Source organism: Streptomyces sp. NPDC053560 (assembly GCF_044544605.1).
Taxonomy (GTDB): domain Bacteria; phylum Actinomycetota; class Actinomycetes; order Streptomycetales; family Streptomycetaceae; genus Streptomyces.
In genome coordinates this window covers 1-55,374 of record NZ_JBITXI010000024.1, presented here as the reverse complement: position 1 = coordinate 55,374, position 55,374 = coordinate 1, and the positions used below count along the sequence as shown (strand labels likewise).

The 55,374-nt window shown below is 69.4% G+C and carries 56 protein-coding genes and 2 pseudogenes (1 of these 58 only partly in view); 20 read left to right on the top strand and 38 right to left on the bottom strand.

The genetic code is table 11. From position 1 onward, the window contains the following. The 6 genes from ACIGQF_RS37415 to ACIGQF_RS37390 all read right to left on the bottom strand — a co-directional run. On the bottom strand, positions 1-37 hold the 5' portion of the coding sequence (locus tag ACIGQF_RS37415; protein WP_399720211.1) for a hypothetical protein. Its footprint begins 140 nt before the window's first position; only the first 37 of its 177 coding nucleotides appear in the window; its start codon is at positions 35-37; its stop codon lies off the left edge, out of view. A 696-nt stretch (positions 38-733) separates the two neighbouring features. Continuing rightward, a complete protein-coding gene (locus ACIGQF_RS37410; protein ID WP_399720208.1) occupies positions 734-1,330 on the bottom strand; it encodes a hypothetical protein in 597 nt (198 codons plus the stop codon). Positions 1,331-2,369: 1,039 nt separating this feature from the next. Next, positions 2,370-2,837, bottom strand: coding sequence for an SUKH-3 domain-containing protein (locus ACIGQF_RS37405; RefSeq protein ID WP_399720205.1), 468 nt, complete (start codon positions 2,835-2,837; stop codon positions 2,370-2,372). A 398-nt stretch (positions 2,838-3,235) separates the two neighbouring features. After that, entirely contained in the window at positions 3,236-3,835 is a 600-nt protein-coding gene (locus ACIGQF_RS37400) for a hypothetical protein (protein ID WP_399720203.1), read from the bottom strand. Positions 3,836-3,859: 24 nt separating this feature from the next. Further along, a complete protein-coding gene (locus tag ACIGQF_RS37395; RefSeq protein WP_399720200.1) occupies positions 3,860-4,648 on the bottom strand; it encodes a hypothetical protein in 789 nt (262 codons plus the stop codon). Positions 4,649-4,833: 185 nt separating this feature from the next. After that, entirely contained in the window at positions 4,834-5,016 is a 183-nt protein-coding gene (locus tag ACIGQF_RS37390) for a hypothetical protein (RefSeq protein WP_399720197.1), read from the bottom strand. A 362-nt stretch (positions 5,017-5,378) separates the two neighbouring features. Between ACIGQF_RS37390 and ACIGQF_RS37385 the strand changes: the two genes are divergently transcribed. Continuing rightward, the gene (locus ACIGQF_RS37385; RefSeq protein ID WP_399720251.1) at positions 5,379-5,531 is read left to right on the top strand and encodes a helix-turn-helix domain-containing protein; all 153 of its coding nucleotides are present in this window, start codon (positions 5,379-5,381) and stop codon (positions 5,529-5,531) included. A 57-nt stretch (positions 5,532-5,588) separates the two neighbouring features. Here the strand turns inward: ACIGQF_RS37385 and ACIGQF_RS37380 are convergent, their stop codons facing one another. Together ACIGQF_RS37380 and ACIGQF_RS37375 are read right to left on the bottom strand one after the other, a co-directional pair. Continuing rightward, positions 5,589-5,726 carry a hypothetical protein gene (locus ACIGQF_RS37380; protein WP_399720195.1) on the bottom strand — a complete coding sequence of 46 codons (138 nt, stop codon included), beginning with the start codon at positions 5,724-5,726 and terminating at the stop codon, positions 5,589-5,591. 44 nt (positions 5,727-5,770) lie between these two features. Next, entirely contained in the window at positions 5,771-6,334 is a 564-nt protein-coding gene (locus tag ACIGQF_RS37375; protein ID WP_399720192.1) for a dihydrofolate reductase family protein, read from the bottom strand. A gap of 588 nt (positions 6,335-6,922) precedes the next feature. Between ACIGQF_RS37375 and ACIGQF_RS37370 the strand changes: the two genes are divergently transcribed. Next, positions 6,923-7,204, top strand: coding sequence for a DUF6193 family natural product biosynthesis protein (locus ACIGQF_RS37370; RefSeq protein WP_399720189.1), 282 nt, complete (start codon positions 6,923-6,925; stop codon positions 7,202-7,204). A 10-nt stretch (positions 7,205-7,214) separates the two neighbouring features. Continuing rightward, positions 7,215-7,307, top strand: coding sequence for a hypothetical protein (locus tag ACIGQF_RS37365; RefSeq protein ID WP_399720187.1), 93 nt, complete (start codon positions 7,215-7,217; stop codon positions 7,305-7,307). Positions 7,308-8,441: 1,134 nt separating this feature from the next. Here ACIGQF_RS37365 and ACIGQF_RS37360 read toward each other — a convergent pair. After that, on the bottom strand, positions 8,442-9,371 hold the full coding sequence (locus ACIGQF_RS37360; protein ID WP_399720185.1) for an ADP-ribosylglycohydrolase family protein: 930 nt from the start codon (positions 9,369-9,371) through the stop codon (positions 8,442-8,444). Between the two features lie 307 nt (positions 9,372-9,678). Beyond that, complete coding sequence (locus ACIGQF_RS37355) at positions 9,679-9,954, bottom strand: hypothetical protein (RefSeq protein WP_399720183.1); 276 nt, start codon at positions 9,952-9,954, stop codon at positions 9,679-9,681. Between the two features lie 379 nt (positions 9,955-10,333). Between ACIGQF_RS37355 and ACIGQF_RS37350 the strand changes: the two genes are divergently transcribed. Continuing rightward, the gene (locus ACIGQF_RS37350; RefSeq protein ID WP_399720180.1) at positions 10,334-10,846 is read left to right on the top strand and encodes a hypothetical protein; all 513 of its coding nucleotides are present in this window, start codon (positions 10,334-10,336) and stop codon (positions 10,844-10,846) included. Positions 10,847-11,113: 267 nt separating this feature from the next. Here the strand turns inward: ACIGQF_RS37350 and ACIGQF_RS37345 are convergent, their stop codons facing one another. Next, the gene (locus ACIGQF_RS37345; protein WP_399720176.1) at positions 11,114-12,034 is read right to left on the bottom strand and encodes a hypothetical protein; all 921 of its coding nucleotides are present in this window, start codon (positions 12,032-12,034) and stop codon (positions 11,114-11,116) included. Positions 12,035-12,107: 73 nt separating this feature from the next. Further along, on the bottom strand, positions 12,108-12,518 hold the full coding sequence (locus tag ACIGQF_RS37340) for a peptidase inhibitor family I36 protein (RefSeq protein ID WP_399720173.1): 411 nt from the start codon (positions 12,516-12,518) through the stop codon (positions 12,108-12,110). 207 nt (positions 12,519-12,725) lie between these two features. On the opposite strand from ACIGQF_RS37340, the gene ACIGQF_RS37335 reads away from it, so the two are divergent. Beyond that, positions 12,726-16,541, top strand: coding sequence for a hypothetical protein (locus ACIGQF_RS37335; RefSeq protein WP_399720169.1), 3,816 nt, complete (start codon positions 12,726-12,728; stop codon positions 16,539-16,541). Between the two features lie 228 nt (positions 16,542-16,769). Here the strand turns inward: ACIGQF_RS37335 and ACIGQF_RS37330 are convergent, their stop codons facing one another. From ACIGQF_RS37330 to ACIGQF_RS37295, 8 genes are all read right to left on the bottom strand, one after another. Next, positions 16,770-16,973 (bottom strand): cold-shock protein, encoded by a 204-nt coding sequence (locus tag ACIGQF_RS37330; RefSeq protein ID WP_361550724.1) that lies wholly within the window; start codon positions 16,971-16,973, stop codon positions 16,770-16,772. Between the two features lie 248 nt (positions 16,974-17,221). After that, the gene (locus tag ACIGQF_RS37325; protein WP_399720166.1) at positions 17,222-17,917 is read right to left on the bottom strand and encodes a restriction endonuclease; all 696 of its coding nucleotides are present in this window, start codon (positions 17,915-17,917) and stop codon (positions 17,222-17,224) included. Between the two features lie 22 nt (positions 17,918-17,939). Further along, complete coding sequence (locus ACIGQF_RS37320; protein ID WP_399720163.1) at positions 17,940-18,143, bottom strand: hypothetical protein; 204 nt, start codon at positions 18,141-18,143, stop codon at positions 17,940-17,942. Positions 18,144-18,460: 317 nt separating this feature from the next. Then, positions 18,461-19,177 carry a class I SAM-dependent methyltransferase gene (locus tag ACIGQF_RS37315; RefSeq protein WP_399720161.1) on the bottom strand — a complete coding sequence of 239 codons (717 nt, stop codon included), beginning with the start codon at positions 19,175-19,177 and terminating at the stop codon, positions 18,461-18,463. 59 nt (positions 19,178-19,236) lie between these two features. Beyond that, on the bottom strand, positions 19,237-19,929 hold the full coding sequence (locus ACIGQF_RS37310; RefSeq protein WP_399720158.1) for a hypothetical protein: 693 nt from the start codon (positions 19,927-19,929) through the stop codon (positions 19,237-19,239). Positions 19,930-20,100: 171 nt separating this feature from the next. Continuing rightward, the gene (locus ACIGQF_RS37305) at positions 20,101-22,131 is read right to left on the bottom strand and encodes an ATP-binding protein (RefSeq protein ID WP_399720156.1); all 2,031 of its coding nucleotides are present in this window, start codon (positions 22,129-22,131) and stop codon (positions 20,101-20,103) included. A gap of 312 nt (positions 22,132-22,443) precedes the next feature. Further along, positions 22,444-23,322, bottom strand: a complete 879-nt coding sequence (locus ACIGQF_RS37300) for an alpha/beta fold hydrolase (RefSeq protein ID WP_399720153.1) — start codon at positions 23,320-23,322, stop codon at positions 22,444-22,446. A gap of 166 nt (positions 23,323-23,488) precedes the next feature. Further along, on the bottom strand, positions 23,489-23,734 hold the full coding sequence (locus tag ACIGQF_RS37295) for a hypothetical protein (RefSeq protein ID WP_399720150.1): 246 nt from the start codon (positions 23,732-23,734) through the stop codon (positions 23,489-23,491). Positions 23,735-23,831: 97 nt separating this feature from the next. Between ACIGQF_RS37295 and ACIGQF_RS37290 the strand changes: the two genes are divergently transcribed. Then, complete coding sequence (locus ACIGQF_RS37290; protein WP_399720148.1) at positions 23,832-24,428, top strand: TetR/AcrR family transcriptional regulator; 597 nt, start codon at positions 23,832-23,834, stop codon at positions 24,426-24,428. Positions 24,429-24,504: 76 nt separating this feature from the next. Here ACIGQF_RS37290 and ACIGQF_RS37285 read toward each other — a convergent pair whose 3' ends face one another. From ACIGQF_RS37285 to ACIGQF_RS37275, 3 genes are all read right to left on the bottom strand, one after another. After that, the gene (locus ACIGQF_RS37285; protein ID WP_399720145.1) at positions 24,505-24,789 is read right to left on the bottom strand and encodes an alpha/beta hydrolase fold domain-containing protein; all 285 of its coding nucleotides are present in this window, start codon (positions 24,787-24,789) and stop codon (positions 24,505-24,507) included. A 251-nt stretch (positions 24,790-25,040) separates the two neighbouring features. Further along, positions 25,041-25,454 carry a hypothetical protein gene (locus tag ACIGQF_RS37280; RefSeq protein ID WP_399720142.1) on the bottom strand — a complete coding sequence of 138 codons (414 nt, stop codon included), beginning with the start codon at positions 25,452-25,454 and terminating at the stop codon, positions 25,041-25,043. 75 nt (positions 25,455-25,529) lie between these two features. Next, entirely contained in the window at positions 25,530-25,676 is a 147-nt protein-coding gene (locus tag ACIGQF_RS37275; RefSeq protein ID WP_399720139.1) for a hypothetical protein, read from the bottom strand. A gap of 62 nt (positions 25,677-25,738) precedes the next feature. On the opposite strand from ACIGQF_RS37275, the gene ACIGQF_RS37270 reads away from it, so the two are divergent. After that, entirely contained in the window at positions 25,739-26,242 is a 504-nt protein-coding gene (locus ACIGQF_RS37270; RefSeq protein ID WP_399720136.1) for a hypothetical protein, read from the top strand. Between the two features lie 63 nt (positions 26,243-26,305). On the opposite strand, the gene ACIGQF_RS37265 is transcribed toward ACIGQF_RS37270, so the two are convergent. Beyond that, positions 26,306-26,431 (bottom strand): hypothetical protein, encoded by a 126-nt coding sequence (locus ACIGQF_RS37265; RefSeq protein ID WP_399720134.1) that lies wholly within the window; start codon positions 26,429-26,431, stop codon positions 26,306-26,308. Positions 26,432-26,612: 181 nt separating this feature from the next. Here ACIGQF_RS37265 and ACIGQF_RS37260 point away from each other — a divergent pair, with 181 nt between their 5' ends. Next, on the top strand, positions 26,613-27,503 hold the full coding sequence (locus ACIGQF_RS37260; RefSeq protein ID WP_399720131.1) for a GNAT family N-acetyltransferase: 891 nt from the start codon (positions 26,613-26,615) through the stop codon (positions 27,501-27,503). A gap of 42 nt (positions 27,504-27,545) precedes the next feature. Here the strand turns inward: ACIGQF_RS37260 and ACIGQF_RS37255 are convergent, their stop codons facing one another. The 5 genes from ACIGQF_RS37255 to ACIGQF_RS37235 all read right to left on the bottom strand — a co-directional run bounded on the left by ACIGQF_RS37255 (position 27,546) and on the right by ACIGQF_RS37235 (position 33,722). Beyond that, positions 27,546-28,433 carry an alpha/beta fold hydrolase gene (locus tag ACIGQF_RS37255; protein WP_399720128.1) on the bottom strand — a complete coding sequence of 296 codons (888 nt, stop codon included), beginning with the start codon at positions 28,431-28,433 and terminating at the stop codon, positions 27,546-27,548. Positions 28,434-28,625: 192 nt separating this feature from the next. After that, the gene (locus tag ACIGQF_RS37250) at positions 28,626-31,196 is read right to left on the bottom strand and encodes a hypothetical protein (RefSeq protein ID WP_399720126.1); all 2,571 of its coding nucleotides are present in this window, start codon (positions 31,194-31,196) and stop codon (positions 28,626-28,628) included. 310 nt (positions 31,197-31,506) lie between these two features. Further along, a complete protein-coding gene (locus tag ACIGQF_RS37245) occupies positions 31,507-32,061 on the bottom strand; it encodes an ATP-binding protein (protein WP_399720124.1) in 555 nt (184 codons plus the stop codon). Positions 32,062-32,241: 180 nt separating this feature from the next. After that, positions 32,242-32,658 carry an SRPBCC family protein gene (locus ACIGQF_RS37240; RefSeq protein WP_399720121.1) on the bottom strand — a complete coding sequence of 139 codons (417 nt, stop codon included), beginning with the start codon at positions 32,656-32,658 and terminating at the stop codon, positions 32,242-32,244. A 53-nt stretch (positions 32,659-32,711) separates the two neighbouring features. Then, a complete protein-coding gene (locus tag ACIGQF_RS37235; RefSeq protein ID WP_399720116.1) occupies positions 32,712-33,722 on the bottom strand; it encodes an aldo/keto reductase in 1,011 nt (336 codons plus the stop codon). Between the two features lie 236 nt (positions 33,723-33,958). On the opposite strand from ACIGQF_RS37235, the gene ACIGQF_RS37230 reads away from it, so the two are divergent. The 7 genes and pseudogenes from ACIGQF_RS37230 to ACIGQF_RS37200 all read left to right on the top strand — a co-directional run. Continuing rightward, positions 33,959-34,873 (top strand): LysR substrate-binding domain-containing protein, encoded by a 915-nt coding sequence (locus tag ACIGQF_RS37230; protein WP_399720114.1) that lies wholly within the window; start codon positions 33,959-33,961, stop codon positions 34,871-34,873. A 130-nt stretch (positions 34,874-35,003) separates the two neighbouring features. Further along, complete coding sequence (locus tag ACIGQF_RS37225) at positions 35,004-35,717, top strand: GntR family transcriptional regulator (RefSeq protein ID WP_399720112.1); 714 nt, start codon at positions 35,004-35,006, stop codon at positions 35,715-35,717. Between the two features lie 155 nt (positions 35,718-35,872). Next, entirely contained in the window at positions 35,873-36,910 is a 1,038-nt protein-coding gene (locus tag ACIGQF_RS37220) for an ADP-ribosylglycohydrolase family protein (RefSeq protein ID WP_399720109.1), read from the top strand. Positions 36,911-36,988: 78 nt separating this feature from the next. After that, positions 36,989-38,572, top strand: a complete 1,584-nt coding sequence (locus tag ACIGQF_RS37215; protein ID WP_399720107.1) for a purine-cytosine permease family protein — start codon at positions 36,989-36,991, stop codon at positions 38,570-38,572. Then, a complete protein-coding gene (locus tag ACIGQF_RS37210; protein ID WP_399720105.1) occupies positions 38,569-39,528 on the top strand; it encodes a PfkB family carbohydrate kinase in 960 nt (319 codons plus the stop codon). Before ACIGQF_RS37215 ends, ACIGQF_RS37210 begins: the two co-directional genes overlap by 4 nt. A 140-nt stretch (positions 39,529-39,668) precedes the next feature. Then, positions 39,669-39,731: pseudogene (locus ACIGQF_RS37205) on the top strand (hypothetical protein); the annotation flags it as partial. A gap of 104 nt (positions 39,732-39,835) precedes the next feature. Further along, a pseudogene (locus ACIGQF_RS37200) lies at positions 39,836-39,958 on the top strand (N-acetyltransferase); the annotation flags it as partial. Between the two features lie 126 nt (positions 39,959-40,084). Here ACIGQF_RS37200 and ACIGQF_RS37195 read toward each other — a convergent pair. Next, on the bottom strand, positions 40,085-41,035 hold the full coding sequence (locus tag ACIGQF_RS37195) for an NAD(P)-dependent alcohol dehydrogenase (RefSeq protein ID WP_399720249.1): 951 nt from the start codon (positions 41,033-41,035) through the stop codon (positions 40,085-40,087). Between the two features lie 146 nt (positions 41,036-41,181). On the opposite strand from ACIGQF_RS37195, the gene ACIGQF_RS37190 reads away from it, so the two are divergent. Both ACIGQF_RS37190 and ACIGQF_RS37185 read left to right on the top strand, forming a co-directional pair. Next, positions 41,182-41,826, top strand: a complete 645-nt coding sequence (locus tag ACIGQF_RS37190; RefSeq protein ID WP_399720102.1) for a TetR/AcrR family transcriptional regulator — start codon at positions 41,182-41,184, stop codon at positions 41,824-41,826. Positions 41,827-41,896: 70 nt separating this feature from the next. Beyond that, positions 41,897-42,118 (top strand): hypothetical protein, encoded by a 222-nt coding sequence (locus ACIGQF_RS37185; protein WP_399720100.1) that lies wholly within the window; start codon positions 41,897-41,899, stop codon positions 42,116-42,118. Between the two features lie 56 nt (positions 42,119-42,174). On the opposite strand, the gene ACIGQF_RS37180 is transcribed toward ACIGQF_RS37185, so the two are convergent. The 4 genes from ACIGQF_RS37180 to ACIGQF_RS37165 all read right to left on the bottom strand — a co-directional run bounded on the left by ACIGQF_RS37180 (position 42,175) and on the right by ACIGQF_RS37165 (position 47,976). Further along, complete coding sequence (locus ACIGQF_RS37180) at positions 42,175-44,643, bottom strand: beta-glucosidase (protein ID WP_399720098.1); 2,469 nt, start codon at positions 44,641-44,643, stop codon at positions 42,175-42,177. A 251-nt stretch (positions 44,644-44,894) separates the two neighbouring features. Beyond that, positions 44,895-45,731: a carbohydrate ABC transporter permease gene (locus ACIGQF_RS37175; protein WP_399720096.1), complete on the bottom strand. Its 837-nt coding sequence runs from the start codon at positions 45,729-45,731 to the stop codon at positions 44,895-44,897. Continuing rightward, positions 45,728-46,627 (bottom strand): carbohydrate ABC transporter permease, encoded by a 900-nt coding sequence (locus ACIGQF_RS37170; RefSeq protein WP_399720093.1) that lies wholly within the window; start codon positions 46,625-46,627, stop codon positions 45,728-45,730. Before ACIGQF_RS37170 ends, ACIGQF_RS37175 begins: the two co-directional genes overlap by 4 nt. Positions 46,628-46,668: 41 nt before the next feature. Further along, positions 46,669-47,976: an ABC transporter substrate-binding protein gene (locus ACIGQF_RS37165; RefSeq protein WP_399720091.1), complete on the bottom strand. Its 1,308-nt coding sequence runs from the start codon at positions 47,974-47,976 to the stop codon at positions 46,669-46,671. A gap of 141 nt (positions 47,977-48,117) precedes the next feature. Here ACIGQF_RS37165 and ACIGQF_RS37160 point away from each other — a divergent pair, with 141 nt between their 5' ends. After that, positions 48,118-49,212, top strand: coding sequence for a LacI family DNA-binding transcriptional regulator (locus tag ACIGQF_RS37160; RefSeq protein WP_399720088.1), 1,095 nt, complete (start codon positions 48,118-48,120; stop codon positions 49,210-49,212). A gap of 263 nt (positions 49,213-49,475) precedes the next feature. On the opposite strand, the gene ACIGQF_RS37155 is transcribed toward ACIGQF_RS37160, so the two are convergent. Further along, positions 49,476-51,638 (bottom strand): MMPL family transporter, encoded by a 2,163-nt coding sequence (locus ACIGQF_RS37155; protein ID WP_399720086.1) that lies wholly within the window; start codon positions 51,636-51,638, stop codon positions 49,476-49,478. Between the two features lie 111 nt (positions 51,639-51,749). Next, the gene (locus ACIGQF_RS37150; RefSeq protein WP_399720084.1) at positions 51,750-52,295 is read right to left on the bottom strand and encodes a TetR/AcrR family transcriptional regulator; all 546 of its coding nucleotides are present in this window, start codon (positions 52,293-52,295) and stop codon (positions 51,750-51,752) included. Between the two features lie 375 nt (positions 52,296-52,670). Here ACIGQF_RS37150 and ACIGQF_RS37145 point away from each other — a divergent pair, with 375 nt between their 5' ends. After that, positions 52,671-52,883: a hypothetical protein gene (locus tag ACIGQF_RS37145; RefSeq protein WP_399720081.1), complete on the top strand. Its 213-nt coding sequence runs from the start codon at positions 52,671-52,673 to the stop codon at positions 52,881-52,883. A 41-nt stretch (positions 52,884-52,924) separates the two neighbouring features. Beyond that, positions 52,925-53,767: a phosphotransferase family protein gene (locus ACIGQF_RS37140; RefSeq protein WP_399720078.1), complete on the top strand. Its 843-nt coding sequence runs from the start codon at positions 52,925-52,927 to the stop codon at positions 53,765-53,767. A gap of 87 nt (positions 53,768-53,854) precedes the next feature. Here ACIGQF_RS37140 and ACIGQF_RS37135 read toward each other — a convergent pair whose 3' ends face one another. Together ACIGQF_RS37135 and ACIGQF_RS37130 are read right to left on the bottom strand one after the other, a co-directional pair. After that, positions 53,855-54,523 carry an O-methyltransferase gene (locus tag ACIGQF_RS37135; protein ID WP_399720076.1) on the bottom strand — a complete coding sequence of 223 codons (669 nt, stop codon included), beginning with the start codon at positions 54,521-54,523 and terminating at the stop codon, positions 53,855-53,857. Between the two features lie 80 nt (positions 54,524-54,603). Then, positions 54,604-54,747: a hypothetical protein gene (locus ACIGQF_RS37130; protein WP_399720074.1), complete on the bottom strand. Its 144-nt coding sequence runs from the start codon at positions 54,745-54,747 to the stop codon at positions 54,604-54,606. Between the last annotated feature and the right edge of the window lie 627 nt (positions 54,748-55,374).

The following is a 55,374-nucleotide window of genomic DNA, read 5'->3' as shown; positions in this document are numbered from 1 at the left end:
CCTCCACGAACAGCGGCATGTCGGTGAAAGGCGGCACGGTAGGAGCCGGCAGCACTCAGCCAACGCCTCCAACCTCCGAGAGGGGCCCAGCCCTTTGACCAGCTCGGATCCACCCGACCCTCGCCCACCGGGTGACCGGCCCATTCCCGCCCAACGGGTGACCAGCCATCAAAACGGCTTGCCCCTGCGCCCGGTGGCAGGCCTCGGGACATCCATCGTGCCGGCCAGATCCCCTCCGGCCATCGGCCAGCAGGGTAAGAACAGCGGCAAAACCCCCGACCGAACACCCGGCCATCCCGATCCGGCCGCGCTCGATCATGCGAGCGCAGCGCCAGACCGGCCCCCGGCGAGCCGTCAACTCATCGACGACACAGGAGACATCCACATCTCCCGCCCGGCTCCCCTTCAGAACCACCTCACCCTTTGGAGACCGCAGCCTGCCGCACACAACACACGCCAGCATCCACCCGAAAGGAAGAGTCCTTCCGCAGTTCTCATAGGTGTCATCCACCAACGCGAGGCGCCGCAGCCACGGCCACCAGACCCCCGACCAGACCACTCGTCCGGCACACCGCACGGGGAAACCGCACTCTGCGCACCAACAGCCGCCTGACGGCCCCAGCCGGTCAGGGCCAGGATGGCCGACACGGCCGGCGGCACCGGCGCGGCCAGGGCCACCTCAAGCCGGCTGCCCGCACCGAGGCCCCGACGAACGGTATGAAGACCCGGAACATCAAGGCCTCTCTGACTCGCCACATTCGAACTTGATCACCTCAGAGGGCGCTGCCTGAAGGAGACCGGCCCTGCTGTATCCAAGAGCCAACGATTCACTGGCGGCCATATCAGGGGTTACAGGACGAAGCTCGCCCTCGCTGGTGCGCAGCCAGTGCGACTTCTGACTGTCGGTGAAACGCAGGCCAACGTCGCGCACGGGAGGTTTCACCTCTACCCGCGAGCACGGAGGAATCTGCCCCAGGTAACGAGATTTCACCGCCAGAAATGTCTCTTCCAGAAGAACCTGAGTGTGCGTCTCCCGCGACGAAGAATCTTCTTGGAGCAGTTTCCGCCAAGCGCCGCCCGCAGTTCCCCCGTCGGTGATGTCGGAGAGTGAGTCGGCACGGGCCTCGGCAAGTCTTTCTGTGGCTTTCGGATCGGTCCACTCATAGTCGAGCTGCACAGAAGAAATGGGGTCAGCAGATCGGTTTTCCACGACCCGCACGAGTCCTTTGGGTCTGCGCTCCACCCATGACGTCACCTGGGAGGCCTGCTTCCGTACGGTCTTTTCCTGGTCTTCCCGGGACTGCGCAAGCTGATCTTCGGCTACGCGCACGCTCCAGATGGTCACTACACCCGAGAACGCCAGGCCGCCGGCCGCGACGGCGGCCGTAAAGAGAGCCGTCCACTTACTCCAGTCCCAGTGCCGACGCCGCCGACCCTGTGGCCTTCTCCCCAGGCTGCTCCTTCGCGGTGCCGGACGACGTCGTGCCATCCTGGCCCGCACCACACGCGTCTTCGCACTCACAACGCCCCCAACAGTGCCCTTTTCTCGAAGCAAGGGCCTCAACACCTCACTCCGGCCCGCCCGATGCCCTCGGAAATCCAGCTCGGCCACGCCTCTCACGGTACTCGCTAACCGCGACAGCGAAGGGGCTTTCACTCCACCACCCCCGCAATAGGCACGGGCATGCCGAGCAGCCCGCACCGCGCTGTCTTACCGACGTCACAGCGGATAGCGGGCGCTTCCTGGATCCGGGGGGGGCGCCGCGGCAGAGGCGGCTGGTTCTCGGTGTACCGGCCGAATGGGCGAGGACGGGACGAAGATGCCTGGACCTGCGTCGGACGCAAATCGGCATCACGCCTCCGGACCACGCGTCCCCCACTCGACCACCGTTGCCGGCGGCAACCGTCCGGCAGCTGCACCCGGCGTTCTCGCACCGCACACGCTGTCGGTTGTGGCGTGGCGGGCTGAAGGGGCGAGGGCCGAGATGAGGAGGCCGTCGTGAAAATCCCGAGCCAGTCGCGTTCTGAAGTTCCTCACACTCCTGCGAGCTCTACGTCGTCCTGTCCCCGGCGGCGGGCGTCCCTGGCGGGCGAAGGCCCTGCAGATCCCGAATGTCGGGGAGACACCCGCATCCGGTACGCAACGGAGCACACAATGGCGCGCCCTCCGCCCGCATCGGCGACAACCACCGTCCGTATCGAATCTGCCACCCCGCTGCTGCCGCCGGTGAAGCCGGAGCAGCTGAGCAACGGCTGCACGGTCACTGCCAACTGGCTGCGGGCGATGATGACGCCTGCCAGGAGGGCCACGATCGCCGCGCAGACTTCACGCTCCTGCACAAGCCCGTCCCGCACACCAAACGGCACAGTCAGCGGGCCCGATCCGGCGCCCCGTACCCGTCGTCGATCCTGCGCGGCATCACACCGAGGTCCAGATTCTCCAGCGCGTGCGGCATCGGCCCGAAGCCGGCGACCCAGGCCTCGACACGGCAGATCTCACTGGCCTCGTCGATCCCCAGGAAGAAGCGGCCGTTATCCAGTTCGCCGAGTGGGAACAGGTGCCTTGCCAGGGAGGCACTCCACTGCGAGAACCGGTCCTCCTCTCCCCGCGCCAACTCCGGTTCCAGTACGAAGGGTTCCCGGGCGCGGTTGATTCCGGGGCCACCGATGTTCACGGTCAGTCCCCCGAACTCCTGAAGAAACACCTCCGCCGCCTCGTGCATGACGATGCCTACCGCCTCGAACATCGACCGCCAGCCGGTGGTGTCGACCCGCCTGCCCGCCGTCCACCCCGAAGCCTTCAGGACCTCCCGCACCTGCGGCGACCACTCGCTCATGACCGGCCCCACTCCCCCGCGCGAAGGACGAGACGATGATCCCAGCCCACGGCCCTAGAGAAAGCAACCGGTGACCGCACCACACGAAGCGGGCCACAGCCCGACCTCCGTCACAGAGCCAGGGCCAGACATCCCCTCCAGGGACGGGACGAGCCCGGCGAGGAAGCGCCAGAGGACCCATGCCGTGGCGGGGTGCAGCGCGCTGCCCGATGCGCTCCCGGCCCGGGGGCGACGGCCGCCTCCGGCGGATCATGCCCCAGGCTCCTGCCGGGTCACATCCACCGCAAACTGCACCGGAGGCGCCTGCACCGGCCGGCCACCGCGGCGCAGCCAGCGCAGGCGCTCCCCGGCCCGCTGCGCGACGCAGCCGGCCGGGGCGGTGCGGGCAGCGGGGAGGGTCAGGAGGTCTTGAACGTCCAGACGTAGGGCTCGCCGTCGTCCTCGGCCGACCAGTGCACGGCCAGTTCCTTCGTGCCCTTGGGGACCATGTAGGTCTCGCACAGCACGTGGCTGGCGCCCTTCTTCCAGTTCTCGATGTCGGTGTCCGACTCGCAGCCCGGCGCATCATCCGCCGCACCGATCAGAATGGTGCCGCGCCGGCCGTCGGCGTAGATCTCCACATTGTCGCCGACGCTGGGGTAGGAGGCCACGACGCCGCCGCCCTTGTTCGTGTACTTCACATGCGCCACCGCGGGCACGAACCCCTTGGCCTTGGCCGGATCATCGACCATCTTCTTGGTGTCCGCCTCGGTCCCCACGTCCACCTTCTGCGCCAGGACGTCGTACGTGATCTTCCCGTCGTCCTCCTTGAACGCGCTGGTGGCGCTCTCACCCGTCGCCATCTCCCGGCTTGAGGGCTTGTCCTCCTGCAGCTTGCTGGTGCTGCCCTTGGCCTCCCCCTTGCCGTCCCCGCCGCCCCCGCCGCAAGCGGTCAGCGTCAATGCCAGAACAGCCACGGGCACGGCCGCACCCAGCCACGACGTCTTCCGGTTCCCCATGCTCGATCTCCCCGTTGATAGCGATCAGTTGACATGATCATAACCACAGACCCCGTCGGGGATCACACACCCGCCCCCACTGACCTGCGCTTTGTCATACTCCGACCGGAACACGCCATTCGACCGGTCAGCCGCCGGAGCGCGAGGGGCGCTAGCCCGGATCACCCTTACGCCCGCAGAGGTCAGGTCGGACGCCAGATCCTTGTGCCGGGGAGCGCAAAGCTCGATCGCCTCCCCGGTGTGCAGACGCACGTCCAAGGAGCCATCGTCCAGCCACGGCGTCGGGACGGTGTGCACCGTACCGAGGATGTCGGTCAGAGCGATGTCCAGGGCTGTGCCATCCGGGCCTCGCAGATGGAGGGCCGAGGCGGTGAGGGCCGCCGCGCCGAACCGGGCGGAGCTGCGGTTCCAGGTGGTGGGTTCGGTGTCCGTGTCGCGGGCTGCGTCCTCGGACAGCCCGAAGCCCACCCCGTAAGGGGCGGCTCCGGCGGGAAGCGCGGGCGCTGCGGCGCGGGCTCCCGCGCGCAGGGCGCGGCGCCGGCGCCAACACGGCACCACAAAGCAGGGCGACAGCAGGATGAAGATGCCCAGCGCCAGGGCAACGACCATGCCGAGGTTGGCCGCGATGCGCGGACGAAAGACGGAGACCGTGCCGAGGAGGACAACGACCGGGCCGGCCGTGACAGTGAGAAAGAGCGGGATCGGCACCGCGCCCCGCTGACCGGTTTTCGGCTCGGTGAGCTGCCTCCGGTGGATGCCATGGTTCCGCCTGCGAACCGCCTCGACCTCGGTGCGGTTGCCCGCGGTGGTCATCAGGTACTCCTTGACGTGTCGGTTGTGGGCAAGAGGGCGGTTGCGGGCACGCGAGCTGCCGACCGAGGGGCGAGCTTGCCCGCGCCACCTGGACCCGGGGCTATGGATGGGCAGCGCCCAGGCCCCGCGCATGAGCCGCGGGTTCCCCCGGCGGCTCCCTTTGGGTGCTGGGTAGCCGTGGGCGCCTAGAGGACCTGCAACAGCGAGCAGGCAGCGTAGACCGCGATCGCGGCCACGGCCCAGACGAAACCTCGTCCGAAGTTGGAGGTGCCGCCGTCCTGCGTGCGGCTGAGCCGCTCTGGGTTGACGAGTCCGAGCACCGCGAGGACGGCGGCAAGTGCAAAGAGCAGGATGATGAGGCCGAGCACCGATTCCCCCGTAGATCGAAGGCCTCATATCTACCATCCATAGCACCAGGCCGGGGGCGGCAGGGCAGCGAGCCTCACCGCGCTCTCACGACGCAGCGGCCAGACACCGAGCCATCTGGCTGGGTTGCGTATGAAGGTCGTGCAGCGGCGATGCCTGCGGGGGTGAGGGCACTGCGGACAGCTGGCAACGTGCGCGTAGTCGTTCCCTGCGGTATTCCGCGGAAGAGGCATCTGCGCGCAGGGACGGGTTGTATTGATTCAAAACGCTTTGTGTTCGCGCTCGTTGGCGGCGTGTGAGTGGCCTGGTGGCGGATGCGCGGACCCGGTCACCTGACGCGCAGGAGGCTGTGCGTTTGCCGGCGATGTCCGCGCTGGTGGAGGGCCGGAGCCGGTCGGAGGTTGCCGCGCTGTTCAGGGTGTCGGTCATGGCCGTGGACACGTGGTGGGCGAAGTGGCAGGCGGGAGGCCGACCGGAACGCGCTGCCGTCCCATCCGCGGGGCCGGCGTGCGAGTGATCATCAGGTCCTGTCCGAGGCCGAGCAGGCGCGCGAGGAAACCCCTCCCGCTGCCACTCAAGCCAGCTCCCGCACTGCGCCGCCACCAGCGACCGCGTACCGCGTGACCCGCAGCAGCGTCCGCACGCGCTCCGATACCCGCAGCGGCTGTTCGACCGCGAACCGCTCGCCGACGGCCCGGGGACGTGACCCCATCCGTCGCTGGTCATCGTCGATGTCCCACCGCTCGACCAGCGCGTTCAGCGCCTCGTCTCGTACCTGGTCAGGACCACGCCATCGGGAAACGTCCGTGTCTCCACCAGGTTCAAATTCGCCCAGCTCTCCAACGCGGCGAAGAACGGTGTGCCGCTACCCACCAGGACCGGATGGGTGACGATCGCATACTCATCGATCAGCCCGGCCCGCATCGCTGCCCCGGCGAGCGCCGCGCCACCGACCCTCATCGGCCCACCGTCCTCGGCCTTGAGCCGCGCGATCTCCGCGACCGCGTCGCCGGTGACCAGGCGAGCGTTCCAGTCGACCGTGTCGACCGTCGAGGAGAACACCACCTTCGGCGTGTCCCGCCAGTTCCGCGCGAACTCCATCTGCGCCGGGGTGGCACCCGGCTGCTGGTCACCGGTCGGCCAGTAGGCGCTCATCGTCTCCCACAGCCTGCGCCCATACAGCAACAGGCTGATCGCCCGCTCCTCGTCCAGCCACCACTGGAACAGCTCGTCGCTCGGACCGCTCCAGCTGAGGTCGTCGCCCGGCGCGGCAATATAGCCGTCCACGGACAGATTCATGCCGTAGAGCAGCCTCCGCACAGCACCAGCCTCCCGTCAGTCGGTCCCGGAAGTCTAGACGGGCCCCGACCCCGGATCCCGGACACGGGCTGTGCGACTGGTGTGTGGTGGAGAACGTCCTCGAAGAGGATCGGTGATCATTAACCGCGACGGGAGTGACATCATTGGATGGTCCAACGGTAAAGCCATCAAGAAGCGTCGAGACGGGCCTCGCACTCGTGGGGCCAGCTCTCTCGCCCTTGCAGGGTCTCGCGCTTGAAGGCCGCATGGGACATCGCTCCGGCCCCTGCAGCTCGACCTGACGCCGCACCCAGCCTTCAGAATCGACCTCGAAGCAGAACCATGTGTCTTCCTCATCCCAGTAGCAGCGCATCCACCTCGGCATCCGAACATCATGCGGGTGATCCGCAGCGTCGTCATTGACGAGGGTCGCGTACAGCGCCCGCACGGCGCGCTGGCGTACTCGCCGGCACATGGCAGCCCGCCCGAGGAGTCGTGCCACACCCTGTCGGGTTCGCAGACGTCATCGATGGATGGCGATCAGGTGCGCGGGGCCATCCGACCAGCGCCGCCCCCCCTCAGCTGGAGTGTGACGTGCATGATGGTGAAGTGAGCGGTATTGCATCGGGCGAAGTCATCGTCGAAGCGGGCTGGCAGGCCGTACGTGACGACGGAGGCGTACGTAGCGAACTTGTGGAGGCGGCGTACGCGGAACCGCGCTTGCGACAGCTGTTCCCGTGGACGGGAATGGGCGAACTGCATTTCAGCCGCTGCACCGAGAAGCGATGGACCTGGGACATTCCCTACATCCAGCCCACTGCGGAGGATACCTACAGGGTTTCAGGTCCCCATCCGCAGTGGGACGGTGGGCCCGGCCGCCACAGCCCATGAGGCCATCGCCATGGTGCTCGAGCGCCTGCCGGCCGACTGTGGCCCTGCTTTCGTCGGCACCCCCGAAGAACTCGCAGCCCACCAGGCCGGAGACAGCAGATAGCCACGCAATACCTGCGGCCCTCCCCCTCTCACGCACCATCGTACGGACAGCGGAACGTACGGCGGTGAACGTGGAGCATCGCTCGCCGTACCCTCTACCGGCGGGCTCCGGGAAACCGGAGACCGCACGGCAGCGCAGCAGCTCACGAACGCGGAGGGCAATCGGCAGTGGGCATCGGCAAGATGGAGAACAGGGCCCAGAAGGACATCGCCAGGAACCAGATGGCGGCGCCCCGCGGACTTCGACCGCCGAAGGGCTCAAGGCCCTGCTCGCCCAGCGTCTGCCGCTATGGCTGCGGGGCCTCGTGATGCTCGCCGCGAGCGCCGGGGTCATTGCGGGAACGTAGTGGACGGCCGATTCCTACAAGGACACGGCGGCCGACCAGCAGGCCCCCGGCTGCCCCGCACCGACCATCCCCACCAACGAATCGGACTGGCTCGCCGACGGCTGCATCGGCCGCGAGGCCGCCCGCATCCTGGGCAAACCCAGTCCGCGGGCAACTGCAGTGGCAGCGGCCCGCTCCACAACTGCCACACCACCCACACGCTGCAACTGCGCAGGCCTCGCAACGCAACGACTCACTCGACGTCGCGCACGACCTCTACGACACTGCCCGCCCCGGCAGCCGCCCACAACCGCACACCTGGCACGCCAACATCGTAAGCATCACCGTCCGCGGCCACAGCGACACCTTCCCACCCTCCTCCCAGGTCTCGCTACGGCTGCACACCACAGTCCTCTGACTGCCGCTCGCCTCACCCCGTGAGGCAGCCCCGCGGCACTCAAGGCAGTGAGCCTGGCAGCGGGCAATGATGTCGCTGCAGCATCCAGCGGTCTCGTCCTCCCGGGCCCCGGCATGCCTGACCACACACACGGTGGGGGCCGGTGGGATGGTTTCGGGGCGTGGGCCAGCCTCGTACGTGACCAGTCGTTCGGTGTCTCCCGGTCGGCGCCCGTCACTGCGGGACGCGGTGGCCGTCACTACGAGACGGGGCGGCCGTCACTGCGAGACGGGATGGGAGGCTTTCCCAGGCCCGGCTCGGTTTCGCCCCCCGCCCTCAGCGCCATCGCCCCGGGGGCCGTAACTTGGGTTGCTGGAAGAGGCCCTGACCGTCTCAGTTTCCGCCCGGTCGGTCAGCTGTCGAGCCGGTGGGCCAGTCCGAGCAGCTCCGGCAGACGCAGCACCCGCTCGCCGAAACCTGGCAGCGGCACGTGCAGAGGTTCGGTCCAGCGGTCGGGAATCGCCCCGACCCCGTAACAGGCTCCCGCAAGGCCGCCGGTGACTGCGGCGACGGTGTCCGTGTCGCCACCCAGATCAATCGCTGCTCGCACGGCTTCCTCATAGCCGGTCGTCGTCCGCAGTGCCCAGATGGCGGAGCCCAGGCACGGCCAGACAGCACCGTTGAACTCGGTGGCGTCAGCGGGGTGCCAGTCGGTCGCCAGCACCACCGCGTACCGTCGGCGGTGGTCGGGATGGACGAGCCCGACCACCCCGGGCAGGGCGGCCAGGGGGTCGGCGCCGTCCAGTGCGACCCGGACATGTTCGTGGAAGACGGCGGTGCCTTCCCAAGCTGCGCGGTCCCCGTGGGTGAGGGCTGCGATGCCGCGGGCGGCGTCCATGGTCGCCTGCTGTCCCGCCCCCGCGAAGCGGACGGCCGAGGTGCTCGCCCGCATCAGCGCACCGTTGCCCGCGGCCCGCTCATTGACCTGGAAGTGGTACGCGGCGGCCCGATCCCAGGGCAGCCCGTTGGTCAGCACATCCTCGGTCTGCAGCCCGATGTCCTTGGGCTCGCCGGCCGACCACCGCTGGAACCGCACGAAGACGTCCCCCGGGTCCAGGCCGTCCCGCTCCAGCAGCGACTCCGCGACGAGGACGGCCATCTGCGTGTCGTCCGTGGCCTCGCCCGGGTCCCAGCCACCGCCGCCGCACATCTCACCGCCCACACCCGGCACGGGAAATCGGGCGGAGAACGCCCCTTCAGGGCCAAACTCGAACGGTGCGCCGAGGGCGTCACCCACCGCCGAGCCAATGACGACGCCGGCGGCCCGCTCTCTGCGATCCATGCCGGGCAGGATAGCGGTCGGCGCTCAGGCTCCGGGCAACCCCCGCACCGCATGGAACAGCCCATTTCCGGTGTTGGGTGGGAGGTCGAGGAGGCAAGAGCGGGCGGCAGTGCGGAGTCAGGTCGAGGGCCGGGCCGAGGTCGTGGATCTCGGTGTCGGGCTCCGGGGGGACCACGTCACGCAGACGGTGGTCGTGGTAGTGACGATCGTCAGCGAGGTGGGCGAAGGGGGTGTCCATCGGGCTGCCGTCGGAGACGACGAAGAGGACCTCGCCGTCCTGGGGCGGGCCGCGGCGCGGACGCAGGGGCTACGGGTTCAGCGTCGTCAGGGCGATCGCGCCGATGAGAATGACGGCGGCGAGGAGTCCGGCGATCGTGCCGCCGAAGATATTGGGGTGGCTCACGCGGTAGGGCATCGCCTGCGGATAGCGCAGGAGCACCGCGGAAGCCCGCGCGTCGTGCAGATGGGCGCTGGGCCCGCCTGCCGCATGCGTCACGGTGAGGCTGCACGCACCACCGATACGGTTGGTTGCCGCGAAGGTGACACGCTCATGTCCCTGTTCTCCGATAGCCGTGCGCAGCATGCTTTCAACCGACTCCCCGATGTCACGGCACGTGAAGGCCCCGCGCGACAGTCAGTTCGGCCTGGCCACCGAGCGCCCCGGTACCAGGAAGGGCAAGGTCCACTTCGCTCCCGAGTCCCCCAGGCCTGCGACACCCACCGGCAAAGGGAACCCTCTTGGGCAGCGGCGGGAAACTGCGGGAGCTGTTGAGGAGTAAGGCCGCCGGTGCCATACAGGTCCGGTTATCAATCCGCCGGGGGTTCGCATCAGTTTTCTCTTCTCCCTCACAGCGAGGCTGGGAAAGACTCAAGCGACACACCGCCCCACCCACATTCGGTGCGGGAACACTTCCGTCCTGGGGGATTTCATGCGCATTGCACGACTGCGGTCCGTAGCCGTAGTGGCTACAGCCCTGACCGGCCTGGCCGCGGGAACCACCGCCACGGCCCCGGCCGCATCCGCCGCTCCGGGGGCCTGCGTACAGCCGGAGACCAAGGACTTCTACATCAAGAGCAAGTGGGTCAACCAGCAGGTGGACCCCGACGACCCGACCTTCGCGAAGTACTCGGTACGCATCGCCGCATGCCCCGACCAAGCACCCTCCGCCTGGAACATCACCGAGGCAGCAAAGGAGTTGTCGTTCGAGGGGACGCTGTTCAACAAGGACATCTACGGCGAGCTGAAGCACATCAGCACCACCGGCAACGAGCGGGTCATCGACCTCACCATGAAGCTCAAGCAGTGCGGCCCCCCGCACCAGGTCCTGGGCGGCCCCTGCGCAGACGAAGTCATCTTCGCCAAGCGCTTCGTCCTGACCGAGGTCGGCAACGAAGTGCAGCTCAAGCAGAGCGACTTCCCCACCACCGGCTGGGGCAGCTCCGACAAGTACGTCACCGAACTCCCCCAGCAGTGATGCGCAACCACTTGCACGCCACGTCATGACGTGTGCACATGCGCGCGTGCGGTACCTCGCCCTGGCAGCCAGGGCGAGGTACCGCACACATCCAGCGGGACCGCACGCCATGATGTGCAACCACCATCGCTCCGGCGTGCAGGGGGCCATCTCGGCGGGGAGGAGAGGCTGACTGTCGTCGTGCAGGCCGACGATGGTGGGCTGGCTGGCTGCCCGGCTGCGCCGCACCAGGCCTACCCTCCTGCCTATAGCCTGCAGCGATCCTGCCTACCCCCGGGCTCCCTCAGCCTTCAGGACCGCACGTGCGGTGCGCAGTTGGCGGAGCTTGGCGGTCTTCAGCCCGTGGAAGTAGTGGGCGTGCTCACGGACGGACTTCTCCTGCAGGGTCTTCTCCGCGGTGAACCAGGTCCGGGCGAAAGCGGTGCGCTGCTTGCAGCGGACGTCGGCCTTGGCCGTGGCGATCTCCTCGCCCGAGGCGTCGGCTGAGGTGTTATTTGTCTCCTCCGAGGCGCCGGCTGCGGTGTCCTCCTTCCACCAGCGGGCGTCGTTCACGGCTGCTTCCGGGCTGGTGTAGGGGTGGTGCTCCTCGCGCATGCAGGTGCGCCATGCCTGTTGGGCCTTCTTCACGGAGGGGTCCGACCGGGACTGTTTGAAGGCGGTGGCGTCCAGGGTGTGGAGTTTTCGCTCGTCGGCGTCCCCGCCGCGCAAGAGTTGGCGGTCGGCCGTGAGCGCGCATCCGTGGCGTGGGTCAAGGGCCGCCTTTCGGGCCCGGGGTGACAGGGCCGCCTCGCGTTGCTCCTCGCGCTGGACCACCGCCGGGTAGGGGCTCAGGAGGTTCTGGGGAGCGTGGTAGCCGAAGCGGGCGGCCACGTCGGTTTCGATGACTCCGTAGCGGCGGCGGTTCTTCCAGTCCACTGCCCTGGCAGGGCGGTCGATCACGGGCCATTCGCCGCCGAGGCGTCCCAGGCAGGTGCGGATCAGCCGGTCCCGGGCGGCGGAGAGGGTGTAGTACTCGGCGAGGGAGAGCTGGTAAGCGTCGAAGGGGAGCACCAGACTGCGGACCTGCTGCGTGGGCGTGGGAGGCGGCCGGTCCTCGTGGCTTGGCGCGGGTGCGGCAGGCAGCGCGCAGGCTCCCGCCAGCAGAAGGGGAAGGGCGAGTGCCGGGCGGCGGGTGTGTGGGAGGGGCATGGCTTCTTCCAGACGGTGGCCGTACGGGCCACCGCCGGCGGTGCGTCGGCGGCGGCCCGTACGAGCGGTGCTGCTAGCGGAACCGGATGGCGCTGGCCTTGTTGTCGAACCCGTTGTTGGTCAGGTCGCTGTCCTCGGAGTGCGGCTTGGCGTAGTAGGTACGGCCGGTGTAGCCCTTGCCGTCGTAGAGGACGACCTCGTGCCCGGTCTTGTTCTTCATGGAGCTGGCGCCGTTGTTGCAGGAGTTCTTGGCGCCGATCCAGTCGTTGTTCCGCAGGTCCTTGTCGCTCTTGGTGACCGAGCAGTGGCCGCCCTTGAAGTCATCGTGTCGGTAGAGGGTGAACTTCGCGGCCGCGAGCGGCGCGGGGGCGGTGGCAGCGGTCGGGGCGGTGGGGACCGCGGCGACTGCGGTGGCGGCCGGCGTGAGCAGGCCACCGGCGCACAGGGCGGCGATGCCGATCGCGGTGACGGTCTTGCGCTTCATAAGTGGGTCCTTACGTCTGAGTGATCTGACGGTGCCGGGCGGAGCTGCGCCGCCTCGGTGCCACCAACTTGTCGGGGCGGGCACTTGTCCGAAAGCGCTGGTGACAGGGGACAAACAAAGCGAACAATGTGATTGTCGGGTGCTTGTGTGGCCCATGAGGAAATCGCGCTGAGTGACCAACTGCGCTGAAGCGACTGAGGAGTGTGCGTGACGGGGGACAGCCAGAACGGATCAAGCAGGCCACGCAAGGCACGGCTTGGCCGGCCGGAGAAGCCGGTGGATCCCGCGGCCGGGCCGGTGGAACGGCTGGCGTGGGAGCTGCGCCGCTTGCGGGAGGAGGCGGGATCGCCGAGTTACCGGGCACTGGCACGGACGGCGCACTACTCCGCCAGCACGTTGGCGGAGGCGGCGAAGGGCGAGCGGCTGCCCTCCCTGGAGGTCCTGCTGGCCTATGCCCAGGCCTGCGGAGGGACGCGGGCGGACTGGGAGCGGCGCTGGCAGGCGGCTGCGGCCGCGGCACGGGAGCAGACGGGCGGCGGCCGGGCCACGTGCGCCCCCTGCCCCTACCCCGGGCTGGCGGCGTTCGGGCCGGAGGACGCCGAGGTGTTCTTCGGCCGCGACGTGCTGACCAAGGAATTGGCCCGCTGCGTGGAACGGGGGCCGCTGACGGTGGTCCTGGGCGCCTCGGGCAGTGGCAAGTCCTCGCTGATCCGGGCCGGGCTGCTCGCCGGTCTGGATCAGCGGTGGCAAACCGTTCTACTGACTCCCGGGACACGGCCGCTGGAGGAGATGGCCGGCGCGGTGGCCCCTGTCATCGATGCCGATGCCGACGCCGACGCGCTGCGGGCACGGCTCGCCAAGGAGCCGGGCGCATTGGATCTGGCGTTGCGTACCTGGCTGGCCGGGCGACCCGAGACCACCCGGGCCCTGCTCGTGGTCGACCAGTTCGAAGAGCTCTACACCTCGGGCGCGCCGGAGGAGGAGCGCAGGGCCTTCCTGGCCGCGCTGGCCGACCTCGTCCAGAGCGCCGGCGGTCGGGCACACCTACTCCTCGGGGTGCGCGCCGACTTCTACTCCCGCTGCCTGGCCCACCCCGGCTTCGCCGCGGTCGCGCGCACGGCCGCCCACCTGCCGGTGGGACCACCGACCCGGGAGGAACTGGCGGACATCATCACCGCCCCCGCAGCCCGCGCGGGGGTGAGTGTGGACGGCGACCTGCTGCAGGTGGTGCTCGGTGAAGCCGCCGACCAGCCCGGCGCCCTGCCCCTGGTCGCCCACGCGCTGCGCGAGGCATGGACCCGGCACCACGGAGCTGCCCTGCACCTGGCCGACTACCAAGAGGCGGGCGGCATGCGCGGCGCGGTGGCCCAGACCTGCGAACGGCTCTACCACGAGGCCACCGGCCCCCAGCAGCAGATCATGCAACAGCTGTTCCTGCGCCTGACGGCGCTCGGCGAGGGCACCGAGGACACCCGCCGCCGGCTGGCCCGCAGCGAGCTGGACGGCCTGGCAACACCGGGTGAGACCGAAGCGCTGCTGCAACGCCTGGCCGACCGGCGCGTCCTGGTACTCGCCGACGGCACTGTCGAGGTCGCCCACGAGGCAGTGATCCGCGCCTGGCCGCGCCTGGGCCGCTGGCTGGAGGAGGACCGCGCGTCCCTGCACACCCACCGCCGCCTGACCGCCGCAGCCGCTACGTGGCAGGAACTGCACCGCGAGAGCGCCGCCCTGTACCGGGGCACCCAGCTGGCCACCGCCCAAGCGTGGACGCGGCACCGGGACCACACCACGCTGAACACGCTCGAACGCGACTTCCTCGCCCACAGCGCCCGCGCCGAGCACCGCCGCACCCGGCGCGCCCGCTTCCTCACCACGACCCTGGCCACCCTCCTCGTCCTCGCCCTCCTCGCCGCCGTCACCGCCTACCGGCAACGCAACGACGCCCAGAGCCAACGCCGTGCCGCCCTCGCCGCCCAACACCAGGCCCAGTCCCGCCAGCTCGCCGGCCGCTCCGACACCCTCCTTGGTACCCGCCCCGACCTCGCCGCCCTGCTCGCCGTCCACGCCTACCGCACCAGCCCCACCGCCGAAGCCACCACCAGCCTCTACAAGGCAGCGCACCTCCCCCTGCGGCACCGCCTGGCCGCCACCGGCCCGGCCGCCGACGGCCTCACCGGTGTCGCCGTGGCCTACAGCCCGGACGGCCGCACCCTGGCCACGGCCGGCTGGAGCGGCACGGTGCGCCTGTGGAACGCTGCCACCGGCCGACTTCGCACCATTCTCACCGGCCACAAGGGCAACGTGATGTCCGTAGCGTTCAGCCCGGACGGACATACCCTCCTGATCGGCGGCGCCGACGGCGCCATCTGGCGGGGGAACCCCCACACCGGCCGTGTGCACGCCACAGCCCTCACCGCCCATGAAGACGTGGGAGCGGTGTTCTTCAGCCCCGACGGGCGCACCGTGGCCACCGGAGACGGCTCGGGCACGGTGCACCTGTGGAATATCGAAACCGGCCGCCGACAGGCCACCCTCACCGGCCACCAGGTCGCCTCGCTCGCCTTCAGCCCCGACGGAAACACCCTGGCCACCACGGACTTCGACAACAGGGTACGGCTGTGGGACGCCACCACCGGTACTACGCGCACCACCCTCGCCGACCGCCACGAAGACGTGTCCGCACTGGTCTTCAGCCCTGACGGGCGCACCCTGGCGACCGGCAGCAACGAGGGCAGAGTGCGCCTGTGGAACATACGCACCGGCCAATCCCGTATCACCTTCACCGGTCCCCACCCCGGCGAGATCACGGCGCTGGCCTTCAGCCCGGGCGGAGAAACCCTGGCCACCGGCGGCTACGGCCCGGTGCACCTGTGGGACTCCGACAGCGGCCGCGCCCGCACAACGCTGGTCGGGCACACCGGCCGCGTCGGCTCACTCGCCTTCAGCCCCCGCCGACACATCTTGGCCACTGGCGGCGGCACCACGGCCCGGCTCTGGGACACCCGCACCGGCCGCACCCTCCCCCGCCACCACCGGGACGTCGGCGCGCTGGCCTTCAGCCCCGGCGGGCAGACCCTGGTCACCGGCAGTGCGGACGGCACCACGCGACTGTCAGCTACGGCCACCGGCCGCACCCGCACCACCCTCACCGGCTCCAAAACCGCGGTGAATCTGGTGCACTTCAGCCGCGACGGCCGCACCCTGACCACCGCCGGCAGCAGCGAAGGAGACCGCCGAACCACCGTGCGCATCACCGACGCCAGGACCGGACGCGTCCGCCTGACGCGCACCGGACCGGCCGACAGCTTTTTCAGCCCCTTGGCCATCACCCCTGACGGGCGCACCCTGGCCATCGCCGGTGGCTCCTTCGGCTCTCGGGTGCGCTTGTGGGACCCACGCACCGGCCGGACGCGCACCATCCTCACCGGCCACCGCAGCGAGGTCACCACAGCTGCCTTCAATCCCACTCAGCACACCCTGGTCACCGGCGACCAGGACGGCACCATTCGCCTGTGGAACACCCGCACCGGCCACAACCGCACAATCGCCACCAGCCACAGCGACGAAGCCGTGACCGCCGTGGCCTACAGCCCGGACGGGCACACCCTGGCCACCGCCGACCAATCAGGCGCCATCACCCTCCGCAACCCAGCCACCGGCCGCGCCCGCACCACTCTCACCGGCCACAAGGACAGCGTCGATGCCGCGGTCTTCACCCCCGACGGCCGCACCCTGGCCACCAGCAGCGCGGACGGCACCATTCGCCTGTGGGACACCCGCACCGGTCACACCCGTCAGACCATCGCCGTTACCTCCCGCGCGTACGGCCCCCTGGCTTTCAGCCCCGACGGTCACACCCTCGCCGCCGTCGACGGAAAGACCGTTCACCTCTGGACGGTGGCCCTCCCGACCGCCACGGCAGCAGTCCGCCACATCTGCACCGCCCTCGGACGCGACCTCACACCACAGGAACGCGCCACCTACCTCCCCCACAACCCACCCAATCCCGCCTGCAAACGCTGATGTCGCCCGGCGCCGGGCGACATCAGCAGGCCGGACCGGACCGAGGTGCCGACCGCCATCGGGGTCACCCGCTCGTGCGCGGCCCGCCCCGGAGCGGGGGCAACCCGGAACACCGGGCAAGCACGCCAATGCGGTACAGAAAGGCAGAAACACAGAACCGGTCCACGAGCTCTGGAAGGCTCCGTGGACCGGTTACTGTCAGGCGCGGTCAGGCGCGGTCAGGCATGCTCACGCGAGGGTGATGTTCTCCGCCTGGGGGCCCTTCTGGCCCTGGGTGACCTCGAAGGTCACGGCCTGGCCCTCCTGCAGCTCGCGGAAGCCGGTGGCGTTGATGTTGGAGTAGTGCGCAAAGACGTCCGGACCCCCGCCGTCCTGCGCGATGAAGCCGAAGCCCTTTTCAGAGTTGAACCACTTCACGGTTCCGCTTGCCATGCTCGTGCCTTTCCATCGTTGTCGGGTCCGCACCGCGCGGCCCGGAGGTGATCGCCCTGGTCCGGCACCACACACCAAGACGCCCGCGCCGGAGCACGGGCAGGACCACGACAGCTGACGCCGACGCTACACGCCGAAACCCCCTACCACCAGACAGCGACGATCTTCAGCCAACAACAACCACTGCTACCCACCCGGCAAACGGCAACGGCAACGGCAATGGCCATGGCAATCGGCAGCAAGGGCGCTCAGGACAGCGACGTCGGCCTGCGCGGCGGCGGGACGGCGCGCAGCAGCTCCCACAACGGCTGGGAGCCGGCTGCCCACACGGCCAGGGTGTGCCGGTCCACTACGTGCAGCCGCTGCTGCCGGGCGAAGGTCACAGCCGGCGCGGTCACCCGGCCGTTGGTCACGATCACCGCGACATCGGCGCCGTGGACCTGGCGGGCGGTGCCGTTGAGCACCTGCAGGTCCGGCGTACCGACCGCGGAGCCGGACAGGCCCTTGCGCCGGTGCTTGCACTGGATCACCCAGCGCCGCCCGAAAGGATCGGTGGCCTTCACGTCCGCCCCGAGGTCGCCCCCGCCGCCCACCCGGACCGCGTCCCGGCAGCCGTCCCGGCGCATCAGATCCCGCACCGCCTCTTCGAACCGGCTGTGGTGCAGCGCATCCAGCTGCGGCATACCGAAGCGCAGCCCCTGTGCTCGCACCGCTTCCCACCGGGCTCTTTGCTGCTGCTGGTAGACCCGACCGGCGCCCGCCAGCGCCGCGAGGACGCCACCGAGGAGGAGGATCCACCAGTGGAGCAGCAGCCAGTCGACCACGGCCCCCAGCAGTACCAGTCCTATGACCCCCGCCACTGCCAGGCCGGTCAGGTCGTTCTTGCGCCGCCGCCTGCCGGTCCGGGCAGGCCGCCGCCGCGCCGGCGGGCGCCTGGCCGTCATCGCCGGTTCTCCATGGGGGTGTTCACCGGCTGGCCTGGGAAATGCCGGAGGCCAGCTGGGTCAGCCCATCCAGGATCCCCTGGCCCAAGGCGGTCGGAGCAAGGACGATTCCCAAGGCGAGGACGATGACGACGGTCAGCTTCTCGTCGAACCGGCTCCGCGCCTCCGTGCGGCGCCGCAGCCGCACGATGACGGCCGGCAGCACCGCCACATTGATCGTCAGCACCTGAATCCCCCTCAAGCCTCTCCAGCACCTGCCGCGTCACGAACCGACAGCAGCACTACGACCTCTGGTGTAACGCGGCATGGACGAGGAGGTGGCCGCTTCCCGTCACAATGGCAAAAAGCCTCCCCTGGCTCGATCACTTCCAGCCGGGCGCAGCGTCGGATGGCTGCTTCGTCCGCCCCAGCACCGGCAGAACACGACCGCCCGCGTCTGCCCCTGCGTCCGGCGCGAACCGCGGCCGAGCGAGGTTCTTGGCATTCGCAGGGCTGCTCGGTGAGACCGGCCCGTCGGTGGCTCGGCGGCGATTCAGGCGTGCATCAGCAGAACGGGCGGAACTCCTTGAAGTCCGGCGTCGGGCGCGGCTCCGGCAGCCGGTAGGCGCGGGTTCGAGGCCGACCACTGGCCGGGTCCGTCGTCCCGCCCGTCAGGGCGTCCGGCATCGGGCGCCACCCCAGGTTGGTCTCGAAGTACGCCGCAGCGGCCCCGACCGAGGGCCAGCAGACATCGTCGAGCAGCACGACGCCTCCGGGCCGGACGATCTCGCCCAGGAACACGAGGTCGACGAAGACGTTGTGGAAGTGGTGACTGCCGTCGACGAACGCCGCGTCCGCGGCGAATCCCGCATCGGCCAATCGAGGAAGGAACCGCTGTGACGGCTCGGTCACCAACTCAGCGACGTCGTCCAGGCCGGCGCTGCGCAGCAGCTCCCACCCCACACCGTCGTACGCCGTGTTCTGGAACGGGTCGATCACCACGTGCCGTGGGGTCCGCGTACCGGCGCGCAGCAATGCCTCGCCGATCGCCAGCGCCGAGCGGGCATAGGCCAGCCCGACCTCGACGACCGTGCCAACGTGCTCTTCCACCAAGAGGTCACGTACCCGATCGCAGTCGCGCTCCGGCAACGTGACCGTGGGGAAGTCCGGAGCGCCGTGCGGCGTTCGTGGTGGTCCGTGTTCGGCGAGATCGCGGCGTACGGCGGCCACCGCCGCCAGCCAACCGTCCTCGGCTCCGTCCGGGTATGCGTTCGAGTTCATCAGTGCACGCTCCTTCGTCCGCTGCTCGGTGTTCCATGGCCCGCCCCCCCATCTGTGCTTCATCCCGGCGCCGTAGCTCGTCGAAGCCCGAAGCGGGTGGCGTTGCGCTCAGCCAGGTCGGAGACGGGAACGGACCCGTCGATCACGACCGTATCGAGACCGCGGGCAAGGGCCTGCCTCCGGACCTCCTCGTCCCAGAGAGCATCGCGGAGCAGACGTTTCGCCACTGCACTTGCCGGCTGCTCGGTGCCCCAAGTGGCCCGGGCACGAGCGGGGTCCGCGTAACGGGCTGCGAGTGCGTTCTCCCTGAATTCGGCGGTAGGCAGGAGGAAGACGGCCTGGTCGGGTCGGCGCAGCAGCGGTGCCAGGTGGTCAGGCAGAATGCCGAAGTAGTCGACCAGGATGATGCGCTCGTCGGATTTGGCGAGCAGATCGTCTACGAGGAAGCCGACCGTCTCGCCGTGCAGGCTTGGCATGGCCTGGAACACCTGGTCGGGGGTGCGGCCGCGCCACATCGCCCCGGGCGGCAGGCCCCGCAGGCCGGCAAGGTGCGGGTGGCGTTGTGGAGTGCACCGCTCCAGCCAGCCGTGTTCTGCGCGATCCCCCTGGTAGACCGCTACGTCATACCGGTCGGCCAGTGCTTGAGTCAGTGTGCTTTTGCCGGCGCCTGTGCCGCCGGCGATCCAGCGTACGTGTGCGAGTCGGTCTTTGAGGACGCGAGCAGTCCCAGCATCCGAGAAGACGGAGGTCATGTCCATATGGTCAGGGTTTCGGCGGAGAAATTGCAGTCTTGTTATCCGTCCTCAGCAACATGAATATGGGAGAGAGAGCCAGGGCGGCGCCGACTGGGGGGGGTGTGCGCTGGAGGAGGACCCCTCCCCCGGCGCAGCAGGCCCAGCCGCACCGGGTCGGACTTCGCTTCCTCAGCCCTCTACGTACTCCAAGGCGCGTGCCAGGCTCCGGGCAGGGTCGCCGGCGCGGCCCTGGTCGAAGGCCTGCTCATAGTGGTGGTCGCCTGCCGCCGCGCGGGCTGCGCGTTCGCATTCGTCGCGCATCGCGCCCAGTTCCGGCATGCCGCGCTGCGGATGGCCGGTGGATCGCCAGTACGCCTCGCCCGTGCCGGAGACGAACGCCGCCTCTTCCCCCCTCGCCTGCGCGGCCAAGGCAGCGGCGAGCAGATCCAGGCCCAGCGCCACGCCGAAGCTGTCGCCGAGGCCCCGCTTGCCGACCAGCATCGCTCTGGCGTGGCCGGCCGCCTCTCCGGGCTCGCCCTGGAGCAGGGCGATGAGGGCAAGCTGGTAACTCAGGTAGGCGCGCGTCCAGAACTCCCCCTCTTCCACGCAGCGTTGCCGCAAGGAATGGGCCAGGTCCTGTGCTGCTGCGAGTTCACCCATGCTGGTCAGGGCGAAGACCGACACCAGGCGGCAGCGAAACCAGGCCCCCGAGGACGCCTCGCAATCCGCCCCGCCCGATGCCCGGCCCGTTGCCCCGTCCGCGAGCACCGCCGCGTCTCCGGGGCGGCCGGTGAGCAGTGCGAGCAATCCGGCGAGGTAGGCGGCGTCCAGGCGGTCTTCCTCACGGCCGTGCTGGGAGGCATGGGCTGTGCAGCGTGCACTGACCCGCTCCGCTTCCTCGTACTCCCCCTGCAGGGTGAGCGCCACGCCCAAGGACCACAGGGCGCTCGCGTGGTGCGGGGCCGGCGTCACGCAGCGGGCCAGTACCTGTTCGAGGTAGGTGCGCGCGCTGTGCAGATGTCCGCAGCACACCCAGAAGAAACCCACCGAGCCGATCAGCTCGACCGCACGGTCAGGATCGGTGGCCAGCAGGTGTTCCATGGCCGCGCACAGGTCGCTGTGCGACTCGGCGAGGCGGGCGTACCAGTACAGCTGGCGGGCGCTGAACCAGTCGGCGCGGGCCTGCCCGGCCAGGCGCAGGCACCATCGGGCGTGGCGGTCGGCCGCCGCACCTTCCTCGCCCAGTTCGTGCAGCCAGGCGGCGCCGTACTCCCGGATCGTCTCCAGCATGCGGTAACGGTCGCCGCTGCGCTGCACCACCGACTGCTCCGCCAGTGCCTGCAGGGCTGCGGCGATGTGCTGCTCCCCCAGCGGCCCCGCCGCGCAGACCCCGATCGCTGCCGCCAGGTCAAAGCTCTCGCGGAAGACCGACAGGCGAGCCCACAGCAGGCGCTCCAAGGGCCGGCACAGTTCTTGGCTCCATCCCACCGTCGTCCGCAGCGCCTGCTGACGTAGCGGCCATGCGTGTTCACTGCTCTCCAGCGTCTCGAAGCGGGAGGCCAGCCTGGTCCTCACGCCGTCCAGGCCGTGCTGGGGCACCTGCGCCGCGGCCAGTTCCAGGGCCAGGGGGATGCCTTCCAGGCGGTGGCAGATACCCAGGGCAGCCGCCTCCTCTGCCGGGTCCAGCGAGCATCGGCCGCCCGTCATCCGGTCGGCGAACAGCTGCAGGGACTCGGAACCGTCGGCCGCAAAGGGCTCCAGCGGCAGCACTTCCTCCGCCCTCATACGCATGGCCTGTCTGCTGGTGGCCAGGACGGTGAGGTCACAGACGGTGGTGAGCAGATCCGCGACAAGTTCGGTGCACGCGCCGATGAGGTGCTCGCAGCCGTCCAGCACCAGCAGGAGGCGCTTGCCGGCCAGCCATTCGCACAGCGAGTCGATCGGCATACGGGGAGTGTGGTCGGACAGGTCCACGGCGTCCGCGACGACATTGACCAGGAGCCGGTCCGTCTGCAGCATCGACAGATCCGCCCACCACACTCCGTCGGGGAATTCCTCGGCCACCTGCTGGGCCACGCGCAGCGCCAACCGCGATTTGCCCACACCCCCCATCCCCGTGATCGTGGTCAGCCTCCCGGCCCTGACCAGGTCCCGCGCAAGGGCCAACTCCTTGTCACGGCCGACGAAACTGCTGTGCTCCTCGGGCAGGAATCCGTGCATCCGCACAGTCTGCCCCCACACCTCCCCACCCCCACGCACCACCTCCGACCCCCAGCCCGGCCACGGTCCAGCAACGGCCGGCGCACGCCTACGACAACGACCACGACCTCACCATCACCTCCACCCCGCCCTGCGTGCCTCACCGCCCCGATGTTCCCTGCACGCCAGACCGCCCCCGGCTTCCCTCCAAAGAACTACGCCCACACCCAGTCCGCAACCTCACACCATCCACCGACCGCGGGCCGGGGCGGACAAGGACGACCGCCCCGGCGGGAGTTCAGTACTGTGCGGTAGGAACCGCGGGAGTCAGTACTACGCGGTAAGCACCGAGGCCAGGTGCCGTGGGTCTTCGGGGCCCAGGTGAGGGGCGTGCAGGGAACACACGTCAAAGCGGTTGCCGGGGGTCGCCTCATCCGCTTCGGCGATCATGCGGTCCTGCAGGGCGAGAGGGATGGCCCGGTCTTGGGTGTAGCGGACGTAGGTGCGCGGGATCCGGCCCCAGGCCGCCCGGTGGCCGCGGGCGTCGTCGGTGGAGACCGCGGCCGCCTCATCCGGCTCGAAGGTATTCAACGCAGCCAAGAAGGCCGCGTCACTGTAGTCGGCGGCCAGCGCTGCCTTGGCCGCGGCGAGGAATTCGGGATCGGCCGAGCGCCAGTTGGTACGGCTGATGCCCCAGCCTTCGGGCACCTTCACACTGGGAATGCCAGGCAGCAGTGTCGAGGCGCCCTCGGGCGTCAGATAGCAGTCCAGAACGCTGCGCAGTCGGACACAGCAGAACGCCGAGAGATACACCAGACGCTCGATCAGTTCGGGCACCCGGTTCGCCACCTGGGTGATCGTGGCGCCGCCCATGCTGTGCCCCACGAGGATGACGGGTCCGTTGCGGGCCGCGCGACGGACCACGCGGACGACGTGCCGGGCGTTGTCGGCCAGCGTTGTGGCGGACAGCACCGTCGAGGGAGCCGTGGCGAACCCTGCCAGGTCCTGTGGCGCCTGGTAGGAGGGCGGGAAGTTGCCGTCCGGACCGTGACCGGGCAGGTCAACCGCCATCGCACGATGGCCGTCCGCGGCCAGGGCGGTGATCAGGGGAGCAAACGAGGCGGCGTTGCCGTTCGCGCCGTGCACCATCACGAACGTCGGCTGCCCCCGGTCGCGCCCACCGGCCGCGGCGGGAGTGGCACGAGCGCCCACCGCCCGAGCCTCCAAGGTGCCCGAGGCGCCAGATGCACCCGCCGCCAGAGCCCCCGCCCCACCCGCGCCGGCCAGCACTGCCGCTCGCAGCACAGCGCGCCGACCAGGCCGATAGGAGAAGCACCGACGCTTGAGCCAGTCCACGCGGTGCTGGCTCTTCGCAGACTCAGACACCGGCCCGCCTCCGTACCCCGTACCGAGCCGCCGCGCAGAGCAGCAGGGCGAGACCGACAGCCCCGAGCGCAATATCGGTCCACTGCGGTAGCCCGGCCGCACGCAGCAGACCCGCCACCCCGAAGCTGGTACCCCACCGCGCTTCGGTTACGGCCGACCCGAAACCCTGCACCGACAACAGCGCGCCCAGCGCCCAAAGGCCGTTCTGGAACGCGGAGTTCGATCGCTTACTTGACATGCGTTCTTCCCCCTTACGGTGGCTCACCACCGGCCGATACAAACGTATCGGTAACGTACCACAGAGCCGATACGCATGTATCGATTAGACTCCCTGCATGCCACACGCGCACCACGACAGCCGACGCCGCCAGATCGCCCGCGCGGTCTTCGACCTGATCAGCGAACGCGGCATGGAGGGCGCCACCCTGCGCGAGGCCGCCACCCGAGCCGGCGTCTCTCTGGGCGCCGTCCAGCGCTGCTTCTCCACCAAGGAGGAGATGGTCGTATTCGTCATGGACCACATGAACCGCCAGGTCAGTCAGCGCATACGCGCCGCACTGCCGGACCCCGCCGACCCCGAGGCGGCCATGGAGACGCTCGAGCACACCCTCGCCGGAATCCTGGCCCTCGACGCACCGAGCCAAGCCGAAACCCGAGTCTGGCTGGCGTTCACCGCGCAGGCGGTCCACCACCCCCAACTGGCCGCCCTTCACCGCGAGCAGTACGCCGCCCTGACCGACCTCCTCACCCTCCTCCTCCGCACCGCCCACGACCGAGGCCAGGCCCGCCCCGACCTCGACATCGACGCCGAGGCGGATGCACTGCTCACCCTCACCGATGGACTCAACGTCCAGCTCCTCCTCGGACACCACACTCCCGATACCGCCCGCACCGCGCTCACCAGGCGAATCAACACCCTCCGGCCCCGCTGACAAGACCAATAAGCGATCCCGCTGGACCGTAGTATTGGTGAAGTTTCCCCATGTGGGGGCGGGGCGGACGTGGGAGTCAGCGTTGGGCCCACTCGTTGGTCCCCGCACGCCGTGGTCTTGGCCTTACCTGCGAGTGAAGACCAACGCACCAATAGCACTTGAGGTCGATCCCGCCGCGTTCCTTGTTCATCAGCGCGAATACCGTTGGCATGCAGCCGCCGGCCGATTCGCCGGTGACGGCCGACACGCGAGGCGTCCAGGCCGTGTTCGGCGCCGAGCCGTGCCGCGCGCCCCACTGCCCCACGGCGTAGATCTGTTCCACCTGGGTGGGGTACTTCGTCTCCGGCGGCGGATCGTACACGCGCCCGGGCCGTGCCCCACTGCCCGGCGTCCCCGTCCGGGGCGCGTAACCGGCAGCGGGCGTGTGCCCTCCCCTCTCACTGGGGCCGGCGGACGCGGGACCGGTACCTGCCGGCAGCTCCCCCTGGCCCCACCGTCCTGTCACCTCCGGATACCGCAACCTGCGACGGGACTCCCGCCGACACCGGTGCCGGTACGGGCACGGGCACGGGCACGGGCCGGTGGGTTGCTACGTACCGGCCCGTGCGGCGATCAAGCGGCCCGGCTGGCGACCGCGCTCTCCCGGGAGGTGGGCAGCCAAGCGCGGTAGCGGCGCAGTGCCCGGCGCTCCTGGAGTTGCTCGCACAGCAGGGCGCGCGCGGGGTGCGTACCGGGCTGCGGCTGGTTGCCGCGAGCGATACGACGCAGTTGGTGTCGGACCTGTGCCATGCCGGCGGCCGAAGCCAGCGCCTTGTGGGACCAGGTCACCGGCCGCAGTCGCCGGTCGGCCTCGTGGCCCTGCCGCCATCGGTCGGACAGGTCGGGGGTGACGGCGAGGGCGGTTCCCACCCCGATGAGCGCCACGCCGCTGTCGAGGACCTCCTCGGCGGTGGCGCGCCGGGTAATGCCGCGGCCAGGGCGTTGGTGGCGAGGAGGCAACGACTTGCCGCTAAGGCCGCTCGACACCTAAACGGGATCCGGTCCAGCGCTACGCGGCTTCCCGCCCATCCGCGGCGGATTGTCGCGAAGCACCGCGTCCGGTCACGCGACCAGGCGCAACCAGGCCGCCGCGAGTGCGGCGTGACCGGCCGGCGTCGGGTGTACGCCGTCCGCGGACCAGTACTCCGGCCCAGTCTTCGCGGCGAGCTCGGCGAACATGGTGTCGGCGTCGAGTGGTGGTCCATCCACCGGTAGGCCATCTCGGTGGGCTTGGAGACGAGGCCGGCCAGGCCCGGGAGTTCGCCGTTGCCGTGATCGCCGACCTGAACGAGCAGCGACTTGGGCCCCGTCAGGTGGGTGAAGAGGTCGACGACGGCCGGCACCGAGAAGATCGTCTCGTGCCAGGCGGTGGTCAGCAGGATCGGTGTCGCGGCGTCGTTGTACGCGTTCAGGTAGTGCTTGGGCGGCCGTACCCGGGCGGACTCCCTGACCTCATCGTCGATGGGGTTGCTGCGAATCTTCTGAATGATCTCGCGGAACTCCTTCGAGCACCGGTCCTCGCCGAAGAGCTGCACGAGCGCCTCGAAGGCCTTGAGGTGGCGGGTGCCGTTCTCGTAGAGCGAGGCGAAGACGTCTCGCAGGCGCTGGTGCCCGCGACGGCCTTGATCCGCGGATCCCTCGCGGCCGCCAGCAGGCTCGTCCCGGCGCCCGATATTGATCAGCGGAGCGGGCAGGACGATCGCCGGGCAGGTCTGCCCGGGGGCGAGGTTACGCGGGATACTCAGCCCCGCGTCGAGCACCGTCCCGTCCGATAAGGTGATCGAGACCTCCGCGTACTGGGCGATCTCCGCGTAGACCTCGTAGGTCTCGGCCCGGCCCTACTGGTTTCGGCGGCCGATCCGGCGCGGGGACGGGTCCACCAGCGCCTCGCGGATCGACTCCAGCCTGGCGAGCTCATCGGGGCTGAGCGTGAACGGGTTCTCCGGGTTATCGTCAACTGACATGGCTGTGCCTGCCTTTTCGTGGCGATGGTTCTGACGAAGTGTTGAAGCCATGCTCTCTTCGCCGAAATCCCCCAGGGGACGTTCCACACTCGAACGGCGGACGATGCCCCCTAACCCCCTCCACGCGGAAGGGACCGGATTTCGCGCCCACGTGCCTCTGCCGTATGCGGGATCATGCAGCATGCGCCCGAATGGCTGGTACCTCACCGCAGACGTCGACGAATTCCTCGCCCGAGCCGGTGGCTTCCTGCGCTCGCGGCCCGGCCTGCACGTCATGCAGCTGACGTGGGCCGAGCGAGTGCGAACGCGTGGAGCGGAGTCATTCGGCACCGAAGCGCCCGTCGACGACTCCGTCGATGTCCCCGTCTTCGGCCTGCTGGAGCAAGCAGGCGAGGTCTGCGCCACCTTCTACCGCCTGCCGCCCCGCGCGCTGGGCCTCTCCCCGCTCACGCCCGAGCAGGCCAATTCCCTCGCCGCTCATCTGGACGCCCTCGGCCACTCCCTCACCCGTGTCAGTGCGGACCACAGCACAGCCACCGCATTCGCCGAGGCCTGGCAGCGGCACACCGGGGCGATGCCGAAGCTCCGCGACACGCGGCTCCGTCTGTACCGCCTCGGCACGCTCACGCCACCGGAGCCGATGCCGGCGGGCCGGGGCCGCGTCCTGGGCGAGCAGGATCTCGAGCAAGCGATGTTCTGGTGCGGCGAGTTCGCCAAAGCCGTCGGGGAGCCGGTCACCATAGACGCCGATTCCTGGGCCGAGACGCGCTTCGCCGACAAGCGCTACACGCTTTGGGAGGCCCCGGAGGGCACCCCCGTCTCCATCGCGGGAATGAACCCGATGATCGGCGGCCAGGTGCAGGTGGACATCGTCTATACCCCGGCCCACCTGCGCGGTCGCCGCTATGCGGGGGCCGTGACGGCGGAGGTGAGCCGGGCCGCGGTGGCCGCCGGCGCGAGCGACGTCGTCCTGTTCGCGGACCTGTCCAACCCCGCCAGCAACGCCCTCTACCAGCGCCTCGGCTACCGCACACTCACCGACTGGGCGGTGTACGACTTCTCGACCAGCTAGTGGCAGCGGTGCGTCGGCCCCCGTCCCCGACCCCGGCCCTGCTTAGACCCAGCGCTTCACGAAATCGATCGCCGCCGAGTTGACCTCCTCGGGGTGCGAGGCGCTCAGGAAGTGCTGCCCGCCCTCGACGACTTCCAGACACGCCTCGGGGGAACGGGTGAACATCCGGATCTCCTCCTGGGCGTTCGCCACGGAGTACACCTGGTCCGCGGTGCCGTGCAGCCACAAAATGGGGCTGCGGACCTCGTCCAGCCTGCCGTGGAGCCCGTCGCGGTCCCGCAAGTTCACAGTGCTGAGGCGCAGACGGTGACGGCCCGCGTCGCCGGCGTAGTTCGCACGGTAGGTGGTGAGCCAGAACTCGCGTTCCTCGGCCGAGACGCCGCCCATTGCCGTGTCGAAGACGGCGTCCACGACCTCGTCCGGCACCACCCAGTCCTCGCCGACCGGGTCGGCGAGGGCGTCGACGAGCGGCGTGTTGAACCCGACTCCGTCCCAGCACCCCAGATCGCGGCTGCGCGGACTCTCGAAGTCCATCGACGTACCGAGCGTGATGAGCCCCTTCACGGTGTCCGGGGCGAGCAGCGCCATGCGTGCCGCCACCCAGCCGCCCTGCGAAGTCCCCAGTACGAAGGCCTCGGGAATCCTGAGGGCCGCGAGCGCCTGCAGGTGGGCGATTGCGCTGTCCCAGTAGGTGAAATGGGGGTACGAAGCCCTCGTACGGCCGTGCCCGTAGGGCTCCAGGGCGAGCAGGTTGACCGCGGACCCGAGCGCCGGGTCGGCGAACTGCGGCCGGTACAGCTCGGCCGAGGTGGTGTACGAGTTGATCAGTACCAGCGTCGGGAGCGCGGGATCGTACGGCCTGCCGAAGGTGTACCCGATGGTCGACCCGCCGAGGTGCGGGATCTCGACGGTCTGCTCGGTCTTCCTCACGGATCGCTCCTCCATCTGCACGTCTGACTGCACATCTGGCTGGACGTCTGGCTGGACATCGATCGGCCCGGGCCCGCCGCCTTGTGTTGATCTGCGCGCGTAAAGACTCTGGAGACTGACGGGCGGGTGGCCGACGGGCGCTCTTGCCCGAACACACCCTCAGGCCCACTACATTCCTATCGCCTCAACGGCTCAGCTGCGGCGTCCTCCCCCGCCCGGATTTCGGCCGCCGTCCCCGGAGGTCGCGCACCCGGGGCACGGCCCGGCGCCAGGCTGGAGATGCCGGTGCTCGTTCGCGAGGTCGGCCACCTGGGCCATCGAGGGTTCCTCGGTAGAACCGCCGAATCCGTAGCGGCCGTAGAAGGCGAGCAGGTCGGCGTCGGCACGCTCCACCGCCTGCTGTGTCCTGCTGTATGCCACCGAAGCCAGGTTCCTGACATCGATGCGGATGAGCCGGTCCCCGTCGGGTGGCGGCCGGCCGACCCGCTCGCCCCACCGGAGGAAGATCTTCTTCACCGGGCCGTCCTCCACCAACCCGCCCAGATACTCCTTGACGATCTGCACGGCCTCGTTGTCTCCCAGGTCGAGGAGGTCGAAGGTGCGGGTGATTGCCAATGCGGCGAGCTCGGCGAATCGGTCGGCCTGTGTCTCCCGTTCTGCGGCGCGCTGTTGACTCTCGTCGAGCTGCGCCAGCTGGCCCGCGACGTTCTCGCCCTCCGGCGTGTCCGCGGACTGCGTCCGGCTCGTGTCGTCGAGGTCGTCCGGCGTGTCCGCGGACTGCGTCGGGCTCGTGTCGTCGAGGTCGAGCGTAGCGGCCTGGAACCGGCCGACCTGCCGCGCGGTCGCCAAAGCCGTCTCGTTCACGGGCTCTCCGGGGCGCGAAGGAGCAACCCGGTTCACGGCTACCACCACAGCCCTCAGGCGGGCAGCGACCCGGGGATGCGTGGTGACGTACCGGTGGATCTCCTCGTACGCGTCAGCAGCACCCTCGGCGAACTGCTGACGCTGCACCTCGAGCGCGTACCTGTGCGCCACCGGCTTCTTCCACGTCCCCTCGGAGACCGGAGCCAGTACGACGGCGAACAGCAGGACGACCATGATTCCGATGTTGATCCCGCCGAGAGCGCGCCGACCGAAGTTGAGAAAGGCACCCAGCGGCAATCGGGCTTCGCTGAAGCGGGCCGGACGCAGGCGCTGGAGCCGCTGCCTGACCCGCGCAACACGGTCGGGCCAGCGCAACAGGGCGAAGCTGCCGAGAGCCAGCACGGTGTAGGCCAGCAGCCAGTACAGCCAGTGCACCTCGGTCAGCCCCTGAACGCGTTCCAGCACGCCGCGTACCACCGCGACTTGGGCCGGTGAGAATGACAGCACGTTGGCCAGCCACACCACGAGCAACGCAAGCAACAGGCCGAGTTGCAGGGAGAGGACGAGGTCGGCCGCCGCCTGCACCGTCAGCCGCGTCGAGTCCTTCATTTTCCGCCAGCCGCGCCAGGACAGCCAGCTCGCCAGCGGGAAGAACAGCCCGGCGGCCGGGCCTGTGGTCAGTACGTCGCCGCTGACGAGTTGCTGGGCGGCAAGGGCGAACAGCGCTGCTCCGGGGAGATCGGGAAGGTGGCGCACTGCCCAGCGCTCGGATTCGCTGCACCGCTTCACCGCGAGCAGCAGAGTCCAGCCGCCGAAGAAGAGCAGCGTCACCAACGGGATCAGCCGGGCGGGAAACTCACGGAGCAGGAAGAAGCTGAGCGTCAGCACCGGGCCGCCGGCACCGAGTACGAGGGCGGCTGCCGCAGCGTACCGGCGACGCCGTGTGCAGCGGATCAGCACTCCGAGGAACATCTTGCCCGCCACTGGCGGCGCAGCCGCGAGGGCCAGCCCGAAAACCGCGCCGATGACTCCTCCCAGCACTGCTGCGAGGACGGCCAGCAGGAGGTCCCCCACACCGTCGACCTCGTTCCGCGTGGCCAGTCGCCACGCCGCCCAGGCCGCCAGTCCGAAGGTGACATACAGCCCCACCAGCGCGGTGGTGTCGCTCTCCTCCTCGTCATTGGCGGGAGTCGGTGCGGCCGGTGCGCCGCGCTCGTGCAGCCGGCGGGCGACGTCCAGGAAGACCTCGACGTTGGGTATTCGGTAGAGAGGCCTTACGCACAGCGGCGGGAAGCCATTCCCTCGCGGGGCCACGGCGAGACCGCCCTCGTCCGTGAGCGCGACCGAACCGACATCCTCCCAGGAAGTGAAGTGTTCCTGGCCGCGGCCGTACCTGGGCCGTACGGCCAACCCGTCCTGCCGCAGCACGAGATCCCCGAAAGCGACTGCGCCGCCGCTCAGGATCGTCGCGACAGCCGATCGCCCCTGGGCCTCCCGGACCCCCTGCCGGATCGCGGAACCCCACTCCCCCTCCTCAGGGAACCGGGCACCCCTGATCACCGTCCGGGTACGCACTCCTCGGATCTTTTCCCCGAACAGCAACGGCGGGCGGTCCACCGCTCCTATCGTGATGACCGTCCCCTGGGAATCGGCCAGCTTGTAGCGGTTCCAGCCATCGATGAAGAGCAGTGTCGACGACCACGGATAGACCACCTCCGAGCCGTCCGCCGTGACCGCGACCAGGCCGTGCTCGTATAGCTGGATTTCCCTTGCGCGCTTTCGGTACCACAGCACCCTCACAGCGGACAGCGCCAGCACCACCAGGCCGACCATCACCGCGACTGTGACGGCGTGCGCCAGGCCAAGGATTCCACCGAGCACCGACACCAGCAGGAGCACCAGAGCCGTCAGGGGAAGCAAGGACAGTAGCTGGAGCGCCTGTCGGGCAGGTCCCACGCGCGGCGGGCAGTAGGTACGGCGATGCTGCCCCAGCTCCGGGCGCTCCGCACTCCCCTGTGCACCCACCAGCCCACCCACCCCAGCGCGCGATCAGCACAACACCCTTGGCAAAGAGTCATGTTGACCTCTGCGGCACGGTAGCAGCCCGAGCACCGCCTTCGCCCCCCCTTCTCCCCCCAACCTCAGCAGTGAACACACATCAACCGCACTGGCGACGCGTAGGGGCCCCGCTCCCGCCCCCTGCCAGCCGTCATGAATTCCCGGAGGAGACGTCCCGAGGTCGGGGCATCAAGGCGGCCTCTGCGATCTGCTGGGCGGCCTGAGCGGGTGTGAGGTGCGTGGTGTCGACGACCTCGGCCTCGGCGTGCAGCCATGTGCGAGCCGCCTCGGCGTAGGGCTCGAGGTACTTGAGGCGGAACGGGGAGGGGCCAAGGACAGTGTCCCCCTCGATGCGCCTGCGGAGGGTGTCCTGGTCGGCGTGGAGAACGAAGTGTTGCACCGGAATGGCATGGTGGGCGAGGCCCGTGCTGATCTCGCGCCAGTACTGCTCGACCAGGACCGTCATGGGCATCACCAGAGTGCCGCCGGCGTAGTCGAGTACGCGGCGGGCGGTTTCGACGACGAGTGGCCGCCACGGCGGCCAGTGCTGGAAGTTGTCCGTAGCGGGCAGCCCCGGCGTGATGTCCATGAGCGCCTCACCGACCTTCTCGGCGTCGAACACCCGTGACTCCGGGATGAGTTGCTGCACGAGCACGCTGGTCGTCGTCTTGCCTGCACCGTGAGTGCCATTGAGCCATACGATCATGAGACCTGACGCTAGCGCCGGACAGGGCCACAGGAATGTGCGTAGCGGAAATGCAGTGCAGCTTCGGCGTGTCGATGACCTTTCGCCTGGACGGGGGCTCCCCGGCCTTCTGGCCCCGGACGGTGGGATTCCCGGCCCGCGCGAGGGGCTGGGTTGTGCCACTCGCGCGGGGGCCGTTTTTCAGGCCGTAACCGTCTTCCGCAGCGCAGCCAGGCCGTCGCTGTAGATGCCGTGGAAGAGCGCTACGGCCTCGTCGTCACTGACTCCGGCCGGGGTGAAGCTGCCCGGCCACTCCACCCGCGATCCGGCGCCGCCGGGAAGCTCGTGCACCGTGAGGGTGGAGAGGTAGTCGGTGACGGGGAAGGGGGCTTGCTGGATGGAGTAGGAGTAGGTGCGCGCAGCGTCGTCGAAGGCCTGGAGGCGTTCCACAATCGTCCCGCCGTCCTCGTTGGTCAGGCTGCGGACGCGTCCGCCTTCGCTGAGTTCGCTGGTACGGATGTAGGGCAGCCAGTCGGGGAGGGAGTCGAAGCCGCCGATGAGCTGCCAGGTGCGGTCCGCGGGCCACGGAACTTCGATCGATGTGGTCGTGGTGGCCATCTGTATCTCCTGCAGTGGTGGGTCAGGTGCGGTGGCGGGCCTGCGCTGTGGGGTCAGGCGGACGGTACGGGGGCGTCCGGCTGGATCAGCCGCTCGGTGCGCAGGTCCGCCCAGAAGGCCGCCGGTACAGTCTCGTTGAGTGCCGTAACGTCCTCGGCGATGCGGCTGGGGCGGGTGGCGCCGGGGATGGCGGCCGCGGTGGCGGGGTGGGCCAGGGCGAACTGCAGTGCTGCGGCCTTGATGCTCACGCCGTGCCGGGCGGCGAGGGCCTTGATGCGCTCGACCTTCTCGATGATGGCGGGCGGCGCCTGCTGGTACTCGAAGTGCTGTCCGCCGGCCAGAATGCCGGAGCTGTAGGGCCCGCCGACGACGATGTCGACGTTCTGCTCGGTGGCGGCCGGCAGCAGCCGCTGCAGGGCGCGCTCGTGGTCGAGCAGGGTGTACCGGCCGGCCAGGAGGAAGGCGTCGGGCTGGGGCTCGTCGAGGTCGAGGGTGAGTTCCAGCGGCTCGACGCGATTGACACCGAGGCCCCAGGCCTTGATCACACCCTCCTCGCGGAGCCTTTGCAGGACGCGGAAGGCGCCGGTGCGGGCGGACTCGTAGGCTGCCACCCACTCGTCGCCGTAGAAGTCCTGCGCGACGTCGTGCACCCAGACGATGTCCAGACGGTCGGTGCCCAGGCGCTTGAGGCTGTCCTCGATGGAGCGCTTCGTGGCGTCGGCGGAGTAGTCGTTGAGGATCTTGTTCGGGCGGCCGTGCTCGAAGATGCCGCCCTTCTCGCCGAGGTCGCGGTGGGCCGGGTCCTCGACCTCATCGAGGATGACCCTGCCGACCTTGGTGCTCAGGACGTACTCGTCGCGGGGCTTGCCGGCCAGTACCTCGCCCAGCCGGATCTCCGACAGCCCGGCGCCGTAGAAGGGGGCGGTGTCGTAGTAGCGGATGCCCTGGTCCCAGGCGGCCTGGACGGTGGCGGCGGCCTCCTCGTCGGGGATGGCGCGGAACATGTTGCCCAGCGGAGCGGTCCCGAAGCCGAGCCGCCCCGGCAGCAGCGAGCTGATACCCATGGAACTGATTCCCATCTGTCACTCAGAGTGACGTGAGGTCGGAAATGCGCAGGATATGCACCCGTTTGCGCACTCATTTCTCTTACCTGTTCGACGGTATGGTCGATGCTTGAGACTGTCCAAGACATGCTTGGACATACTTGAGCCCCCAGGGGTCTTAAGGGACAGAGGTCTGGTACGAGACACAGGCCTGCACGAGGCAGAGGTCTCACGAGAGGCCGTACGAAAGGTCTTCCATGCTGGATCTACGTCAGCTCCGGTACTTCGTGGCCGTCGCCGAGACGGAGCACGTGGGCCGGGCCGCCGAGAAGCTGCACATCTCCCAGTCACCACTCAGCCGGCAGATCGCCCAGCTGGAGAAGGATCTGGGCCTGCTCCTCTTCGAGCGCAGCCAGCAGCGCATCCGGCTCACCGCCGACGGCCGGACCTTCCTCTCCGAGACCCAGGCCCTGCTGCGGCACGCGGACCGGCTGGAGAATCTGGGCCGCCGACTCGGCCGCGGCGAAGAAGGCGGTTTGTGCGTGGGCTATCTCGGCGACGCCATGCACTCCGGAGCGTTGCCCCGGGCGCTGCGGGATCTGCACGAAGCGCGTCCCGGGATCCACGTGGCCCTCTACAACCTGCCGCCCGCCGAGCAGTTCGAGGGCCTGCGGCAGCGCAGCCTGGACATCGCCCTCGTCCCCGAGCCGCCGCCACAGGACGACCCCGATCTGCGCGGAGCACTGCTGCTGGAGGACCCGCTGCTGCTGGCGGTACCGGAACAACACCCGCTCGCCGCACGGGCGGAGGTCCGCCCGGAGGATCTGGACGGCCGTCCGTGGGTGGCGGTGGAGGACAGCCAGGACCCTGCCTGGCGCGACGCCTTCATGGCCTCCTGCGCGGCATCCGGCTTCCGGCCCGACATCCGGTTCGAAGCCACGGAACCACTTACCGCCACCGGACTCGTCGCCTCCGGCCTCGGTCTGGCCCTCGTACAGCGGAGCATGGTCCGGGCCGCCCAGAACGTGGTCGTACGGGAGCTGCCGTGGCTCGATGAGACGGTGCGGCTGTGGGCGGCCTGGCACCGGGTCGACCTGCGGCCGGTGGTCGCCGCGTTCCGGTCGATCGTCCTTGCGCCGGTGGCAGCGAGCGTCGCCTCCTCTCCCGGCTAGCCTCCGCCCCGGCGCGGTGCGTCGGCGTCCCCCGACCCGGCGCACCGCGCCGGTGCCCCCACCCCGACGCACCGCGCCGGTGTGACCCAGGTAACGGACAGGTTCAGACAGGTACGCCTAGGCTGTGGACATGTCCGAACAGGCACGCAAGCATCAGCGCGTAGCGCGCATCCTGAGCCGGGAGATCCGGGCCGGTACCCGGCGGCCCGGCAGCCGGTTGCCCGGGGAGCACGCACTGACCCGGCAGTTCTCCGTCAGCCGGGCCACCGTGCGCGAGGCGCTGCGCCTCCTCGCCGAGGACGGGCTGATCACGACCCACCCCGGGGTCGGGTCGATCGTCACTTTCGAGGGCAGCGTGCTGGACCACCGGCACGGTTGGTCCCAGGCGCTGACCGAGCACGGCACGGCCGTGGAAACCACCGTGCTGAACCTGGAGATCGTCCAGGACCCGGACCTCGCCGCCGAACTGAGCCTGGAACGCACGGAGTTCCTTGCCGTGGACCGCGTCCGCACCCTCGCTGATGGCACCCGCATCTCGCTGGAACGGAGCCGGGTGCCGTTCCAGGAAGAGCTGGCGGAGGTACCGGCACGCGGCCTGGTCGACGGCTCGCTGACCGCTACGCTCGCCTCGGTCGGGATGGTGGTGGCGTCGGGCGAGCAGCGTGCGACCGCCGTACCGCTGAACGACATCGACGCGGTACTGCTGATGCGCACGGCCGGTACCTCCTTCCTCCGTGTGACGCGCATCGGCCGCTCCCCCGCGGGCGCGCCGATCGAGCACGTGGTCAGCCTGCTGGATCCGGAACGGTTCGAGCTGCGCACCCACTTCGGAGAGCCGGGCTGATGACGGGCACCGATATGACCGCATCGCCGCCGCTACCCCCGCCATTGCGCCTCCGCACCGCCCCGACCCGCGCTGCCGTACGAGCTGACGTACGCCCCCGTACGAGCTGCTAGCCGCACGCCCCCGGCACTGACAGACACCAGAAAGCACCACACATGAACGACCCCCACGCCGCCCAAGACACCCACGCCCCCCACGACCCCCGTACCGATCGCGCGCTCGGCGCCCTCTACGGTCTCGCCCTGGGGGACGCCCTGGGCATGCCGACCCAGATCATGTCGCGCACGGCCATCACCGCCCGGTTCGGCAAGGTCACGGGCTTCGAGGCCGGCCCGCCGGACAACCCCGTCGCCGCCGGTCTGCCCGCGGGCAGTGTCACCGACGACACCGACCAGGCCCTCATCGTCGGCCGGCTGCTGGTTGAGGGCCGGGGCCGCATCGACCCCACTCAGCTGGCCACCGCGCTGCTGGAGTGGGAGGCCGAGATGAAGGCCAAGGGCTCCCTGGACCTGCTCGGCCCGTCCACCAAGGCCGCGCTGGACGCCGTGACCCGTGGCGTACCCGTCACCGAGACCGGCCGGACCGGCACCACCAACGGCGCCGCCATGCGCGTCACCCCGGTGGGCATCGCCTTCCCCCACGACCCGCTGGAGACCTTCCTCGACCGCGTCGTGGAGTCCTGCCAGGTCACCCATGACACCAACATCGGCATCGCCGGAGCGGCGGCCGTCGCCGCCGCGGTCAGCGCCGCCGTGGCCGGCAGCGGTCTCACCGCCGCGCTGGACGCCGCGCAGACCGCGGCTGCCGCGGGGGCGCGACGCGGCCACTGGTCCGCCGGCGCCGACATCGCCACCCGTATCCGCTGGGCACGCGAACTGGTCGCCGGGGCCACGGCCGAGGACGCCGTGGACACCATCAGCGACCTGGTCGGCACCAGCGTCGCCTCCCAGGAGTCGGTCCCCGCGGCATTCGCGGTGCTCGCACTGGCCGGCGACGACCCCTGGCAGACCTGTCTGCTGGCCGCCAACCTCGGCGGCGACTGCGACACCATCGGCGCCATCGCGGGCGCCGTCTCCGGTGCCGTCGCGGGTCTGAGCGCCCTCCCCCCGGAGGCCATCGCCACCCTCCGTTCCGTCAACCCCCTCGACCTGGAGCCACTCGCCGCCGACCTGCTCGCGCTGCGGACACGCTGAGCCCCACTCCTGGGGTTCCCCTCCCCGGGAGGCCCGCCCCGGCCCGCCTCCCCTCTCGCCTCGTAAGGAGGTTCCGTCATGGCCGACTCGACGACGAGCGATCGTGCCGGTGACCACGCCGATGACCACACCGGTGCGCATGTCAGCGACCACACCGGTGCCCATGTCGGCGAGCACGCCGGTGACCACGTAAGTGACCGCGTCGGTGCCGTGGAGACCCGCGGGATCGAGCCCGTACCCGACTCGGAGCGGCACGGTCACGCCGGGCAGATGTTCTGGACGTGGTTCGCCGCGAACATCTCCCTCCTCGGCCTGCCGCTCGGTGCCACCCTCGTGGCCTTCCGCGGGCTGAACATCTGGCAGGCCGTACTGGTCGCCGTCATCGGCGCCTTCGGCTCCTTCGCGTTGGTGGGTGCGTTGAGCATCGCCGGGAAGCGCGGCGGCGCACCGGCCCTGACGCTGTCCAGGGCCGTCTTCGGCCGACGGGGCAACGCCGGGCCCACCCTGGTGACGTGGATCAGCCGGGTCGGCTGGGAGACGGTGAACACCACCACCGCCGCCTACGCGCTGCTCTCCCTCCTCACGATCGTCTTCGGCGTACGGCACAACACCGTGCTGACGCTGGTGTGCCTGCTGGTCTTCATCGCCTGCACACTGCTCATCAGCGGGCTGGGCCACGCCACGATCATGTGGATCAACAAGTGGGCCAGCTACCTCTTCGGCCTGCTCAACCTGGTCGTCATGGCCTTCCTGACCGCCACCGTGGACTGGGCGAAGGTGGCGCACGCCCCGGCCGCGCCGCTCAGCGCCGTCATCGCGGGCATCGGCATCATCGCGGCGGGCACCGGCATCGGCTGGGCCAACGCGGGCGCCGACTACGCCCGTTACCTCCCGCGCGCCATCCCCGGCAAGCGTCTGGTCCTCGCCTCGGCGTGGGGTGCCGGTATCCCCCTGGTACTCCTGATCTCCCTCGGCTCGCTGCTCTCGGCCGGCGACACCTCCCTCGCCGCCGCCTCCGACCCGGTCTCCGCCATCGACGCGATGCTGCCGTCGTGGATGTCCGTGCCGTACCTGATCGCGGCGTTCGGCGGGCTGCTGCTCTCCAACCACCTCTCGGTGTATTCCGCGGGCCTGACCCTGGTCACGCTGGGAGTACGCGCCAAGCGTACGGTCGCCGTCGGCCTCGACGTGGTCATCACCTTCGTGGGCGGCATCTACTTCATGCTGATCGCCAAGGACTTCTACGGGCCGTTCACCACCTTCCTGACCATCCTCGCCGTCCCCATCACGGCCTGGGTCGGTGTCTTCGCCGTCGACATGCTGCGCCGCCGGAGCTACGACCCCGATGCCCTGATGGTCCCCGGACGCACCGGCCGGTACTGGTACAACGGCGGCTTCGCCTGGTCGGCCGTTGTGTCCTGGGCGCTGGCGATCGTCGTCGGGCTGCTGCTCACCGAGGCCAGGACCAGTGACACCGACATCTGGTTCGCCGGCCCGCTCTCCCACAGCTGGCTGGGCAACAACGGTCTGGGCTGGGTGGTGACCTTCGTCGTCGGCGCCGCCTGCTACGCCCTCCTGCGGCCCTTCGACAAGGCGGTGACCGCCGAGACCCGACACACCGAGCAGCACACCGACACCACGACGTCGAGGACCACCGTATGAACACCCGCCTCTTCCTCGCCGGAAACGTCATCATCGACCTCGTGATGCGCGTACCGCAGCTGCCCCCGCGCGGCGGCGACGTCCTCGCCTCCGACACCACGCAGCGCGTGGGCGGCGGCCTCAACGTCCTCACCGCCGCCCGACGGATGGGCCTGCCCGCGGTGTACGGGGGCATCCACGGCACCGGGCCCTTCGGCGACCGGGTACGCGCCGCTCTCCAGGCCGAACGGATCGACGTGGCGCTCCCGCCCCGCGCCGACGCCGACACCGGATTCTGCGTCGCCCTCGTCGACGACGGCGGCGAGCGCACCTTCGCCACCGCCCCCGGCGCGGAAGGCACTCTCACCTCCGACGACACGGCGCGAATGGCGGCCGCCCTGCGCCCCGGCGACATCGTGCAGCTCTCCGGCTACGGACTGGCCTATCCCGGTACCGCCGCGGCGCTCGCCGACTTCGCCGCCGCCGTCCCGGACGATGTCGTACTGTGCCTGGATCCCGGCCCGTTGGTCGCCGACATCGACACCGAGCGCCTGCGGCGCGTCCTGGCCCGCTGCGACTGGCTCAGCTGCAACCGCCGCGAGGCCCGGCTGCTGTCGGACCTCGATGACGCCGCGGCCGCCGATGCACTGACCGGGCGGATCAGGCCCGGCGGCGGTGTCCTCGTACGCGGCGATGCCGACGGCTGCTGGCTCGCCACCGGCACGAACCCCGCCGTCCACGTACCCGGCCGCCCCGTACGTGTCGTCGACAGCAACGGCGCCGGCGACGCCCACACCGGCGCCTTCCTCGCACTCCTCGGCCAGGGCATCACACCCCTGGAAGCCGCCCGGGCAGCCAACGCCGCAGCCGCCCTCGCCGTCACCCGCCCCGGCCCGGCCACCAGCCCCACCAGCGCAGAACTGGCCACCGTACTCGGCCCCGCGGACCCCCTGCACGGGACACTGACGGCGAACTGACACCTCCCCGTCCCCGCCCCCGTCCCTGGGGCTCCCATGGGCCCACCCCACGCCTGTGATCGCCGGCCTGAGGCCCAGCTGAACGAGTTGCGCTCACGACTGCGCCACACCCGCTGGCCGATCCCCCGGCCCGCTGACGGATGGGAGGCCGGCACCGACCCCGGCGAATGCGGCGGCTTGTCGCCTACTGGGCGTCCGGCTACGACTGGCGTGCCCATGAAGCCACCATCAACCGCCGCGATGACCGAGCCCTCCTCGGCGACGGCCAGTACGTACTCGATCTGACGACTTCGTCCACCCCACGCACGTGCCCGTACCCCACACCGCGCTTCACCTGCGGCCGATCCGGGAGGCGGACACCGCGCTCGACTACCCCGCCGTGATGGGCTCTCGTGAGCGCCTCTGGGAGATCTTCGGCCCGGCCTGGGGCCGCGACATCACCTGGCAGGACTGGCTCGCGCTACCGCGCGCCTCATGACACCGCCCTGTGCATCGCAGCACTCCTGCTCCGGGCGAAGTGAAGCCCAGGGAGGCCAAGGGAGCCAACAGGCAGGAACTAGTCGATGCGCACCACATACTTGCCGCGTACGCCGCCTGCCTCCAGTGCGCGATGGGCGTCGGCGATGTCCTTCAGCGGAAAGACGGTGTCGACGATCGGGCGGAGCGTGCCCTTCTCGACGTATGACGTGAGTTCCGTGAAGAGCTCGGCCTTGGGGTTGCCGCTGAAGAAGCGCACCCGGCTGCGGCCGTGCAAGGCGCTGACCAGGACGTAGCCGAGGGAGGCGGCGATCCTGTCGGTGTCGAAGGCGATGGCCACCATGCGCCCGCCCGGAGCGAGCAGCCTGCGATAGGCGGAGAGGTCCTTGCCGACGGTGTCCAGGACCACGTCGTAGCGGCCAAGATCGGCCGATGTGGTGGCGCGGTAGTCCAGCGCCTCGTCGGCGCCCAGTTCGCGGACCAGGGCAAGATTGTCCGCGCGGGCGAGCCCCGTGACATGCGCTCCGATTGCCTTGCCCAGCTGCACTCCCACGTTGCCCACTCCCCCGGCAGCCCCGCGCACCAGGAGACGCTCGCCCGGGCGCAGCCGTGCTTTGTCCCGCAGGGCGGTGATGGCCGTGGTGCCCACGGGCATCGCGGCGGCATCGACGGGGTCGAGCCCCCTGGGGCTTCGCGAGAGCTGCTCCGGCCGGACGACGACGTACTCCGCAGCGCTGCCGAAGCCGGAGGAGCGCGCCATGATGCCCCAGACCTGATCCCCTACGGCGAGCCCGGCGGCGGGAGAGGACAGTTCGGCTATCTCTCCGGCGAAGTCCAGGCCCGTGCGCATCGGGAACTTCCTGCCGGTGACCGGTTTGAGCCGGCCGGCGCGCGCGTACAGCTCACCGCCGTTGATACTCATCGCACCGACCTTCACCAGCACCTCGCCGGGTCCGGGCACGGGCTTGGGCACCTCGCCCACGTACAGCACCTCGGGGCCGCCGAAGCGGTCGTACAGCGCGGCTCGCATCATCTCGGTCACTCGTACACCTCATACTCCCCATACGCCTCGTACACCTCGTCTTCAGCGCCTCTACGATCGACCGTACGGTGGTAAGTGGATGGCATCGTCCACTTACGTCGGAGGTGAGAGAGATCGACGCGAAATCCTCTCGGTTGCGTGCGGACGCGGAGCGCAACCGGCAGCGGATCGTCGAGGCCGCCCGCGAAGCCTTCACCCGGCACGGGGTCGAGGTGCCGATGGCAGCCATCGCGCGCAGGGCCGGGGTGGGCGTCGCCACGCTCTACCGCCGCTTCCCCACCCGCGACAAGCTGGTCAGGGAGATCTTCGCCGACCAGCTCCAGGCATGTACGGCGGCCCTGGACGAGGCGCTGGACGACCCCGACCCCTGGCGCGGCTTCTGCCACGTGATCGAGAAGGTGTGCGCTCTGCAGGCGGCCGAGCGCGGCTTCACGGAGGCGTTCCTCAATGCCTTCCCGGAGGCGGCCGCGGACCACTCCCGGCGGCGGCTGCAGGGCGAGCGAGGCTTCGCCTCCCTGGTCCGCAGGGCGCAGAGCGCGGGGACACTGCGCAAGGACTTCCATCCCTCGGATCTGACAGTGGTACTGCTCGCCAACAGCGCACTCGCTGCCACACCCGACCCCGCGGCGGCCTCACGGCGCCTGGTCGGCTATCTGCTCGACTCCTTTCGCGCCGATGACGCTCACACGCCGCTGTCACCGCCGACCGGCCTCGGCCTCGGGCATCTGTTGCCTGCCGGGCACCACACCCGGCAGGACAGCAATGAACCACAGCGATGACATATGTACTGCGCAAGACGTGATCCAAGGCCCTACTGGGGCGACTGCCGATCCTCCTAGACTCCATACCATGGCGAAAGCACAGAAAATCGGACCGGACGACTCCTGGGATGGCGTCGTCACCCATACGTCCCGGGGCATGCTGGACGGCTCGAACATGTACCACTTCGTCGAGGTCAGCCTCGCCGACGGCGAGTCCATAAAGGTCCGGATCAGCCGCCGGCTCTGGAAGTCGATCGCGGTCGGCGACCGGATCGTCAAACGGCCCGGCGCCGACCCGGCCAAGGGGTAGCCGACCGGCCCAGCACCTGACGATGCATTGAATGGGTCAATGGGCCGCCCTGGCCTCTACCGCGGCTGACGACGGGTCACACGGGACTCACGGAAGTCCGCGTGCAGCCGCCGCCCGTGGTCGACCGTGCGGACAGGGCCGGTGAGGCGGACCCGGGCCGTCAGGCGGGTGTCCGTACTGGAGGCGCTGAAGCGCAGTTCCAGGTCGCCGGGCTCGACGATGCGCTGTCCGTCGCGGCCGGTGAAGGACGCCAGGTCCGCGGGGACGGTCGCGTGTACCTCCGCCGTCTCGCCCGGGGCGAGGTCGAGACGTACGTATCCGATGAGGCGCTGGACGGGCTGGACGACGGAGGCGACGGGGTCGTGCAGGTAGAGCTGGACGACCTCGGTGCCCGTACGCGTACCGGTGTTGCGTACGGTGCAGGCCACCTCGAACTCGCCGTCCGTGCCGGCCTCGTCGTCGGCGATGACGAGCCCGGACCAGTCGAAGGTGGTGTACGTCAGTCCGTGGCCGAAGCCGAAGGCGGGGGTCGGGTCGATGTTGGAGACCTCGGTGGAGTGGCCGAGTCGGGCCGCGAGGTAGGTGGAGGGCTGTGCGTCCGGGAGCCGGGGCACGCTGACGGGGAGCCGGCCGGCCGGGGCGACGCGGCCGCTGAGGACGGAGGCGAGGGCCGTCGTGCCCTCCTCGCCGGGGAAGAACGTCTGGACGACGGCGGCGGCCTCGGTCGCCGCACGGCCCAGGGCGTAGGGTCGGCCGGCGAGCAGGGTCAGGACGAGGGGGGTGCCGGTGTCCAGCAGTGCGTCGAGCAGCTGCTGCTGTACTCCGGGCAGCGCCAGGGAGCCGGCGTCGCAGCCCTCGCCGCTGCTGCCGCGGCCGAAGAGCCCGGCCCGGTCGCCGAGGGCGGCGATCACCAGGTCGGCACCGCGGGCCAGCTCGGCGGCCGCGGCGAAGTCGTCAGTTGTGGCGCCGTCGGTAGTCGCGTTGTCGGTAGTGCCGTTGTCGGTAGTGGCGCCGTCGATGTCGCACCCGGCGGCGGTGACGATCTCGCTGTCGGGGAATTCGGCGGCCAGTGCGTCGTGCAGCGTGGGGAGCTCGATGCCCGCGGGTACGTGCGGGTGCTGGCCGCCGACGTGGACGGGGAAGGCATAGCAGCCGAGTACCGCGGTGGGGGTGGCGGCGTTGGGACCGATGAGTGCGATACGCGCCGGGGTGCGGTCGCCCGTCAGGGGAAGTGTGCCGTCGTTGCGGAGGAGGACGATGGCCTGCTCGGCGACGCGGCGGGCCAGCGCGCGGTTGGCGGCCGGATCGAGGTCGACCGTGCCACGCAGGTCATCCACATCAGCCAGATCAGCCGCGCCACGCACGTCAGCCGCGCCTCGCACGTCGACCGTGTCACGCACGTCGGCCGCCGCATGCGAGCCAGCCGTACCGCGCACGTCAGCCGTGCCCCGCAGACCGCCCCTCGCCGCGCCCACGCCACCGAGCGACATCGGCGTCGGATCCCAGTCGGCATCGAGCAGCCCCAGCTGGGCCTTCTGTCTGAGTACTCGGCGTACAGCCCGGTCCACGACCGACTCGGACACCAGGCCCTCGGCCAGTGCCGCGCGCAGCGGCGCGCCGAACGCCTTCATGGTGGGGAGTTCCACGTCGACGCCCGCGGTGAGTGCCGCGGCGGCGGCTTCGCCCAGGCTGCCGGCGACTCCATGCAGAGTTTGGAGGAAGGCGATGCCGAAGTAGTCGGCGACAACCGTTCCCTCGAAGCCCCAGGCGTCCCGGAGCAGGCCGGTGAGCAGCCGTTCGTCGGCCGCTGAGGGAATGCCGTCGGTGTCGGTGTAGGCGTGCATCACCGAGCGGATACCGCTTTCGCGTACGGCCATCTCGAACGGCGGCAGGATGACATCGGCGCGTTCTCGGGCGCCCATGCTCACAGGGGCCAGGTTGCGTCCCGCGCGGGAGGCGGAGTATCCGGCGAAGTGCTTGAGGGTGGCGACGACACCGGCCTCCTCCAGGCCGCGTACGTAGGCGGTGCCGATGGTGCCGACGAGGTAGGGGTCCTCGCCGATGGTTTCCTCGACCCGTCCCCAGCGGGCGTCGCGCACGACGTCCAGCACGGGGGCGAGCCCCTGGTGGATGCCGACGGCACGCAGGTCACGGCCGATCGCCGTGGCCATCTCGTGGATGAGCCGGGGATTGAAGGTGGCGCCCCACGAGAGGGGTACGGGGTAGGCAGTGGCACCCCAGGCGGCGAAGCCGGCGAGGCACTCCTCATGCGCGAGTGCCGGAATGCCGAAGCGGTTGGCGGCGGCGATCCTGCGTTGGGTGCGCAGCAGCGAGAGCGCGCCGAGCGCGGGGTCGACGGGCGTGGTGCCGAAGGGCCGGGTCAGCTGGCCGAGGCCATGCGGCAGCAGGTCGTCGAGTGGTGCCGGCTCCTCCATGTCGTGCTGGTGCGGGGCGACTTCGCCGCCCTCGGCGGAGGCGCCGACCCACACCCCGAAGAGCTGGGCGGTCTTCTCCTCCAGAGTCATCTCGGCGAGCAGGGCATCGGCCCGCTCCCCCGGATCGCGGCTCGCGTCCCGCCACACCGGGACGCCGGCCGATTCGGCGTGTTCAGCGTGTTCAGTGCCTTCGATGCATTCAACGCGTCCAGCGTCTTCGGTGCGTTCAGCGTCTTCGAGGTGTTCGGTGCTTTCGCGGTCTTCGGTGTGTTCCGTGTGTTCGGTGCTTTCGCGGTCTTCGGTGTGTTCCGTGTGTTCGGTCTGTGCAGACACGTGGCCGGTCACTTTCCTCCGACGCCCATCAGGCCCTGGACCAGGGCACGGCGGGCGAACAGATAGACGAGCAGGATGGGGAGCATGGACAGGACGACCGCGGCGAGCAGGCCCGGGATGTCGACCCCGTGCTCGGTCTGGAAGTCGTAGAGGCCCATGGTGATGACCTTGGTGTCGGCGGACTGCGTGAGCACCAGGGGGAAGAGGAATCCGTTCCATGCCTGCAGGGCGGAGAAGACGATGATGGTGGAGAGGCCGCTGCGGGAGAGCGGCAGGACGAGTTGGAAGAAGACGCGCCGCGAGGAGGCGCCGTCCATGGTCATCGCCTCGTACAGCTCCGGTGTGATGTCGCGCATCACGCCACTGAGGATCAGGGCGCACACCGGCATGGCGAAGGCGGCGGTCGGCAGAATGACGCCGAGCAGGTTGTCGTAGAGCCCGGCCTCGCTCATGACGTAGAACATGGGCACGATGACGGCCTGGGAGGGGATGGCGAGGCCGAGCAGGAACAGCCGGAAGACCGTGTGCGTCGTCCTGCTGCGGCTGCGCACGATGGCGTAGGACAGTGGCGGTACGAGGAGCACGACGATGCCCACGACGCACACGGTGACGAGGGCGGTGTTGAGGAAGTACTGCCCGAATCCGCTGTGGAAGTCCTTGACGTAGTTGTCGAGCGTGAAGGTCTTCGGCAGGGCCAGCGGTCCGTTCGCCCCATAGTCGGCGCGCGACTGGAACGTGGCGACGAGCATCGCGTACAGCGGCAGTCCGACCAGGAAGAGCCAGATCAGGGAGCCGAAGCCGGAGAGGTAGTTGGGACGGCGGCGATTGGGGCGACGCTTGCTCACAGGCCCTCCATCGTGCTGCGCATCCTGTCGTAGCCCGAGAGGCGCACCACGATCAGTGAGATGACCGTGGCGACCAGGACGAGCAGCACGCCGATCGCTGAGGCCGTCCCGTAGTCGAAGTTCTTGAAGGCCTTTTGGTACATGTAGTAGGCGCTGATGGTGGTGTCGGTGCCGGGGCCGCCCTGGGTGAGGATGAGGACGGTGTCGAAGGTCGTCAGGCCGCCCACCACCATCAGGATCGTGGACGTGATGATGCTGTTGCGCAGCTGCGGCAGGGTGATGTGGAAGAACTGCCGTACCCTCCCGGCGCCGTCGATCTGGGCGGCCTGGTAGAGGACCCGCGGCACCGCCCGTGCAGCTCCCTGGTAGATGAGCGTGTGCAGCGGCGTGAACTGCCACGCGCTCACGAAGACGAGTACGCCGATGGCGCTGCTCTGTACGCCGAAGAGGTTGCCGTCGCCGAACAGCCACTCGGCGTGTGCGGGCACACCGAAGTTGGGATCGAGGACGGCGCGCCACAGTACGGACACGGCCGCCGCCGACAGCAGCAGCGGGACGAAGTAGATGGCGGAGAGGACGGCCCGGTTGCGCTGGTGGCCCGCCGCCCAGACACCGAGCAGGATGCTCAGCGGTGTCTGTACGGCGACGCCGAGCCCGGTGAGCAGGACGCTCAGCCAGAGGCTCTTGAGCATGACGGGGTCCTCGAACAGCTTGCTCCAGTTGTCCAGCCCGGTGAATCGCGGGGCGCTCAGCCCGTCCCAGTGGGCGAAGGAGAGTACGGCGACCAGTACGAGCGGGAGGAGCGCGAAGAGGCCGAAGAAGATGGCGGCGGGGGCGGCCCAGGCGAAGCCCGGCCGGCTGACGCCAGTGGCGGTGGGAGCGGGAGTGGGGGTCATGAGAGGGGGTCCATGAGGGTCCAAGTCGAGGCGAGACGGGGTCAGTTCGTGGGCAGGGCCTGCATGGCCTTGATGAACCCGTCCTCGTCCAGCCCGCCGTTCAGGAACTGCTGGACGGCCTGGTGCATGCCGACGGTCGCCGTCTGCGGGTACGCCTGGTCCCAGGAGAGCTGGAAGGCGGGCGCCTTCTCGACGTGTTCGTAATGGTAGCGGGCGAAGTCCGGGTCGGCGGCGGCGTCGAGGAACTTCTCGGTGGTCGTGGTGGTGGGCAGGTTGCCGATCTCCAGCTGCGCCTTCACGAACTCGTCCGAGTACTGGAGCTTCAGGAACTCCGCTACCGCCTCCGGGTGCTCGGTCTTCTTCAGCACCGAGTAGAAGTTGTTGGTGTTGCCGACGAGGTTGTCCGCGTCGCCCTTGCCGCCGCCGACCGACGGGAAGGTGCCGTAGCCGAGGTCCTTTGCGGCGAAGTCGGGGTGGCTGTCCTGCTGGGTGGAGTACTCCCACGAGCCCATCAGCTCGAATCCGGCCTTCCCCGTGGCCAGGAGGGTGGGCGAGCCCTGGTCGGTGAACTTCACCGAGTCGTAGTGTGTACCGAAGGCTCCGGCGTCCCGCAGGTCCTTGAGCATGCCGAGGGCTTTCCTGCTGTCGGCGCTCGCCCAGGCGTCCTTGTCCCCGCCCAGCGCCTTCTGGAACAGCCCGGGCCCGGCCACCCGGTCGTAGAGGTACTCGAACCACATGAGCGTGGGCCACTTGTCGCCGCCGCCCAGGGCGATCGGTGTGATGCCCTTCGCCTTGAGGGCGCGCACCGCCGCGAGCAGGTCCTCCCACGTCTTGGGCGGTTCGACACCGGCGTCGCGGAGAACCTTCTTGTTGTGGAACAGCAGCACGGGCTGGGTGCCGCGCATGGGGATGCCGTACGGCTTCCCGTTCACCTCCGCGCTCTCGAAAACAGCGGGGAGGAACTTCTCCTTCAGGTCCGGGTCCTTGCTGACGAAGCCGTCCAGCGGCATCAGGAGGCCGGCGTCGACGAACGGCTTGATGCTGCCGCCGCCCCAGTTGAAGAAGACGTCCGGGGCCTGCTCGCTGTTGATGATGGTCTGCAGCTTCGCCTGGTAGTCGGCGCCCGGGATGGTGTCCAGGACGGCCTTCACCTTCGATGTCTTGTTGAAGGTGGCGATGATCCGCTTCTCCACCTTGTTCGCGCTGTCGCCGTAGACGAGTATGTGGATCTTGCCGTCGTCCCTGCCCGCCGATTCGGCGCCCCCGCCGCATGCCGAGAGGCTCAGCGTCAGGGTCAGCGCGGCACCGCCGACAGTGGCGTTCCGCAGCAACCGTGTACGTCGTCTCATCGCCCCAACCTTTCGAAACTATTTCGACATTATTTCCGAAACTTGATAGGTCGGGACGCTAGGACTCCCCGCTCAGGTGGGTCAACCCTCGGTAGGCGAGTTATCAACTCGTGACGCTGCGCGTGGAGTTGTCGGTGCTCTATGCTCCTCACCATGCGCGATGACGAGGAGTCGGGCCGTGTCACCCTGGCCCAAGTGGCCGAACAGGCCGGGGTTTCCCTCTCGACAGTTTCGAAAGTCCTCAACGGGCGGCAGGATGTCGCCGCCCCGACCAGGCTCAAGGTGGAACGCCTGCTGGAGGCACACGCCTACCGGCGCACGACCCGCTCGGCTCAGGAAGCGCCGCTGATCGAGCTGGTCTTCCACGAGCTGGAGAGCATCTGGGCGATGGAACTGATCCGCGGAGTGGAGAACGTGGCCAAGGCGCACCAGGCCGCCGTGGTCCTCACCGAGAGCGGAACCCGGCAGGCCCCCGGCCCCGACTGGATCGAAGGGGTACTCCAACGCCGGCCGCTCGGCGTGGTCCTGGTCTTCTCCGCCCTGCCGGCCGAGGTCAAGGAGCAGTTGCGCTCGCGCGCCATCCCCTTCGTCATCGTCGACCCGGCCGGCGACCCCGACCCCGACGTACCCTCGGTGGGCTCGGCCAACTGGAGCGGCGGGCTCGCGGCCACTCGCCATCTCATCGAGTCCGGGCACCGCCGCATCGGCATCATCACCGGCCCCGAGGACATGCTCTGCTCGCTGGCGCGCCTGGACGGCTACCGCTCGGCGATGAGCATGGCGGGCCTGGAGATCGACCCCGATCTCGTCCTGTACGGCGATTTCCACGTCGAAGGCGGCTACGACGGGGCCATGAAACTGCTCTCGCTCCCGCGGCCGCCGACCGCCCTCTTCGCCGGCAGCGACCTCCAGGCTCTCGGCGCGCTCGAAGCCGCCCGCGTCAGCGGCCTGCGCGTCCCGCACGACCTCTCCGTGGTCGGCTACGACGACGTCCCCGTCGCCCGCTGGTCCAGCCCCGCCCTGACCACCATCCACCAGCCCCTGCGGCACATGGCCGAAGAGGCAACTCAGATGCTGCTGCGCATACGGGCCCAAAAGCCGGTCACGACAAGGCTCGAACTGGCCACCAGCCTCGTCGTCAGAAACAGCACGGCCCCGCCCCCAGGCGGTGCCACCGAAGGCGCGGGCGCAGGCGAAGGCAACTGCGAAGTCGACGGCGACGGGGGCAGCGACTGACCTCAGGGAGCACAGCCGGGCCCCGGCCCGGCACCCCGGCCCGACCGACCGCCACCACCGGGAGGCGGACCGTGCCGCCCATGGCCTACGACGCCCCCTGGCCCCGTGGTGGGACCGAAACCCAACGCCGGGCCGGGGTGGCCCGCAAGGCCGGGGTAGGCCCTGAAAAGCGCGTGCCCTCGTGGTGAGCGGTGCTGCGCTCACCACGAGGGCGGTTCGTCACGAGTGGGGCGTACGGTGACGGCGGCCTGTCAGTCCGGGCCTCAGACCCGCACGTCCTCCCGTTCGCGCTGCGCCGGCACGGTCCGCTCCAGCAGCTTCTCGCCCTCGATGTCGAGGTTGGGCAGGGCCCGCTGCAGCGGACGGGGCAGCCACCAGGCGGCGCGGCCGAGGAGCGCCATCACCGCCGGGACCAGGGTCATACGCACGATGAAGGCGTCCACCAGAACACCCACGGCCAGTGCGAAGCCGATCGACTTGATGATCGGGTCCTCCATGAACACGAACCCGCCGAACACCGACGCCATGATCAGGGCAGCTGCGGTGACCACGCGCCCGTTGTACCCCATGCCGTTGACGGTGGCCTGGGAGGCCTCGGCGCCGCGCACGTAGTCCTCACGCATACGGGAGACGAGGAAGACCTCGTAGTCCATGGCCAGGCCGAAGAGGATGCCGATGAGGAGGATCGGCAGGAAGCTCACCAGCGGTCCCGAGGTGTCGAGGCCGACGAGCCCGGCGAGGTGGCCCTGCTGGAACACGGCGACGGTGATGCCGAAGGTGGCGCCGACGGTGAGCAGGAAGCCCAGTGCAGCCTTGAGGGGAACCAGAATGGAGCGGAAGACGAGCATCAGCAGCAGGATGGACAGGCCGACCACCAGCAGCAGGTAGACCGGCATGGCGTCCGCCAACTGCTCCGACACGTCGATGCCCAGCGCTGTCATGCCGGTCAGGGAGACCTCGGCGCCCTTGATGCCCGCGACGTGGTCGCGGATGTCGTGCACCGCGTCCTCGGTACCGGCAGCGGTGGGCCCCTCCTTGGGGATGACCGCCAGTAGTGCGGTGGTGCCCTCCTCGTTGAGCTGCGGCGGAGCGACCGCGAGCACCCCGTCGGTGTTCTTGATCTTCGCCGCGACCTGCTTGACGGCGGCGCCCGTCGACGCGGCGTCGTCGCCGGAGACGACCGCCATCAGCCGGCCGTTGAAGCCCGCCCCGAAGCCCTCGCTCGTAAGGTCGTACGCCTTACGCGCCGGCGAGTCGCTCGCCGCGGTGCTCGCGTCGGGCAGTGCCAGTCGCATGTCCTGAGTCGGCAGCGCGAGGGCACCGAGGCCCACGACACCCACCAAAAGCAGCGGAATGCGCGCGCGGAGGACGGTGCGGCCCCAGCGGAACCCGAACGCTTCCTTGGTGCTGGCGCTGGCGCTCGCCTCGCCGTTGCGCTGCTTGCGCGGCAGCACCCGGTGCCCCACGAAGCCGAGGACCGCAGGCAGCAGAGTGAGGGCTACCAGTACGGCCACAGCGACGGTGCCGGCGGCGGCCAGGCCCATGACGGTGAGGAAGGGAATGCCGACCACGGCGAGGCCCGCCAGGGCGATCACGACGGTGGCACCGGCGAAGACGACGGCGGAACCGGCGGTCCCGGCGGCACGGCCCGCGGCCTCCTCGGGCTCCGCGCCCTCGGCGAGGAAGTGCCGGTAGCGGGAGGTGATGAAGAGCGAGTAGTCGATGCCGACGGCCAGCCCGAGCATCAGCGCCAGGATGGGCGCGGTGCTGGTGAGTTCGATGACGCCGCTCAATGCGTACAGGCCGGCCATTCCCGCGCCGACGCCGATGAGGGCGTTGAGCAGGGTCATCCCGGCGGCCACCAGCGAGCCGAAGGTGATGACCAGCACCACGGCCGCCACCAGGACGCCGAGGACTTCGGTGGAGCCGACCTCCACCTTGTTGGTCATCACCTCGCCGCCGTGCTCGACCTGGAGGCCCTTGACGTCGGCGCCGGCCTTCTCGAAGTCGGCCCGCTGAGCGTCGGTGACTTCCTGGGCGCCCCTGTCGAACTGGACCTGGACCAGGGCGTACCGGCCGTCCGGGGATATCGACTTGGCCTTGAAGGGATCGATGGCCGCGGTGACGCCGTCCACCTGTGCGGCCTGCTCGACCACCGGGGCGACATCGGCGGGCTTGAGCTTCTCACCCTTGGGGGCGGCGATGACGATCGAGCCGGTACCGCCACTGGCCTGCGGGAACTCCTTCTTGAGGGAGTCCATGGCCCGCTGTGACTCGGTGCCCGGCATCTTGAACTGGTCGGTGGTCGAGCCGCTGAAAGCCGCTGCCGCGCCGCCCAACAGGGCGAGCAGCAGCAGCCAGAGCGCGACGACGCGCCCGCGGCGGCGGAAGGAGAACCGGCCTAGCCGGTGCAGCAAGGTCGCCATTGCAGAAGGTATCTCTCTGTTGCAGGTTCACCGGGGTTGTGGTCGAGCTGTTAGAGGTTCATAGGGGGTGGTGGTCGGGCTCTTGCAGGTTCATGCAGGGGTGATGGTCGTTCATGCGGGGTGGTCGAGCGCCCGCAGGGCGCTGCGGATCATCTGGGTACGCAGCGTCTCCTGCGGTACCGGGACATCGCTGGCGCTGGTGACGAAGACCGCACCGATCACCATCCAGGCACCCACCACGGCCTGAGGCTCCTCACTGTGTCCGGCCAACGCCGTCAGCAGCCGCTCGGTGAGACCGGGGACGCCGGAGAGCGCGGAGTTGTTCAGCATCTCGGGAAGGTCGCTGAACAGGAGCTTGACCTCACGCCGGTATCGCAGCGCGAGGTCCACGTAGCCGGTCACGGCAGACTCCACCGCCTGCTCCCCCGTCAGGCCCATCAGGTCCTGGTCGAGTTGGGCCAGTGCCCGGCCGGCGGGCGTCAGCAGCTCGGTGAGTATCGCGTCCTTGCTGGCGAAGTGGTAGAGCAGCGAGGCCTTCGAGCAGCCCACCTCGGAAGCGATGTCATGGAGCGACGTCCCCCGGTACCCATGGATGACGAACAGCCCGAGCGCCGCCTCCAGGATGTGCCCGCGCAACGCGGATGCAGTGCGTGCCATGACCCAACAGTAACTGTCCGATCGGTCAGACCTGACCGATCGGACAGCTTCCTGCTGTGGCCTTCACCACCCCGGCCGAACCGAAGACACCCCAGCCTGGATGATCGACACGACCAACCTTCGGCAGGCACACGACACCGCTCGCTCGACTGCACGGCTGGGTGCCCGAGAGTGACATCGAACAGGTACTGAGAGAACCTCTCGACCATGGCGGCTTCACCGGCCAGGCTGCGCTCCATGCCGAAGTGGCGAACCTCGCCGCCCTGGACCGGCACGGGACCGTACCCCGCCCGCTGCTCGACGGCTTGGCGGCGATCGCGAAGCGCGCGCCTCTGTACGCACAAACCGTTCCTGGCCCGGTTCAGCGGCCCCCACATGGAGACGGTTCTCGACGTCATCGCCCGGGCAACGACGAGCTCACCGGAAACCCTCCGAGCAGAATGCGAGGTTCGCGAGGCGGCCCACCTCGCCTCCGACCTCCGCATCGCTCTGGAGCACCCCGATGCCCATGCGCAGATGGCCGCGGACAGGCTCCGCGCAGTCGAAGAACTCATCGTCGGGCGTTACTGGTGGCGCGACACCCGGTAATTCCAGCCACAGCAAGTAATCCAACAATGAGGGAGAACGGTATGGAGCAACGGGAACTCCGCCGCGCAGTTGAGGCAGGACGGGCAACCGCTTTGGGGCTGGGCCTACAGGTCGACGAGGTGACCGTCGTCCACAACTCCGACCGCGTCGCGCTCCGCTTGGCACCTTGCGACGTTCTGGCTCGGGTCGCGCCTTCGGCGCATCTGGCTGATTCCGAGTTTGAAGTAGAGGTTGCTCACCATCTCACCGAAGTCGCCGCTCCAGTGGCTGAGCTCGACCCACGGGTACAGCCCCGAGTCCATGTGCGTAACGCCTTCGCCATATCTCTCTGGACCTACTACGAACCTCTGGAATCGGAGATCGCGCCGGCCGACTACGCAGACGTGTTCATACGACACCATGCCGCCCTGCGCCGGATCGACCTGAACGCACCACATTTCACCGATCGAATCGCCGCGGCACTGAGAGAGGTGAACGACCAGGAGCGCTCCCCCGAGCTCCCCGATGCCGACCGGGAACTCCTGGGCAACACGCTCAGTGGCCTGAGCGCCGCGATCGGCATCGCCAAAACCCGCGACCAGTTGCTGCATGGCGAGCCGCATCCGGGCAACCTCCTGAATACGAGGCGAGGGCCGCTCTTCGTGGACCTCGCCACGGCCTGCCGTGGACCGGTCGAGTTCGACCTGGCCCATGCCCCCGAGGAGGTGGGGGAACACTATGCGGGGGTTGACCAGGGTCTGATTCACCGGTGCCGCGCCCTGAACTGGGCGATGTTCTCAGCCTGGCGCTGGCGCCGAGACGACCAAATGCCTGACCGGGACCATTGCAGAGCAGAGGGGCTGAACCAGGTTCGAGCTGCACTCGATCGCTGCGAACCGAGCTGAATTCGAGGCAGAAGGGACAGAAGAGATAGGAGGGCTGACGGATGCCGATCCCCTGCTCTGGGGCTGACTCGGACAGGTGGACAACTCCTAGGCGATGACGCGTGCCAGGGAGAAGCCGTCGTAGCCCTTGCTGCCCACCGTCTGCAGCGCGGTGGCCGACAGTTTCGGGTGCTCGGCCATGAGTTCCAGGAAGCGGCGCGTTCCCTGCACCCCTGCGTCAGCGCTGTGGGCGTCGGCGACTTTGCCGTCGCGGACGACGTTGTCACCGATGATGACGCTGCCCGGCCGGGTGAGCTTCAGCGACCAATCGAGGTAATGCGGATTGTTGGGCTTGTCGGCGTCGATGAAGACGACGTCGAAGGGCTCGGCGCCCTCGGTCACGAGGTCGGCGAGACTGTCGAGCGCCGGGCCGACGCGGATTTCAGTACGGTCCGCGAGGCCGGCGCGGGCGAGATTGGTACGAGCGACCTCGGCGTGGCGGGCGTCGTATTCCAACGTGACAAGGCGGCCGTCGGCGGGCAGGGCGCGGCCGAGCCAGATGGTGCTGTAGCCGCCGAGGGTGCCGATCTCCAGGATGCGGCGGGCGCCCTGCATCTGGGCGAGGAGATGCAGCAGCTTGCCCTGATTCGGGGCCACGTTGATATGGGGCAGACCAGCGGCGTCGCTGTCGCGCAGGGCGGCTTCCAGTACCTCATCGGCGGGTGCGAGCAGGGAAGTGAAGTAATCGTCGACTGCGGTCCACTGCTGCTGGGACATGGATTCCTTTCACGTGCTCAGTCAGCTTCGCTAGGAAAGTTAGCAGAAGGGCGGGGAGTGATCGGGGTGATCGGGGCTGATCACCCTGGCTCTTGTTCCTGCTTCTGACGCGCCTTCGGGTTGACGTGGTTGACGTTCCCTTCCAGGAGTTCGATGATCTCCTTGTACGCCATGGCTGCCGCATTGTTGTTCGTGTCATGGTGGCGCAGAAGATAGTGGTACATCACGCTCACGCACTTGTCGCGACTGCGGTAGGCGGCTTCGTCGGTGAGTTGCAGGTCCGGTGAGATTTCCTTGATTGCGCCGTCAGGGTCGGTGTAGAGCGGATGCCATAGGAGTCCGACAGCAGGGTTGAGTTTCTGGATGATGCGCAGCTGCGGGATCTCTTGCGCGACCAGAACGCTGTCCGGGTTGTAGGCGCGCAGGAAGACATGCGCCGGACCGGTCGCCCGTTCAACGAATGCACGGGAGAGTACGTTTCACAGCGGCGCCTGCGGCTTCGGAATGAAGCTGCCCGGGCCGCAGAGAGCGGAGCACCGCGGAGTTTGCTGCCGCTCGCTGCAACGACATCACGGCGTTCGGCGTCAACCCACTCGGCAGGCCGGTAGTCTGCTCCGCCACCCGCTCGTGAGTCGGCGGCCGGGACGTCCGGGCAACGGCAGCTCTCTCCCGCTGCGCCGCAGCGCTCGCGCCTTGCTCCCGCTCGTGCACTCGAGCCCCTTCCGAGGCGTTCGCCATCGCTGTCCTGCTGGCCTCCCTAAGGGCTGTCCCGTAAATGATCTATGAGTGGCCTCGGGGGTGGTGGGCTGCTGTCCGGCTGGTGGTCTACCCGGCGAAAGCGAGGTTGTGCA

Coding starts and splice junctions, on each gene's coding strand:
- ACIGQF_RS37365 (WP_399720187.1), top strand. CDS start 7,215: ATGGTGCTCGAGCGCCTGCCGGCCGACTGTGGCCCTGCTTTCGTCGGC.
- ACIGQF_RS37240 (WP_399720121.1), bottom strand. CDS start 32,658: ATGGCCACCACGACCACATCGATCGAAGTTCCGTGGCCCGCGGACCGC.
- ACIGQF_RS37360 (WP_399720185.1), bottom strand. CDS start 9,371: ATGGATCGCAGAGAGCGGGCCGCCGGCGTCGTCATTGGCTCGGCGGTG.
- ACIGQF_RS37385 (WP_399720251.1), top strand. CDS start 5,379: ATGTCCGCGCTGGTGGAGGGCCGGAGCCGGTCGGAGGTTGCCGCGCTG.
- ACIGQF_RS37340 (WP_399720173.1), bottom strand. CDS start 12,518: ATGAAGCGCAAGACCGTCACCGCGATCGGCATCGCCGCCCTGTGCGCC.
- ACIGQF_RS37395 (WP_399720200.1), bottom strand. CDS start 4,648: ATGACCACCGCGGGCAACCGCACCGAGGTCGAGGCGGTTCGCAGGCGG.
- ACIGQF_RS37230 (WP_399720114.1), top strand. CDS start 33,959: ATGCTGGATCTACGTCAGCTCCGGTACTTCGTGGCCGTCGCCGAGACG.
- ACIGQF_RS37245 (WP_399720124.1), bottom strand. CDS start 32,061: ATGATCGTATGGCTCAATGGCACTCACGGTGCAGGCAAGACGACGACC.
- ACIGQF_RS37220 (WP_399720109.1), top strand. CDS start 35,873: ATGAACGACCCCCACGCCGCCCAAGACACCCACGCCCCCCACGACCCC.
- ACIGQF_RS37325 (WP_399720166.1), bottom strand. CDS start 17,917: ATGACGGCCAGGCGCCCGCCGGCGCGGCGGCGGCCTGCCCGGACCGGC.
- ACIGQF_RS37135 (WP_399720076.1), bottom strand. CDS start 54,523: ATGTCCCAGCAGCAGTGGACCGCAGTCGACGATTACTTCACTTCCCTG.
- ACIGQF_RS37310 (WP_399720158.1), bottom strand. CDS start 19,929: ATGACCTCCGTCTTCTCGGATGCTGGGACTGCTCGCGTCCTCAAAGAC.
- ACIGQF_RS37170 (WP_399720093.1), bottom strand. CDS start 46,627: ATGACCCCCACTCCCGCTCCCACCGCCACTGGCGTCAGCCGGCCGGGC.
- ACIGQF_RS37155 (WP_399720086.1), bottom strand. CDS start 51,638: ATGGCGACCTTGCTGCACCGGCTAGGCCGGTTCTCCTTCCGCCGCCGC.
- ACIGQF_RS37195 (WP_399720249.1), bottom strand. CDS start 41,035: ATGCGAGCCGCGCTGTACGACCGCTTCGGCGGCCCCGAGGTGCTGTAC.
- ACIGQF_RS37210 (WP_399720105.1), top strand. CDS start 38,569: ATGAACACCCGCCTCTTCCTCGCCGGAAACGTCATCATCGACCTCGTG.
- ACIGQF_RS37405 (WP_399720205.1), bottom strand. CDS start 2,837: ATGAGCGAGTGGTCGCCGCAGGTGCGGGAGGTCCTGAAGGCTTCGGGG.
- ACIGQF_RS37345 (WP_399720176.1), bottom strand. CDS start 12,034: ATGCCCCTCCCACACACCCGCCGCCCGGCACTCGCCCTTCCCCTTCTG.
- ACIGQF_RS37160 (WP_399720088.1), top strand. CDS start 48,118: ATGCTCCTCACCATGCGCGATGACGAGGAGTCGGGCCGTGTCACCCTG.
- ACIGQF_RS37140 (WP_399720078.1), top strand. CDS start 52,925: ATGGAGCAACGGGAACTCCGCCGCGCAGTTGAGGCAGGACGGGCAACC.
- ACIGQF_RS37150 (WP_399720084.1), bottom strand. CDS start 52,295: ATGGCACGCACTGCATCCGCGTTGCGCGGGCACATCCTGGAGGCGGCG.
- ACIGQF_RS37165 (WP_399720091.1), bottom strand. CDS start 47,976: ATGAGACGACGTACACGGTTGCTGCGGAACGCCACTGTCGGCGGTGCC.
- ACIGQF_RS37305 (WP_399720156.1), bottom strand. CDS start 22,131: ATGCACGGATTCCTGCCCGAGGAGCACAGCAGTTTCGTCGGCCGTGAC.
- ACIGQF_RS37290 (WP_399720148.1), top strand. CDS start 23,832: ATGCCACACGCGCACCACGACAGCCGACGCCGCCAGATCGCCCGCGCG.
- ACIGQF_RS37295 (WP_399720150.1), bottom strand. CDS start 23,734: ATGTCAAGTAAGCGATCGAACTCCGCGTTCCAGAACGGCCTTTGGGCG.
- ACIGQF_RS37130 (WP_399720074.1), bottom strand. CDS start 54,747: ATGTACCACTATCTTCTGCGCCACCATGACACGAACAACAATGCGGCA.
- ACIGQF_RS37145 (WP_399720081.1), top strand. CDS start 52,671: ATGGAGACGGTTCTCGACGTCATCGCCCGGGCAACGACGAGCTCACCG.
- ACIGQF_RS37180 (WP_399720098.1), bottom strand. CDS start 44,643: ATGACTCTGGAGGAGAAGACCGCCCAGCTCTTCGGGGTGTGGGTCGGC.
- ACIGQF_RS37185 (WP_399720100.1), top strand. CDS start 41,897: ATGGCGAAAGCACAGAAAATCGGACCGGACGACTCCTGGGATGGCGTC.
- ACIGQF_RS37215 (WP_399720107.1), top strand. CDS start 36,989: ATGGCCGACTCGACGACGAGCGATCGTGCCGGTGACCACGCCGATGAC.
- ACIGQF_RS37380 (WP_399720195.1), bottom strand. CDS start 5,726: ATGGGGTCACGTCCCCGGGCCGTCGGCGAGCGGTTCGCGGTCGAACAG.
- ACIGQF_RS37235 (WP_399720116.1), bottom strand. CDS start 33,722: ATGGGTATCAGCTCGCTGCTGCCGGGGCGGCTCGGCTTCGGGACCGCT.
- ACIGQF_RS37355 (WP_399720183.1), bottom strand. CDS start 9,954: ATGCTGCGCACGGCTATCGGAGAACAGGGACATGAGCGTGTCACCTTC.
- ACIGQF_RS37225 (WP_399720112.1), top strand. CDS start 35,004: ATGTCCGAACAGGCACGCAAGCATCAGCGCGTAGCGCGCATCCTGAGC.
- ACIGQF_RS37265 (WP_399720134.1), bottom strand. CDS start 26,431: ATGTCAGTTGACGATAACCCGGAGAACCCGTTCACGCTCAGCCCCGAT.
- ACIGQF_RS37260 (WP_399720131.1), top strand. CDS start 26,613: ATGCGCCCGAATGGCTGGTACCTCACCGCAGACGTCGACGAATTCCTC.
- ACIGQF_RS37330 (WP_361550724.1), bottom strand. CDS start 16,973: ATGGCAAGCGGAACCGTGAAGTGGTTCAACTCTGAAAAGGGCTTCGGC.
- ACIGQF_RS37315 (WP_399720161.1), bottom strand. CDS start 19,177: ATGAACTCGAACGCATACCCGGACGGAGCCGAGGACGGTTGGCTGGCG.
- ACIGQF_RS37400 (WP_399720203.1), bottom strand. CDS start 3,835: ATGGGGAACCGGAAGACGTCGTGGCTGGGTGCGGCCGTGCCCGTGGCT.